Raw genomic sequence first — 57,671 nt, forward strand, 5'->3', positions numbered from 1 at the left:
GGGGGAATAGAATTTGTTGATCCCCCACTCTACTCTTTTTAATCGGAGTCCGTATGACTTGCAGATGCTCCCGCGTCATTCTGAGGTCCCGCTCCAACTCGGCCAATTGACCTGCCGCCCCACTCATTTCCGGCGTACTGGTCAAGTCCCATACGGGCGCAGTGGGCGGCGCAAAAACGATGATCAGCAGGTTTTTGAGAACGAGGGGCGTGGCGATAGGCCGCACGATCAGGTCGAACGTCAGCGTGCCTTCACCCACCGAGAGGCGAAGATTTCGGTGGATGACTTCCCGCTGATCGCTGACGGCGATTCTGAGCGCAGACGCCACTTCATACCGCAGCCCGGGCCGGGCCATATCTACCACATTGGAATTGTTGCTAGGCTGCCCCGCCGGAAGTTCTAGGTAGGTGCTGGTATGTCCGCTGACATAGTGAATATTGCCCGCCTCGTCCACAATGACGGCTGGCGGTGCCCACTGGCTCATCAACATGGCCTGTACAGCACCGGGCATGTCGAGTTCGCCTGTGCGGCGGCGGATTTTCGCGTTCTCTCGTTGTACCGCCGCCGAAAGTGTCATTCCGGAAGCCGACAGCCCAGACATTCCCCGCCCAATATTGATCGGCCCCGATGGGCCGGGATTGCGCTGAAAGATTTTCCAGCGGGTTTCGAGGTTGGAAAACAAGTGCCGTACCTGCCCGATGGTCTCCGACGGCCCCAAAAAGAGCAGGCCATTGGGCTTCAGCGCGTAGTGGAACAGCGGCAGCAACTGCTTTTGCAAGTCATTGCCCAAATAGATCAGCATATTGCGGCAGGTCAGCAAATCCAGCCGGGTAAACGGAGGATCGCCAAATGTACTGTGCTGGGTAAAAATAATCATGTCGCGCAGGCTGGGTTTGACTTTATACCCATGCGAGTGCCGCACAAAAAACCGCTCCAGCCGTTCCTCAGACACGGTGTAATGGATGTCGAGCGGGTAAAATCCTTCGCGCCCGCGGTTTAAAGACTGCTCATCGATGTCGGAGGCAAAAATTTGAATCTTCAGCGTGCCGCCGATGCCCTCATTCATCAGTTCGCACAAAATCATGGCCACCGAGTAGACTTCCTCGCCCGTCGAACAGCCCACCACCCAGACCCGGAAGGTGTCGGCATTCTGAATGTCGTTTTGGGGCCGATTCAGCAGGCTGCGGCGCAGATGTTCCGACAGGCGCTCGAAAGCCTCTGCGTCTCTAAAAAAGCTGGTCACATTGATCACGAGGTCGCGGGAGAGGGCCACCACTTCATCTTTATTGTCTTGCAGGTACCGCAAATATTCGGCCAGATCCGCAACTTGATCACCTTTCATCCGCCGCTCGACCCGCCGCACGATGGTGCTTTTTTTGTACTGCGAGAAATCTTGCCCGGTGTGTTTGCGGATCAGGAGCAAAATTTTATACAGTGTGGCCCCTGCTTTCAGGTCGCCAGTTCCATCAAGCAGCGCGTTGTTTTGAACAGCGGGTACGCCGTGTGCCCAGTCATACAGGTACCTGGCCAGTTCGCTGGCCGGAAGCACTTGATCGGCCAGACCCGTTGCCACAGCGTTTTCGGGCATGGCCGGATACTGCGCGGTCACGGGGTCTTGCACCAGTACGCACCCTAAATGGTTGTGAATAGCTTGCAGGCCCCGGGTCCCATCTGCGCCCATGCCCGACAGCACCACCGCCACCGCCTGCTCGCCCTGGTCACGCGCCAGACTTTCGAAAAAACTGTCGATAGGTGCCGGATTGGAAACCGCGTCTTCTATCAGCAATGTGCCCCGCAGCACGCTCAGGCTTTTGCCGGGAGGAACGACGTACACATGGCCCGGCTGGGTCTGCATGCCGTCTTCGATTTGTACGACGGGCATGGGCGTACACCGCTGCAGCAGTTCGGGCATCATGCCTTTGTGGTGCGGGTCGAGGTGCGGCACCACCAAGAAGCTCATGCCCGCGCCACTGGGCATGCCACTAAAAAACCGTTCGTAGCCGTCTAGAGCGCCTGCCGAGCCGCCAATACCGACCATCCAGAGAGCAGTTGTGGGAGAATCGGTAGGTGAAGTCATGATGGGCGCTCCTCAAAAAGGAAAGGGGAGAAGACGGAGCAAGGGTGCGAATGATGGTGCGTCATTTGCGGCGGTGGACACTGGCCATCACAGAGCGGCCGACCCCGTTTTCAAGTCAAAGACGAGGCGCAGGAGCAGTTTCACAGTCCGGGTGCAACATCAAAGGGAAAGTGAGCTGTTGAAGGCTGATTCGGACCTGGGTCAGCGCCAGGTCTTCGTTTCTGTCCGTGGTTACTGCTGTATACGGCCGTGCTTCTCATTGTTTTGCCTGTACTCATTAATCTATTGCCCATGCCGTCATCAAGAGCTGGAGTCGGCTGTGCCACTCTCGCCAAACATTCTCAGCTGACTGTCCCGCTTATATTCTACATGAAGATTGACTGACCACTTTGCATCTTTGTATGAGAATACTAAGTTGTTGTTTATAAAATTTCGGTTCATCGTCAGGGCCGTTCTGTCACGCTGGTGAATGTGACTGGACTTCGGTTCAAACTTCCCACCGCTGGGCGGACGATCTTGCGGTGGCCTGCCGCCCGGCACACAGCTTACTCTGACCCGCTTCAGGCCACGGGGCGAGCGGAGCCGGGCAAACGCCGCCCCATCGCCCGCGCCGCGTTGCCCAAGTTACAGCCCACCTCGCTGCCCAATCCAGCGCAACTTGGCCCGAGGGCGCAAGTTCGCCGTCTGATCTGGCCCTTGGCTGCGTTGCTGACTGTATTCAGCGCAATCTTGCAACTCTTGGCCGGACAAACCACCAACTTGCCCCACGACGCTGTCTTTCTGCTGCTGGTCGGCCTCTGCACGCTGTTGGATCGTTGGCGCACATTGGCGGGAAGCGTCCTCTTTTTCGCCTGTCTTCCCGTATTTCTGGCGTGGCTGACTCTCAGTCCCGGTGTTGGACACACGTTTATCACTGATTTTGCAGGGTACAGCGCCGCGCTCCTGCTCCCCACCCTGATGGCTGCGCTGCAACTGCGTGGGCGCGGCATGTTGATCTTTGCGGTGCATGCAGTGGTGGTGGGCCTGTTGGCCGATTTGCCTCTGCCCGCTGACCGGGCCATAGGCGTGGTCTGGTCTACGGGCCTCAGTTTGTCGCTGGGTGCCCTGCTGTGGTGGTTGCTGCTGTGTGTTGACCGGGCCATGAGTCTGCTCAAATCCAGCGCCCTGCTTGACCCGTTGACTGGCCTTGCCAATCGCCGCGCTTTTGATGCCGACCTGAGCGCGGCTTGGGCTGACCACGCCCACAACGCTGCGGTCCTGATGATGGACGTAGACGACCTGAAGGGACTGAATGACCGCTACGGACACGCGGCGGGCGACGAAATGCTGCGCCAATTTGGACGCTTTTTGCAGGCGCACTTGTTGCCCGGAACCACTGCCTACCGCTTGGGCGGCGATGAGTTTGCGGTGCTGTGCCGAGTGTCCCAGTTGGCCGCCGCCCGTGAACGGGTGCTCCTGGCTGCCCAGCAAGTGTCCCGCCCTGACCGGCCATCTATCCAAGTCAGTGTGGGAGCGGCTTCCGGCGCAGAAGTCAGGGGCCGTGTGGCATTGGTGCGCGTGGCCGATGAGCGAATGTATGTCGAGAAGCGCCGCAACAACCCCCACCGCGCTTCGTCCCGTCCCGAACGGCCGCGACACCCAACCTTGATAGAGCGGCTGTTTTAGACCCGTGAATTGATGTGAAAAATGTAGGCGCCGCAGCCTACATGGACTCCGCTGAGTTCCCCTACCCACAACCCTGCTGAAGGACACGGCCATCAGCCACAGGTGGGTACGGCAGAGCCCGTACTGTGTGCTTCTTCTCTCCTAACTGGAGTCAACTTGGCCCATCTGGTCAGGGCGGGGCAGCGTGAACGCAAAGGTGGCTCCTGTCCCCACGTGCCCCTCAGCGGTGACTTGGCCGCCGTGCCGCGCCAAGATGCGGCGCACGTTGGCCAGCCCTACGCCGTTCCCCTCGAAATCTTCTTGTCGGTGTAGGCGTTGAAACACGCCAAACAATTTGTCGCCGTAGCGGGGATCGAAGCCTACGCCGTTGTCGCGCACAAAGACCGCCCATTCGTCGGGGCGCTCTTCAGCCCACACTTCAATCTGGGCCACTGGGCGGGGGCCGGTGTATTTCACCGCGTTCGACAGTAGGTTCAGCATGACTTGTCTCAGCAATTCCAGATCGCCCATGACCAGGGGCAAGTGCCCGAGTTTCCATTCGATTCGCCGGTCTTGCACCTCGGCGCTGACCTCTATTTGTACGGAGGCCACCAGCGTTCCCAAATCCACCAACCCTGGCCTCAGCGGTTGCCGCGAGGTTCGGGACAAATCCAGCATAGCGTCAATGAGGGTATTCATACGCCTCGCCGCCTGATCGATCACGCCGATGTAGCGCCCGACTTTGGGGTCTACCTCGCTGCCCAGCGCTTTACGCACCAGATCGTTAAAACTGGCGATATGGCGAACAGGCGTGCGGAGGTCATGCGAGACCGAGTAGGCAAACGCCTCTAACTCCTCGTTGGCCGCGCCCAACGCCTGTGTCCGCACATCAAGGGCGTCACGCTGCGCCGTCAGTTCCCGCGCCTGCTCCGCACGTTCGGCGGCCAAGCCGAGGCCCGAAACGGTGGTTTCCAGCACCGCTTTATCGACAGACGTCCAAGTGCGCTGACCGAACAGGGCCACCACCAGCACGCCGACTGGGGCTTCATTCATCAGCAAAGGCAGCGTGGCAACGGCGTGAATGTGCTGCACCATTTCGGGTGGGGTATCGAGGCCGTGCGTGTACACATCCTGATAAAACGGCTGGCGGGTTGTCCACGGGGTTCGGAGCGTGGGGCTACCGAAGGGAAACCCAGCCTCGGCCAGCGCTTCCAGTCCGGGATCGCCAAAATCGCCTGCCAGTGTCTTGAGCCGCCACAGCTCGCCTTCCGGTTCGTAGTAGGCCGCGTACCCAGACGGCACCAGCCGCAGCACGATCTCCTGGGCGCGGCGCACCAATGGGTAGCGGTCTGTGTCAAACATCAGGTCACGCGACAACTGGGCCACCGCTTCCAACGCGGCGTTGCGGCTCTCCACTTCGGCCTTTTGCATTTGCAACTGCCGCGCCTGCACCGCCCGCTCTAGGGCCAGGCCCAACGTATTGGCGGCCCGCCGCAGCAAATCCTGTTCGTGCTCCAGCCACGCGCCGTGTTCTTCCTTACGCCACGCCACCAAAAACCCGCCCAAAGTGTCGTCGGGCAGGCAAATCGGCTCTACGGCCCCGGCCAATTCCGGAAACGTGGCAAGCGTGCCCGGTTCGGCGCGGTAGTTGTTCAGGTAGATGCTGTGGCGGCTCTGGGCTACCCGCTGCAAAATGGGCGCTTCGCTGAGCTTTAGGCCGGGGCGAGTCATGTAGTCCACCACCGCTTGCGGGGTATCGCCCCACAGCGTCGGAAGGCGAATCTGGCCGTCTTCGAGCTGCACCACCAACATGCTCTGGGCCTGAATAGCTGGCCCGATACGCGGCAAAGCCAGCCCAGCCACCTCATCGGGCGTGGTGGCGCGTTGCAGCGATTCTCCCAGCACAGCCAGCATCTCGGCTTGCCTGCGGGCGCGGTCTAGGTCACGGGTTCGGCGGCCCAGTTCGGCCACCACTTCGGCCCGTTCCAGTGCCAACCGCAGACTGCGCCCCACCGCCCGCACCAACGCCTGATCTTGATCCGTCCAGCCTCCGGTGTCCTTGAGGCCCAGCAGCAGCAAATGTTTAATCTGCCCCTGCACCGCCAGCGGGTAGCCAGCCGCAGTGCTGTAAGACTCGGTGTGGCTGATCTGTTCTGGATTCCAGAGTCCACTAAAAAAACCGCTGTCCGAGTCCAATGCACTCTGAATGAGCGGGGTTGTGGTCGGCAGTCCGGCCACCAAAGTCTGTAGCAGCTCGCCCCCTACATCTTCACTCCAGGCCTGTGCCTTCCAAAGATTGTCTTGGTATTCGTAGTACACCACCGTGCCGCCCACAAAGCGCAGCCGCAGCATAATGATGGCTTGCCGCGCCAGTGCCAGCACATCGGTTTCGGTGCCGACTGCCTCCGTGAAGGCCACATACGCCTCCTGCGCGGCGCGTTCCTCCACCAGTTGCTGGGTGCGCTGGGTCACGCGGGCCTCTAGGGTGGCGTTCAGGTCGTGAAGGGCTTGTTCGGTCTGCTTCTGGGCCGTAATGTCGCGCGATAACCCGTAAAGCCTGACCGCCGCACCACGTTCGTCCCGTTCGACAAACGTGTGCTGCTCTACCCAAAGCGGCTGTTGGTCGTCACGCAAAAAGCGGTACTGCAACACTGATTCTTCCCGCTGCCCGCTGCGGAGTTCTGCAAACGCCTGCATCACCAACGCCCGGTCTGCGGCGTCCACATGAGCCAAGTAGTCGGTCAGCGAAGGATCGCCCTGTTGTACGCCCAACAATTCCCGCAGTTCGGGCGAGCGGTAGCCTGTGTTGCTCCGCAAGTCAAATTCCCACGCGCCTTGATGGGCCGCCCTCAAAGCCAATTGAAGGCGCACATCATTGGTCTGCGGCGAAGACATGCGCTTACCTTACCTCATTGACTAAACAATGACCGTATGTTTTATTAAAAGAAAATCAATGCTTAAGATGCTGAACCTGTAATTGAGAGAGCCACGTAGAAGCGTCATCCTGACATCAAGAGTACTAGGAATCGATTGAATTGTACTGTAAAGACAAGATACTGTCAAAACTGTAAAAGGATGAAGTTTAGATCGTGAGACGAGCAACCAGTGCCTCATTCGGCAGCTGCGCAAGGGGCTGGGCGATACCGATCAAATTACTGAGGAATAACAGTTAATGATTGGCACTGTACCAACCATCCCACCTCCCGCCCTACGTCGCCGACAGCCTCTGCGCCTGATGACTCCGTTTCTCGGCGTACATCCGGTGATCAGCCAACTTGACCAAGTCTGCGGCGGCCGTCCCGTCAAGCGGAAAAGAGCTCAGGCCCGCACTTGCGCCAGCAGCCGGAAAGCCTACGGCCCGCGTCTGATCGATGGTCTGCCGAAGACGTTGCCTGACGGCGCTGAGGTCTGCGCCTGTTCCAGCGGCATCGGCGGCGGTGTGCGGTAACAGCAGGGCGTATTCATCGCCGCCCAAGCGGTATACCCGGTCTTCGGCCCGGAACGCAGCCTTCAACCGTTGCCCAAAGGTGTGCAGCAGCGCGTCTCCGTGTGCGTGCCCCCCACTGTCGTTGACTCCCTTGAGTCCGTCTAGGTCGATGACGACCACCGTAAACATCAATTGATGCCGCGCCGCTTCAGCGGCCAACCTCTGCAAATCGAGTTCGAAGGCGCGGCGGTTCGCCAGCCCCGTGAGGCGGTCATTCAGGGCTGCCGATTCCAGTTCTTGTAACCGCTTTTGCCGTTCCAGCGCCATAGAAACCGTGCGGGACGCTGCCCCGAACAACGCCTGATCTTGCTCTGACCAGTCTTTTTTCTGGTACAACCGCACGGCGCACAACATGAATTGCAGGTCGTGAGAGCGGGCCAGCGGTACCCACAGCACCGAACGTGCGCCCGCCTGAATCAGTTCGCTGCTTGCGCCCTCATGAGCGGCGTAATCGTTGACATAGTTCGCTTTGCCGGAATCGAACACCTGCCACATCACTCCTTGTCCCCGCACCAGCCCGCGCGTCATCAAGTCCATGTAGGCGCGGCTGGCCCGCCCGCTGCTGTAGGCCGTGACGGTGCGGGCCTGATCGTTTTGGGCCACCACCAATCCGGCCCAGTCTGCCCCCGCCACTTTGCCCACAATCGCGCAGGCCTGCTGCGCTACCTCTTGGGCCGACAAGCCCGCTTCGGTGAGTTGCGACACTTCCACGAGGGCGCGGGCGTGTTCGGCCGCCAAACGCAGATCGTCCAGCAGGGCCACGCGCTCCCACGCAGCGCACACGGTTCTCGCCCCTGCCTCGAGGAGGGCGCGTTGCGGGCCGCTCCACGGGGCCACTTGGCCGCGCCGCCCCGCCACCAACACGGTCAGGCCACGCTCCGGCTTATGCGGCAGCGGCACGATGGCTAGTCCCGTGACCCCTCTGGCTGCCAGTTTAGGCTCGGTAGTTTGGGTCAGATACACCGGGCCGAGGCTGGCGGCTTGCCACAACTCCTGACCCAAGAAGGCCGAATGCTGCTCCAATTCGGTGCGGAATTCGGGGCTGACTTGTCCGTGCAGCGCCAACAATCTGGCCTGCCCTTCCCGGATTTTCACGAGGGCCAGCCACGTGGCCCCGATGGACGGCACCAACAGGTCAAACGTGCTGGTGGTCACGTCGTTCAGCGTACGTGCCCCACCGAGGCTGCGGGTCAGTTCAGCGAGGGCTAAGGCATCTTGTCTGGCACTTTCGGCTTCATGGGCCAACTGCGCGAGTTCGGCGGCCTGCTGCTCTAGGGCGGTACGGGCATGGACTTGCCCCGTCACGTCCCGCACGATCACGGTGCCGTACTGCACGCCTTCTTCACCCGGCACCGGGAAGGTTTGCACCAAGTAGGTGCGGCTCCCAAACTCCAGTTCGCGCACCGAAGACTGGCCTTGCAAGGCCGCCAGATGATCGGGCGCAATGGCCCGCGCAATCTGCGGCGGAAAGATGTCGTAGACGGTGTTGCCTTCCATCGTTTCGCGCCGCAGCCCCACCGACTCCAACCCGGCCCCATCAGCCAGCAAGTAGCGCAGGTCGCGGTCAAACAACACCACCGCGCCTTCTGGAAAATGGGCGGCCAAGGTGCGGTAGCGGGCTTCGCGGTCTCGCACATCCCGCTCGGCGGTTTCGTGGGCCGTCAGGTCGGTAATGACGGTCACGGCTCCCAGCCCATCGGTTCCCATCAACGGCACGCTGTTCACCATGCCCGACATGACGCTCCCGTCTTTGCGCCGAAACTGAAAATGCGCCTGTGCAGCATTGATCTGTATTTCTCGGCTCTGTGTTTCTTGGCTCTGTGTTTCTCGAATCTGGGTTTCTTTGACCGAGAGCGGCTCAGCTCCAGCCCGTTGCGCCAACAGGTCAGTCAGGGCGCTGCGCTCTGTAGGCACCACCAAATCGGTCAGGCTTTGTCCGGTCAAGCTGTCTGGAGCGTGGCTGAGCATGGCCGCCAAGGCAGGATTGACGTGTGTAAACCGCGCCCGTGCATCGGTGACGGCCAAGCCTTGACCCATCGTGTCAATGATGGTGCGGGCAAAATTGCGTTCGCGGGTGAGGCTGGTCAGCAGGTTGCGGTTGCGCCGCTCTAGCGGGCCGAGCACAAACAGGCCCAGCGCCGTGAGGAGCGTCAGCACCAGCCCCACCCGAATCCAAGCCAAGCGGTTGAGCGTGCTGATATACCCCGTGCTGCGCTGCTCGGCGCGGGTCGTGGCCTGTTCCAATTGCGCCAGCAGTGGCCCACGCGCCTGTGCCTCTATCCAGCCCACATCGGCGTTTCCGGCTAGGAGTTGCCCGGTTGGTAGATTCAACACCCGTGTACTGGCGGCCACGAACGCCTGAACTGAAGCGTTGAGGCGGCCCGAGTACAGCGCCCGAACTTCTGCGGCGTCACGGGCATGGTACAGCCCCGATTCCGGATCGCGCAGCCGCAGGTGCGCCGAACTGAACTCGCCTATGCTCCGGCGCAGGTCGGCCCGGAGTCCGGCTTGCTGTACGGCGGGCAAGCGGGCCAGAGGTGGGGCTAATTGTTGGGCATCCCACGCGATTCGCTGCGAAAGCATACGCTGCCGCCCCGCCAAAGCAACCAGCCGTGTATCGCTGCGGCTGGCGGTCATCTGCGCCGACAAAATGACATTCGAGCCGACGCTGAGGGTACCGAGCGTCACCAGCGTCACCACATACGCCCGCCTCAGCGTTTTTGTTCCGCTGGGCAGGGCGCGCGGGGGTATGGCTGGCCCGGTCATGCCCACAGTCTAGTCAACGCTTCCTGACAAGACTTCTGCATGAGGTTGCCTGAAGGATGCCGAGAGGGCCAGCCCAGTTGAGGGAGGGTCTATCTTCTGGCCCAGTACCCTAACGTTGAGCCTCGCGGGCTTGGGCCAGAGCCAAACTTTGCAAGGTAGCCGTCAACGGATCGTGCGCCGTATATTCCCCGACGCCTACGATGCTGACCGTGTAGAGGGGCCGGTCTCCCGTTTCGTCGAACTCCTGCTCTACCTGAAATTGAAGTCGCCACCCCGCCGACATGCCCCAGTTCAGTAGATACATTACCAACGCCGGGCCGTTGCCACGCTGCCAAATGACTTGTCCACTTGGCCCTAACGACAAGTGAATTTGGGGATCGGAGGGCATGCCACCGGGCAAGAGGTGGTGGAATCCAGCGAAAAAGTGTTCGCCTCCTGCGCTGGCGACGCGGTGGAGCGCCTTGGGCCACGTTGCTGCTTGGCGCAGCGCCTCTAACAGTGGATCATTCATTTTTCAACCAGCCTCAGCAGGAGCGGCGAGAACAAGACGTGTTGGAAAGGTAAGGCTACAGACAAGGCAGTGTAGAGCCTCAGGCGTCACAGTCCTTGGCGTGGTGCATCCGGGTAAAGTCGGGGGAGGGGGATTGATCACCGGTGGGTCTATCAAGAACGTTGCGCTGCCACTACATGAGGTCACTTCCTGCAATCATCCGTCATTGATTTTGAAGTTGGCTGTATTAAAACGCCACTTCTTAAATAAGATTAAGAAAGTTGCACCTCACATCGTAACTCTCTGGTCTCCTGCCTCATCCGTACAACGATCTCACCCGCGAACGCCTGCGCCATATTCGAAGAATCCGTCTATTCAAGCTCAACTCTTAAATTTATCGACTGCACTCGAGAGTCCTGACTGCCCAAGTTAGACGCCAGCAGGCAGAGTGAACGAGAAGACCGTGCCCTGACCGACATTGGAATCGAGCCAGAGTCGGCCCCCGTGCCGCTCGACAATCTTGCGGGTGATAGACAGCCCTATGCCGTTGCCTTCGTACTCATCCCGCGAATGCAGGCGCTGGAAGATGGTAAAAATTCGGTCAAAAAATTCTGGGGCAATCCCTATTCCGTTGTCCCGAACGCTGAACTGAACCCACCCGTCTTGATGCGCGGCCTCTATGGACACTTCCGGCAGTTGATCCGGTGCGCTAAATTTTAGGGCGTTGCCCAGCAGATTTTGGAACACTTGCCGCAACTGCGAAACGTCCCCCACAACGGGTGGCAACGGGCCTACCGTGACCCGCGCCCCCGTTCGGGCAATCTGGTCATGCAGGTCTTGCACCACCTGTGTCATCAGGGCGGCGGTGTCGAGCGTGGTGGCAAATTGGGTCTCGCTGGTCACCCGCGAGAAGGTCAACAGGTCTTGGAGTAGTTGGGCCATCCGGTCTGTGCCGCCCGTAATCATGCGGATATAGGTGTCGGCTTTGGCATCCAGTTGGCCGCTGTAGCGGTTGACCAACAACTGCGCAAAGCTGGTCACGGTTCGTAGCGGTTCCTGAAGATCGTGGCTGGCGACGTAGGCAAACTGTTCCAACTCGGCGTTGCTGCGGAGCAGTTCCGTATTGCTGTGCTGGAGCGCCTGCTGGGTGCGGTGCCGCTCGCTCACGTCGCGGAAGGCCAGGACTGCACCCTCGATTTTGCCTGCCTCGTTGCGAATGGGCGTACTGGTGTACTCCACCGGAAAGCTGGTTCCGTCCTTGCGCCAAAAGACTTCATCTTGCACGCTCTTCGTCTGCCCATCCGTGAACGCGGCGTAGATCGGGCACTCACTTCGTGGATAAGCCGAACCATCGGCGTGGGTGTGATGAATCAGCGCGTGTTGCGGCAGCCCAATCAACTCGTGTGGCTCGTAGCCGAGCAGGGCCAATGCCGCTGGATTGGCAAACGAAGTTCGGCCCTCAAGGTCGACTCCGGTCAGGCCGTCACCAACGTTGTTCAGAATCAGTTCGTTGAAACGGGACACCCGGCGCAACTCCCCGGCAGCCCGTTTCTGCTCGGTCACGTCCTTCAAAAAACCCACCATTCGCGTCAATTGCCCGTCTTCGCCGCGCATGAGGTAGCCGTCGTCTTCGACATGCCGCACGCTGCCATCTGACCGAATCACCCGGAAGGCCAAATGAAATTCATCGTTTTCTTCGATCACACGGCTAATCTCTACCGAAAACCGGGCGCGGTCGTCTGGGTGAACCAGCCGTTCCGTCCAGTCGCTAAGATGCCCGGCCAGCTCGTGCGGCTGATAGCCGGTAATTTCGGCCACCGCGCCGCCGTACAAGATGACGTCTGTTTGTGGGTTCCAGTCGTAGAGCAGATGGCCCGAACCCCGCACCGCCACCTCGTACCGTTCGCGCCATTCGGTCACTTCGCGGGTTCGTGCGGCCAGATGCGCCACGCTGTCGGCCCGTTCCAATGCCAAGCCCAAGTTCCTGACCACCGTTTCCACCACCACTTTTTCCAGAGCAGTCCAGGGGCGTGCATCAGACAGGACAAAGGCCATGACCCCGGCGGCTTCTCCATTGACGTCAAGCCTGAGGGTGGCCAGAGTGCTTGTCGCTGATGAAGCCGTCTCTCCCGTGTTGACGCTCTGTCCCGCCGCCGCGCCCTGATAGAACGGCTGGAGGGTGTTCCAAGCCCTCTCCAAACGGTGCAGGAGGGCGTCAGGAAATTCGGCGTCCTTGCCTCCCAGCTGCCCCGACGTTCGCCCATCTCCTGTGCGGACTCGCTCACGCCATAACCCGCCTTCGGGTTCGTAATACGCCGCGTACCCTTCCGGCAGGCGCGACAGCACCACTTCTTGTGCCCGCCTGATCAGCACAGACCGGTCCAGTTCTGGAGACAGCCCGAGGGACGGGTCGGCAAACACTTCGAGGGCGCGGGTGCGGGCACCGAGTTCTGCGTTTTGAAGTTCGAGGCGCTGGGTCTGCTCAGCCCGCTCTAGGGCCAAAGCGAGGCTGCGGCCCACGGCGCGGAACACCCGGCGTTCGCGGTCTGTCCAGTCGGTGGCCCGCTGGGTGCCCATCGTCAGCAGGCCGTGAGGGGCGTTGACCAAAAAGAGAGGATAGAGTGCCACTGCACCGAAGTCTTGTGCTTCCTGCACGCCGTCTTGGGCGGCCTGCCACCTGGCCACGAAGACGGCTTCCCGAGTCTGTGAGACTTCGGCAAAACTGGGGGCAGAGGTGGGAATGCCTGCTTGCAACGCGGCCAGCACGTCTGGCTCCACACCCGGAGACCAGACCTTTGCTTTCCAGACTTCGCCCTCCAGCACGTAATACACCACGCTGACCGCACCCAACGTCGTACACAGCACCTCGGCGGCGCGGCCGGCCAAACTTTGCACATCGGTGGTCAGGGCAGACGCTTCGGCAAAAGATAAAAACGCATCGAGCGCCGCCTGTTCCTCTTCCAGTTGCCGTGCGTGCTCGGCCCGTTCCAGCGCCACTTGCAGGCCCCGGCCCACTGCGCGGATCATGGTGCGGTCAGCGCCTTGCCACTTCGGAACGTTGTCGAGACTCACCGAGAGTAGGCCCCGAACGTTGCCCGGACTGCCCACCGCTGTGCTGCTCACCATTGACCGGCCCATAACCAGCGGGAAGTAGGCACAGGTGCCGTCCGCTGGATTCGTCGGGTCGGCGTCTACGAAGACAGGGCGGCGCGTGTGCAACATCATGGTGACTGGGGCAGAGGAGGCCATGGGAGAAGAGACTGTGCCAGAAGTGGACAGCCCAACCTCGATCCCGCGTAGGAGCGCCGAGTCGATGGTGTCGCTCCAGACCCGCGCCTTCCAAGCCCCTTCTTCAGATTCCGAGTCTGTGGCCTCTGCGTAGACCACGCGACTAGAGGCAACATGGCGCTGCAACAACTGGACAGCTTGCCGCGCCCTGCCGAGTGGATCGGTTGACAGATCAGTCGTTTCGGTCAAGGCCATCAGTGCTTCGTAGGCCAGTGCTTCTGCTGCCGCATCGCCTGCATCAGAAGACGTGCGGGTGTGAAGCTGCTGCTGCAAATTGGCGGTCAGTCGGGCGCGACTCAGCGCAATTCCGCACTGGGCGCTGAGGGTCCGCAGGAACCGTTTTTCGTCCCCTGTAAACTGGTGCGGCTCCCGGAAATCCAGCACAAGGACGCCCAACGCACGCTCTCCCTCGAACATGGGCAAAATGGCCGTTGCTACGGGCGGCACCGCACCTAGTCCGGGTTTCAGTGCCGGGTAGGTGGTGGTCAGCGCCCCCGCATGTTCAAAAAAGAGGGGCGCGTTGCGGGCAATCGCTTCTCCAGTAGGCAAGCGGCTGTCGAGCGGCCCACCTTGCCAGAAAGGAGGCACGGCGTTTCCTCCGCCGTATTGTTCAGGCGCGTGGGTGGCGGTATGAACGAGCTGCCCTCCGCCGCTGCTGAGAAGTAAAATGACAGCCGAAATTGCGCCGACTGCTTCAAGCGCAGGCTTCAGCACCACATCAAAAACATCGTCTTGGGTTTGGGCGGCGGCCAGAAGCTCCGTGACATCCTGAAGGCGCTTACTTAATGATGGGCGCACGACGGACGTCCCGGACGGTTCGAGCATTCTTCCAAGATAGGGCGCACTTTCGCCGTCTACTAGAGTTTGCCCTTTGCAGTTCCTTTCCTTCCAGTCGTCGGGCAAGCCGGTTGAGCAGCGGAGGCGCAAGTCGTACAAAAGTGCGGAGGCTGGAGCGCAGCTTGAGACGGTGGTGGTGCGCCGAACTCTGCCTCATTCCATCCCTCAACACCGGAAACATCCGGGGCCACAGGAGGGCCGAGAAGGGCCGTCCAAACCGTTTTGAGGGGAACGGTAGCCTATTGATTCTGCCCGAGCCTTATGCGGCCGCTCCTGAAACCTGGTGTTCAGATGCCCTGAATTTTCGCACTAATGGCGCTTAGTTTGAAAAACTTATAAATGCCAGCTAGAATCGGCTGATGATGGAATGGAAGTCATGAGTCTTGTCCGGGCCGCTAGCTCACTCGCCATCTCCAACCTGACGGATCAGGCGTTGCGGGTGCGGGCAGTAGAAGCCGCCAGTACCTACGACACCGAAATGTTGGAACAGGTCACGCGGGCTTATATGACCACTGCCAGCCGCAAAGGCGCACGCACCAGCCTCAAAACGCTGGAAGCTTATGCTTTGGCCGTGCGCGACTTTGTGCCTTGGGCGCAGGATAACGGTGTACAACTGTTACGCCCCGGACGACGCGACGGCGGCCGCTACGTGGCGCAGTTACAAACCCGGCCTACGCTGGGGCGCGGCAAAAGCGGCACACTCTCGGCGTCTACGGTGGCGCAGTATGTCGCGGGAGTGCGTGCCTTATACCGCGCTTTGCGCTGGGCCGGAGCCACCGAAGCGCAACCGTTTGAAGATGCCCACGTCCCACCTGATCCGACGCCCGGCATCGTCAAGAATCCGCCTTATATGGCCGAAATAGACGCAGTGCTGGCGCAGTGCGAACCCAGATTGGCGGGGCTGCTCCTGCTGTGCGCTCATGCGGGCCTGCGGGTGAGTGAGGCACTGGGTTTAAAGGTGGCCGATATAGACGGCGCACGGCTGACGGTGAAGGGCAAAGGTGGCAAAATCCGGCGCGTGCCACTGGGCAAGCGGGTGCGGGCGGCTCTCGCTGTTCTTCCACCCGTTTCGGAAGATGGCAGCCTCTTCGACTGGAAGTACGCGCAGGCCACCTATCAGATGCAAAAGGTGTTTCGGGCAGCAGGCTACGGGCATGTGTGGCGGGGCTTTCATGCGGCGCGGAAGCATTCGGGGACGCGGTTATATACGGCCACACGGGATTTTACGCGGGTAGGGCTGTTTTTAGGGCACAGCAGCGTGGATACGACTCGGCGGTATGTGGCGGTGCAAGATGACGATGTGGCGGGTGAGGTGGAGTTTTTCTAGGGGCTGACTTGAAGGGCGAGTTCAAGGGTAGAGAGGCTGGGATTGATTAGCTTTGTTATTCCCGCGTAATTTGTGAGTCAAAAAGGAACGGGCAAGCCCCTAAGAGCCTGCCCGTCCACGATCAAAACAATCTTTTAGTTGGTGCTACTGCTTAGTTGCGGCCTCGGCGGGCGCGTTGTGGCCCGACTCGGCCTGCGCCGACGCCTGCTGCCTGAGTCGAACCGCCCGAGCGCCCCGACTGACCTTGACTGGACGACTGCCCGCCCTGCTGTGACCGGCCCTGGCTGTGTTGACTTTGACTCTGCTGGCTTTGGCCGCGTTGTCCTCCGCCACCTTGACCACTGCCGCCCTGGCTGCCGCGTGCGCCTCGGCCTTGGCCGCCGCCACCGCCGCTTCCGCCCTGTTTTTCCTGAATTTCACGGTCAATCTGGCCTTCTTCGTTGGTCAAAGGGGGTTGCAGGGCGGCGGGCAATCCACGCCGCACGCCTTGCCAGAGGCCGCGCTGCTCAGGAATCAGCAGCACGAGGTTGGTTCCGGGTTGGCCCGCACGCGCCGTTCTGCCCGAACGGTGGACATGGTTTTCGGAAGTCGAAGCCACGTCCATATGAATGACCAAGCGCACTTCAGGCAGATCAATGCCGCGCCCAGCGATGTCGGTGGCGATCAGCACGCGGGATTTGCCGTTGCGCAGGAGGCCCATCACGTGCTCACGCTTTTTCTGATCCATGTTGCCTTGCAGCGGGCTGACCACGTCGCCGGGCAGCAGATCGGCCAAGTGTTCGGCGCGGCGCTTGACGAGGGCTTTGGTGCGGCAAAAAATGACGACGCAGCCGCCGGGTTCACGCAGCGCTTCGCGGGCATGGTTGGCGGCGATGTCCAGCACGTTGCCCCGCGTCACATTGATGATCAGGTGGGTGGCTCCAGTCGCGCCGCCCATCACGTCCTGATCGGTTTTTCCGCCCTGCTCGGCAGACAAGGCGGCCCGGTCAGGCGCGATATCGATGCGCTTAGGCTCGTGCATAAATTGCTCGGCAATGTTGCGAATGGCGGCCGGGAAGGTGGCCGACGCCATCGCCAGTTGCAACGGACGCGCTCCCGTGCGGCCCCGATGTTCGGCCTGCGCCTGAGCCGCTTGGCCTTTGGCTGCACGCAAAATATCGCCCACATCTCTGAGGAAACCCAACGACAAGAGTTCGTCGGCTTCGTCCAGCACCACGTATTTCAGCCCCGCGAGGCTGAGTTCGTTGCGGCTGATCAGGTCCTTGAGGCGTCCGGGGGTTCCGGCGATCAGGCCCTTGCCGGTGGCTTCGCTGCGGGTCTGGGAAGGCGTGATGCCGCCCGTAATGCGGCCTGCCGACATGCCCAGTTCGCGGGCTACATCGCGGATTTGCACAGCGAGTTCGCGGGTAGGCGTGACGACGAGGACTTCGGGACGCATGCCGCGTGTGGTGCCCATGCCAATGCCGCGTGCGGCGGCAGGAATCAGGAACGCCAGCGTTTTACCGCTGCCAGTGCGGGCAGTGGTAATCACGTCTTGGCCGTCCATCAGCGCGGGAATGGCTCCGGCCTGAACGGGCGTGGGAATGCGGCCGCCCAGCAGGGTTTGCCAGGCTACAGGCTGGGCAGGGCGCTCTAGCGTGGCCGTGTTGCCGGAGTTCTGGTCAGAGGAGGGACGGGGGCGGGCAGTTGATGCATTGCGGTTATAGGTCATGAGGCGTCCTGAGCCGACGAACCCGGCCTAGGCCTAGGCCTAAATGGGGCAGTGGCGTGGTGGGATGCGGCGTCAGGCAGGGGCCGCAGGCGGAAAGGGTAGAACGTTGAATACCCCGCCTGAGAGGCCCAACCGCGCAGCAAGACTCGCCGCACACCACGTTTCCGGCACAGGCCCACCCTTAGAGAAGGCCACGGCAATTCGGAAACCGCAGGATCGATAAAGAGAGAATCTAGGCCAGAAACAATTCTTTTCAGCGCAATTACTGTCTTAATGTCTTCCACCTCAAAAGCGGCGGAGGGCACCGGGGCTGAACGCCACCCGCAAACGCGGGGATTCACAAGGCGCAGTGTACCTGATTGTCGGTCAGCGCGGGGCGTGACTGCGTGAGGGACGCGCTCACACTTAGTGACTGCTCTTAACAACGGCTCATAACCCCCTGCCGCAAAATTCTGAATTGCTGTTCAGTTTGGTATTCCACGTCAGGACAGTCTTGAATCTGGCTTAACGCTTTAGCTTCATCGCCCGCTGCAGCTGGTAGAACCCGCTGCTCGCCGTTACTCTAGGCAGCATTCCGATGACTTCCCTCCGCTCCTCACCCTCTGCGTCACCCCCATCTTCAAGGTCTGACATGCCCGACAAGCCAGCGCAGACCCACAGTATTCAGGCTGAAAAGTTTGGCATGACCCCAGTGACGGGCGGCGAAATGGGGCAGCGGATCAGGGAATTCGATTGGGCGGCGACGCCGTTGGGTACACCTGAACAGTGGCCCGCCGAGTTACGCACCTGCCTGAACCTGATGTTGGCTTCTCAGCAGCCGATGTTCGTGGGCTGGACGCACGACATGATTGGGTTGTACAACGACGCCTACCGGGTGTTGCTCGGGCAAGAAAAACATCCGGCAGCGCTGGGGGCACGGCTGGCCGACACCTTTGGCGAGGATGCTTACCCGGCCCTAAAGCCCGTCTACGACGCCTTACTCAACGGCGGTGTACCTTTTGCCGCCGAGGGCGCTCTGGTGCCGCTGAACCGCGACGGCTACCTAGAAGAATGTTATTTCGATTTTGCCTATACACCTATCTATAGAGCACCTGTGTACGGGACGAGCGGCAAGGTAGACGGCCTCTTTGTGGCCTGTACCGAAGTGTCCGAACGGGTGATTGGAGAGCGGCGCACCCATACGCTGGCCCGCCTGACCGCCAACGTGGTGGGCACGCAAACCGCGCAGGAAGTGGCCGGGGCAATTTGCGACACCCTGACCGAAAATCCGCACGACGCGCCCATGGCCTTGTTGTACCTTCCCGGCCCGGCGGAGAACGCGCACCACCCGGAAGGTTTGCATTTGGCGGCAGCCACTCGTTTGGAAGAGGTGCTTGCGGCGGGCGCACCCGAACGCTTGCCTCACCCTGAGAACTCAACAGACCTGCAATTGTTGTCCGGCGTTCCGCCGTTTCCCGCTCCGACTTGGCCGGAACCCGTGACTCAGGTGGCGGCGTTGCCCTTACTCCACAACGACGGGAGTACCTTGCTGGGCCTGCTGGTGGTGGGCCTGAATCCCCGCAAAAAGTTTGACGAAGCGTACCAGGCGTTTTTGCAATTGTTGCGTGGGCAAGCCGCCTCGGCCCTGATGAGCGCCTACGCTTTTGCCCTAGAACGGGCACATGTAGAGCAGGCGCGGCAGCAAGCCGAACTCTTGGCCCGCCAGAATGCCCAACTTGAAGCCCGTGCCCGTGCGCTGCAAGGCTTTAGCGACCTGACCCGCGACCTGAACGTGAATGCGCCGCCACACGCACTCGCGCAGCGGGCATTAGCAGGACTGATGACGCTGCTCCCTGAAGGCTACGCTTCATATTTTGAGCTCAAAAATGGCCGTTGGTACGAGCAGGCCCGCGCCGGACACTACGGCGATCCCGGCCTAGAGGCGGCAGTGGCGGCGGGCCTTCCCTACGAGGCGACCCACCATCTGCGCGTTCCGTGGGAAACGGAGCAGCCCTTTTATCAGAGTCGTTACGACGCCGACACCGACAGTTTGCCGGGCAACACGTCGCATGCGCAGGCCACCGCCTGTTTGCCCGTGCTGGCTTCCGGACGCCCCATCGGGATTATCGGCTGCGGCCTGTTTGCGGGACGAATGTGGAGCGCCGAAGACCGCGCCGTTGTCGAAACCATCGTGCAGAGTCTGGGCCTCGCCATCGAGGGAGCGCAGGGAGTCGCCGCCCTCCAGCAGCGCACCGCCGAATTGGTCAGGTCCAATGCAGAGTTGGAACGGTTTGCATCGGTGGCCTCGCACGATCTGCAAGAACCGCTGAGAACCATTACCAGCTTCAGCGAGCTTCTCCGGAAGCGGCACGGCGACGACCTCAACGACAGCGCCCTGAAATATCTGGACTTTATTCAGCGCGGCGGCCAGCAGATGAAAGCCCTCGTCGACGATTTGTTGGCCTTCTCGCGCCTGTCGGAACAGATCACGGCTTACGGAGCAGTCTCCAGTCTCGACGCTGTTCGGGCCGCACAGCAGCGCCTCAGCGGATCGGTGGCCGAGGCCGGGGCGCACCTTCAGACTGCCGCCTTGCCGGTGGTGTGCGGCGACCTGCCCCGGCTCACACAGCTGTTTCAAAACCTGTTGGGCAATGCCCTCAAATTCCGGCGGGAAGGGACTGAGCCTGAAATCATGGTTACCGCAGAGCAGGAAGGCACGTTCTGGCACTTCCGCGTCACCGACAACGGCATTGGCATGGAGCCGGAGGCCTTCGAGCAGGTGTTCGTCATGTTCAAGCGGCTGCACGCCCGCGACGAATATCAGGGCACGGGCCTAGGCCTCGCTATTTGCCAGCGCATCGTGGAAGATCACGGGGGCCGCATCTGGGTGGAGTCGGTTCCGGAACAGGGCAGCACCTTTCATTTCACATTACCCGGCCCTTCAGAAGCACACCAGACCTGATACGGAACGGCGGCCCCGTTTGGGAGACAACTCTAAACACTGCTTCGGCTCAGGCCTTTGCTCGCTTAACCCGAGGTTGTTGACCTCGTCGTCATCGGCGCGGCTCTCTCCTCCCCAATTCGTAGTTTAATGGGGGCCTCGACAGTCGGCTCACGGGATTCGGTGTCTTTTGGGGCACACGGAGAAGCTTCTTGGTGGAACGCTCGGTTCGTAGGGGCGGCCCTCTGTTTTGGAGTGAATCTATGGCTGACACGCCCCCACCAGAAATGATCGTTCGGCAGGCCAGCCCAGCCAATCTGGAATTTCCGTTTCACACTTTGTCGGAACGCCTGACACCGCCGGGCATGTTTTATGTTCGCAGTCATTTTCCGGTGCCCCAACTGGACGCTGCCGAGTGGCGATTGGAGGTTGGAGGGCTGACCGAACAGCCCTTGTGCCTGAGCTTGGCGGACTTGGAGGCCATGACTCCGCGTACCCTTACCGCGACGTTGGAATGTGCGGGCAACAGCCGCTCGTTTTTGAGACCCAAGGTGGAGGGCGTGGCGTGGGAACTGGGCGCAGTCAGTACCGCCGAGTGGACGGGCGTGCCGCTGGCTGCCGTGCTGGAGCGGGCCGGAGTACTACCGGGGGCAGTAGAAGTGGTGCTGTGCGGCGCAGACCGGGGCTGTTTGGAGGAGCCCGCCAAAACGCCCGGCGTCATCGCCTACGAACGCAGTCTTCCGCTCGGCAAGGCGCAAAACGACGTGCTATTGGTGTATGCCATGAACGGCCAACCGCTGACGCCGCAGCATGGATTCCCAGTGCGGGCCATCGTGCCGGGTTGGTACGGCATGGCTTCCGTCAAATGGCTGACCGGAATTTATGTGACGAACACGCCCTTTCAGGGGTTTTTTCAGACCCTAGACTATTCGTATTGGCAGCATCGCGGCCCCCTGTCGCCCCAGATGACGCCTCTGTCGGTGATGCGGGTGAAGGCCCAGATCGCCCGACCTGCCCCCGGTGAAACCCTTGCTGCCGGACAGCCGTACATCATCACGGGCGCGGCGTGGACGGGAGAAGCTGAGATTACACGGGTAGAGGTGAGTACAGACGGCGGCCTCCACTGGGCCGAAGCTGAACTGACCGACCCCGCCGAGTCGCATGTGTGGCGGCGCTGGCGCTTCGCGTGGCAGACGCCCAGTACGCCGGGCAAGGCCACACTGCTGGCCCGCGCCACCGATTCGGCAGGCTGCACCCAACCCACGCAGCACGCGCCGGGGCAGGGTAAATATATGATTACTTTTCCGCTGCCTATTGCGGTGAGGGTGGAATAGGGGCTATTCGGACGGCGTCCCTTCGCCGCTCGGGTCAGCGAACACAGGCGCGGCCAGATGCAGTGCGTGACGGCGAATATCAGCGGGCCAATCGGCGCTGTGGGCTACAAACCCCGCTTGATCGCGGGCATACAGGGCGCGTGAGGCGGCTTCGAAGTGCGGCAGATTTCCGGCCATCGCCCCTAGAAAACGGTCTGCGGCGGCCTGAGCCTGTTGTACCCGCTCCTGGCCGGGGTTTTGTTTGCGGGCCTCGTCTACCAAGCGGCGCAAGGTGGCCGACGCCCCGCCCCGCTGAAGTTCCAGCCAGTCCCAGTGACGCGGCAACAACGAGATCTCACGCGAAACAATGCCCAGTTTCGGGCGTCCGGGGCCAGCTTTGGCAGGCGCAGAGGCCGGAGCGCTTGGCAACGGCGCTTCCCGCTCCAGCACCTCGGACAGTGTGCCACGTAGGTTGAAATCGGCCTGCCTCCCACTGCGGTCTTCAAAAATCAGAATGGACGATGCGGCGTCAAGTGAATCCGCTTGAGTTTTCAACTCGGTCAGGACATCGTGCAGAGAGCCTGTGAGAAGGTGCAGGGAGCCATGAAAGGCTGTGTAGGTGGGCAATTCGTCCATAGCAGGATTCTATCCGGGTAAAATAAAGATGTCAATTTTATCCGGGTAGAATAAATGGCTTAGGCTCAAACGTCACGGTAAGTTGCTGTGAAGGTACGTAGCTAAAAAGTATGGCTGTGGGTCACGTTGGCAACTTGGTTTTCCTTCCAAGAAGTTCCAGACCAGCCCCAGTTCCCTGTGGGAAGCAGCGAATTGGCGTGCAATGCCGAACACAATATTCTGCGTGTCACACGAGGAAAATTTTGTCCCAAGCTGCGACACGGAAGTGATAACGCCTGCTTTTCAACTCGGCTGATGGCCCTCGGAGCAATGGCTACGGACTTGGGACTTTTGTCTACGGATAAATCGTATTCCGTACCGTCAAATCCGCTCCATACCAAACTTTCCTATTTAAACTAGAGAGCAGCCAATTAAAGCTTGTTCTCAGGAATGACTCATTGTACTGGGGCGTACTTTGATAGAAGAGAATGCCTATTAAATTTCATTTGTCGGTAGAGTAGACAATTTTAAGAACCAAGACGCAGTTTTACGAAGCCCTCTCCCTTTGTCATACCAAAGGGTAAGCTTTCTATAGTTTCCGGAGGATTTACTATGAAGAAGATGCTTGTTTTGACTGCCATGATGTTTGCTACACCTGCCTTCGCCGGAGGCGGAAGCGCCGTGCCCACTGGCAACACCATTGCCGCTATCGTGTCCAACGACCCGAATTTCAGCACCCTCTTGACGGCTGTGCAGGCCGCAGGATTGGCGAGCACCCTCAGCAGCGCTGGCCCGTTCACGGTATTTGCACCGACCAACGCCGCGTTTGCCAAAGTGCCACAAGACCAACTGACGGCCCTCCTGAACGACCCAGCCGCTCTGAAGGCATTGCTGCTGTACCACGTCGTACCGGGCCGCGTCACTGCCGCTCAGGTGGTCACATTGAGTACCGCCAAAACAGTGAACGGAGCCAACGTGACCATTGCGGTCAACGGCGGTACGGTATCTATCAACGACGCGACGGTGACGAAGACGGATATTGCAGCCAGCAACGGCATCATTCATGTCATCGATACTGTGTTGATGCCCTGAACAAGGCACCAAATAATTGAGACGGGGAGTGGCGGCCAACCGGCTGTTTCTCCCCTTCTTTGTTTCGTAGGAGTAAGTTTTAATTCATAACACGGATTCCACATCATTTCCTGAAATCCTTCCTATACCTAGCCGTTTCGCTTGGATCAACAGCCAAATCAGACGTCTTTTCACCGAAATATGCTCAAGAGGATACGCCTTATGCTCTGTTCGCCGTTTCGCCTATCACAATCTCAGGGTTTTAAGATTTTGGGTGCATTGGTCTTGCTTGGGGCGCTCTGCTCTTGCAACCCCGCTCCCCGCACTGCGGCTGTTCCGGCCTCTGTTCCACTTGGCTCTCCCCCACCAGTTGCCGAATCTGCGGCTGTTGAGACAGTGAGAGAGCCGCAACCTGCAAAGATTCAGTTGCTCTGGAGCGTTCCGGAACCCGTGCTGCGCGGTGAGCAGGTGTCACGCCCATTGGTTCACCGCTCGCTGAGCCTCCCGCTGACGGCCCAACAACTGGGTCAGGTCAGAGCCGATGGCAACGTGAATGCCCTCCGGCCCGCACTGAAAGCGGTATTTGCCCAAATTGAAGCACGTCAACCGCGTGATCTCCGTTTCGTGAGGCAAGCGGGAGGTTGGGTCGGTCAGGCGCAAACGGGCTGGAAGGTGAATCGCGACAAGACCGAAGCCGCGTTGCTGCGTGCCGTGCAGCAGGGCGAATCAAGCACCAATGTATCGGTAGCGTTGGTGGCCCCACGACGCAGTGTGGCTTGGGCAGCTGGTCAGGGATTGGCGTATATCGGCACCGGAACATCGTCGTTTACGGGCAGTCCCGAATTCCGAGTCCACAATGTCCGGGTGGGGGCCAGCCGGGTAAACGGCGAGTGGCTGGCCCCCGGCGCAGAATTCAATTTCAATGCTTCCCTTGGCCCAATCAGCGCCAGCACGGGCTTTAGGCAAGGCTACGTGGTCACTGGCAATACCCTGAGCGTGGAAGATGGCGGCGGCGTATGCCAAGTCAGCACAACAGTGTTCCGGGCGGCTTTCGGTGCCGGACTGCCCATTACCGAGCGGCACGCGCATTCGTATCAGGTGGGCTATTACGGCGCTCCGGGCTTAGACGCCGCCGTGTACGCCCCCGCCAAAAATCTGCGTTGGCGCAACGATACCGCAGGATTTATGCTGATTCAGGCCGACTGGGATGTGAAGGCCGCTCGCCTCAGCGTGCATCTGTTTGGCCGCCCGGATGGAAGAACCGTGCAGATCGGTGCGCCCAAACTCTCCGGTACCCGCACCGCGCCGCCGCCCACCTTTATTGCCGATTCCAAAATGGCGGCAGGCACAGTCCGCCGAATAGACATGCCCGCAGCGGGGGCACAGGTCACCGTGGCCCGGCAGATTAAATTTGCAGACGGCAAGCTGCGGCGCGAAGTGGTATCCAGTACTTACCGAGCATGGGGCGGCGTTTTTGCTGTGCCGAAAGGTGACAGCCGCCTTGATACCTCAAACTGAATGAATCAAACTCGGCGGCCCTACACGGAAGATACGGGGCGCTAAAGCAACACAGCTCAGGGTTTGGCTTTAGGAGACAAGGCTACGATAGAAAACCAGAATGTCTCAAAAGATTTGATGACTTCTACAAACTCGCTGATGGTCACGGGCTTGGGAATATAGGCATTGGCGTGCAGGTTGTAGCTCCGCCAAATGTCACTTTCCGCCCGCGAAGTCGTGAGGACAATGACCGGAATATTGCGGAGATACTGATCGAGTTTCAGAACATCCAACACTTCCAGCCCACTCATGCGCGGCATATTCAGGTCGAGCAAGATGACGTCTGGCGTGGGCTTTTCTGTATATGGCCCTTCTCGCCGCAAGAAACGCAGGGCTTCTACACCGTCTTTAGCCACATGCAATTGGTGGGGAAAGTCGGCCTCTGTAAACGCTTCTTCCGTCAACATCACATCGGCAGGATTGTCTTCGACCAGCAAAATTTCAATAGACTTCATAGGTACTCCTGAGCGGGGACTGAATTGGTCTGACGGGACTGATAAGACGGAAGTGGTCAGCCAAATAAAGGGCAATAGACGGGACAAATTGTAGCCGATGAGGACGGGTCATTTAAAACGGGGCCGTCGAAGGGGGATCTGGCTCCAGCTTGCCTTCGGCGCCCGCAGGCAAGAGAGGATTTGAAGACCGCCCAAGACTCGCGGGAGCGTGTGGAACGGTAAAAGAGAACACGCTGCCTTGGCCCAACACGCTGTTGAGACTGAGCGTTCCGCCGTGCTGCTCTACGGCGGTGCGGGTCACCGCTAGGCCTATGCCGCTGCCCTCATATTCGCTGGGGCCGTGCAACCGTTGAAACACCCCAAAAATCCGGTCATGGTACTGAGGTTCGATGCCGATGCCGTTGTCGTGTACGCAAACCGTCCAGTGGGTTCCGTCATCTTGGGCCGATACGCTGACATGCGCTGGCCGTCCCTCGGCACGAAACTTCAGGGCATTGCCGATCAGGTTCAAAAAGACATGCCGCAGAAGTTCGGGGTTGCCCCATACGACAGGCATGGACTCTACCCGGACCTCTGCGCCCTGAATTTGGAGTTGCAGGTCGTCCAACACCTGCGCCACGATTTCGGCGGTGTTGACTGCACTAAAATTGCGTCCGCTTTGCCGAACCCGCGAATAGGCCAGCAAGTCTTGAATCAGGTATTTGAGGCGCTGGGTGGCCGAAATGGTGAACGCAATGTACTGGTCGGCGCGTTCGTCAAGTTGGCCCGTGTAGCGCTTAGAGAGCAGTTCCGTATAACTGCCGATGGTTCTGAGCGGCTCCTGAAGGTCATGGCTGGCCACATACGCAAACTGCTCTAACTCGCGGTTGCTGCGCTCTAGCGCGGTGTTGGTGGTTCGGAGCGCCTGCTCACGCTCTTTGACGGCCCCCGCCATGATCTGAAATTGCTGCCCCAGTTCACGCAGTTCCAGCAGAGGCGTGGGCGGAAGGCGGTCATCGTAATCGCCCGCCGCCATCTGCCGCGCCCGCGCCGTCACGTCCTGCACGTTGCCCGCTACTGTTCTGGCCGCCCGGATTGCGGTCAGGATCAAGAGCAAAACACTGAGCAGCAAGCCCAGCAACGTCACCGCCCGCACGTTGCGGAGGGTGGCGGTACTCGACAGGAGCGCCGCGTTCAAGCGGGCATTTTCTCTGGACTGCATGGCATTCAGCGTTTGCCGCGCCTCGTCCAGCGTGCGTTTGCCGCTGCCGTCGCTGACCAATTTGACGGCCGCATCCAAGCTTTCCCGGCGGGCCGCAATTTCGGGGAGAGCCGCCTGACGGTCCCACGCGCCGATCAGGAGAGCGACCCGGTTCAAATCCACCCGCTGCTGATCGGTCACGCTGGACTTACGGAGCGCCTCGATATGACCGGGAAAGATTTTTTTGGTGTTCGTGTATGGCTGCAAAAAGGATTGCATACCGGTGATGACGTAGCCGCGTTGCCCCCGCTCTAGATCGGCAGTATCGCGCAGGAGCATCGTGATCAGGGTCAGCCGCGCCTGAGCCTCACTGACCAGTGCGGCGCTCCGGGCATTGCGGTCTACGGCCACCAAGACCGACACGCCCACGCCCAGCAACAACAGCAGCGGCAACCAAAACGGCCTCAGGATAAAGCTGATCAGCGGTTGGCCGGGTGACGTGTACTGAGCTGGATCACCCCGCTCCTGTCTGGACGGATCGGCAGGAGCGGCACTGAGAGGACGATCCGGGGCCGACATTCCGTAAAAGTTTAGAAGAAAGGCGGTGACCTCGCTGTACTTTTTTAGTGGTCTGAGACAAATATCACGTCTGGATTCTGTGGTTTAGAACGTTGACTAGGCTGAGGCCTGCCCTCTAACCAACGTTGTGACCGGGCAGCAAGGAGCTGTAAAGCAGCAGAAAAAGCCACCCAAACACAAAGGTTTGGATGGGTCTATGTAGGGAAGCGCTCTTGCTCAGGCCGGCCCGCGCTTTTCCTCATTTACAGACTGGTTCTGACTTGCCACAGCTCCGGAAAAAGGACGATTTCTAGGGCTTTGCGGAGGTAGCCCGCGCCGCTGGTGCCGCCGCTGCCTGTTTTAAAGCCGATGGTGCGCTCCACAGTCGTCAGGTGATTAAAGCGCCATGCCCGGAAGTTATCTTCTACATCCAGTAACTTTTCGGCCAGTTCGTACAAGTCCCAGTACTCTTCGGGGTTGCGGTACACGGTGAGCCACGCGGCCAGCACGTCGGCGTTTTCCACAGGCTTCTTCGTAAAGTCGCGCTTTAGGACTTCGGCAGGCACAGGCAACCCCCGCGCCGCCAGCAATTGCAGCGTCAAGTCGTACACGCTTGGGGCAGTCAGCGCGGCCTGAAGGGGATCAAGCAGGTCGGCGCGGTGGGCGTGGGGCCGTAGCAGGGCGGGGTCGCGGTTGCCCAGCAGCACTTCTACCATGCGGTACTGCGCCGATTGGAAGCCGGAGGCACGCCCAAACGCGTCGCGGAACTGCAAGTAGTCCGCAGGCGTCATGGTTTTCAATACGTCCCAAGCATTGGTCATCTGCTGCTGCGCCTTGACCACCCTAGAAAGCATCTTCAGCGGCGCATCGGTGACGCCCGCCGCCAGCAAGGTCATGGCCGCCGTCAGCTCGCGCACCACCAACGACATCCAGATCTCGGAGACGTGATGCACCGACACGAACAGATGCTCGTCGTGCGCTGTGGTCACAGGTTTGTGCGCCGACAGCAGGGTATCTATTTGCAGATACTCCACGTAACTCAGCGCCCGCGAGAAATCGCCGTAAGCACGTTCGGCAGAGTTCGGGTCTGGATCGGCAGGGGCAGCCGGAAGATGGGGATCGCTCATAGGCTGAGCGTACTCCTAAGTCACAGGCGAGGCACGCGAAAGCTCATTGAAAGAGCTGACCAGTATGTCTAAGGTAGTGAACTATGCAGACAGGCAGATTCTCGTAAACACGGGCGCCAACAGGGTTTTAACAACAGATTAATTTGGGTGCGGGCGGTGCGGCAGGTCGTGAGGCGATTTGCCTCAGCATTCGCTGGCTCATCCTCTACAGCCTCTCCTCTCACCCGAGGCTGTAAATTGAGGCACAATTCTGTTTCCGGCTCTGGCCTCCGCTCCCCACCGCACCGCATCGATCCCGTTGCATCATCCCGCTGCCCAATGAGACCCCTATGACTACTCTGCACCCGAGCGCCGAAGTGCCTGCCTCTCTCTCGCCCACCACCCGAACCCCCGATACGCTGCCCAAAGTTCTGTTCACCAAAAATTTCAGCGTGACTTCTGCCCAACTGACGGCGCTTCAGGGCGCTCCCTACGAAGTTTGGGCCAGCCACACCGACCCCGATCACGGCATGTTGGCCGCCGCGCCGCACACCTTTTTAGAGCCGAAAGGGTTGCTTGGGGACGAGTACGCCGCGTGGCTGCTTTCGGCCTGTGCGGAGCGCGGTATTACGCTGGTGGTTCCCGGCAAAGAGCGCGAGCGGTTGGGGCACTGGCAACCCGCATTTGCCGAGGCTGGAATAACGTTAATCGTGCCCGCAGATGAGCAGACCCAGCGGCACTTGGAACGCAAAGACGAATTTTTGCGGGCGTGGGATTCCTCTATTTTGCCCATTCCGCGCTGGACGACTTTCGATACTTCGGCCAGCTTTGAGGACGGCCTGAGTGCGCTACGAGAAGACGGCGTGCGCCTGTGCGTCAAGCCTGCGCGGGGTATTTATGCCAGCGGGTTCCGGGTGCTGATGGAGCGGCCCGACCTGAATTCCTTCCTGAAGGGCGAGTTGTACCAGATGAGCGTGGCGGCGGCGCGGGAAATGTTCGCGGGCCAGGCGCTCCCTACCATGTTGCTGATGCACACGCTGGAAGGCGCGGAACGCAGCATTGACTGTGTGGCATGGCAAGGCCGCCTGATACGCGCCGTGGTGCGCCGGAAAGGGGAGCATGGGCAACGCCTAGAAGACCGCCCCGACTTGGTGGCCGCCGCCGAAAAAATTGCCCAGAAGTACAGTCTCAGCGGCATCTTCAATTTTCAGACCAAAGACGACGGCCACCGCGTCCCACACATGCTGGAGATCAATGCACGGGCATCGGGCGGCCTGCGCTACAGCATGGCGGCGGGCATCAATTTCCCGCGCTTGCTGCTGGACGCAGCAACGGGAGCGCTGGACTGGGACGCCTTGCCCACCGTTCGCACGGGCCTCAGCGTGGCCGAAGACAAGGTGGTGCGCGTGATGGGCACGGCGGAGCTGGCCGAACCGGAAGTGGCCGAACTAGGGGCTGCGGCAGGATGACCGTTATCCCAGACGTGGAGACGCAAGAGGTCATTTTGCCGAGTGGCACGCTGAGGCTGCGGCTTGAATCTGCCACTGCGCCACTGAATGAGCTGCCGCTAGACGAACTCCTGACTTACGCCGTGCGCCGCAACCCCAAACGTGGATTCTTGTTCGTGAGTAGGGTGCTAGGCAAACACATTCCGATTCCGCCGGAAGTGGCGGCCCGGACTTACCGCACGCTGGCCGATGCTTTGCCGCAGTTACACGCGCCGCACTTTATTGGGCTGGCAGAAACGGCCACAGCATTGGGCGAAGGCGTGTTCCGGGCGTGGCTGGCAGGTGAGGAGCATCGGCGCGGCACGTTCCAGCACACCACGCGTTACCACACGCAAGCGCCTCTGTTGCTGCGCTTCGACGAACCGCACTCGCACGCGCCCGCCCATTTGGTCTACGATCCCGGCCCGGAGGCACGCGCCGCCACTGAATTGGTCTTGGTGGACGATGAACTGTCTACCGGAACGACGCTGCAAAACTTGGCCGCCGCGTGGCTGGAACTGCACCCACACGTCTCGCGGGTGGTCTTGGTCAGCCTGACCGACTGGTGTCCACGCCGCCGCGACTTGGCCGAAGCGTTGGGTCTCCCTGTAGATTTTGTGAGCCTCACACGCGGCGAATTCTCGTTCATACCTGACCCAGCGTGGAAACCCGTCGCCTTGCCTGCGGTGGTAGGCAACGGGGCCGACAAAACGGCGTTGCTGGCCGCTCAGAGCGCACGTTACGGCCACCTGACCGATGTGCCTACACTGGAAGCATTGGGTCTGACCTTCCAGCCCACAGAGTGCGTGCTGGTGCTGGGAACCGGGGAATATCAGTATCCGGCCTTTGCGCTGGCGGGCCTGATCGCGCCTTCCGTTGCTTCCTGCCTGTGGAGCGCCACCACCCGCAGCCCGATTGTGCCGGGGCTGGCGATCCGGCACACCCTGAGCTTTGCCGACAACGTGTCAGACGGGATTTCCAACTATGTGTACAACGTAGACCCCGCCGCGTACAGCCGGATTCTGGTGGGGTACGAGGGCGCGTGCGTGCCTGATCCCGCACTGATGGTGGCGCTGGGGCCACACGCGCAGGCCGTCAGGCTGAGTGTATGAGCACCCCCGCCATCGTCGCTTTTGCCGACCTAGACGACACTTTATTTCAAACGCTCCGCAAGTTGCCGGGAATAGACCCGCACATGCTGACGCCCGCTACCGTGAATACTCGCGGTGAGGCGCACTCGTTTTGCACGCCCGCACAGGCCGAACTCCTGCGCTTGCTGGACTGCGGCGGCGTGACTGTCATTCCCGTCACCGGGCGCGACCTCGCGGCGATGGCGCGTGTGACGCTGCCGTTCTTGTCTTGGCGAATCGTGGATCATGGCCTGACGATGGTTGCGCCGGGCGGAGAAATAGACGCGGCGTGGGCCGAGCAGGTACGCGAACGGTTGCACGACTTACAAGACGCTCTGACCGCTGCTACCGCGCACCTAGAGGCCCACGCCGCCCGCCTCGGCTGCCGCCTGACCCGCCACCATGCCCACGACTTGCCGTTTATGACGGTGCTGAAGCATCCGGAGGCACAGGCCGAAGCGCTGGAAGAACTACAACTGCGCTGGGAAGCTTTTTTGACCGATCAGGGGCTGGAGAGCCTGAAGATCATCGCCAATGCCAACAATGTCAGCGTATTGCCGCGCAGTCTGGGCAAGGCGGAAGCTGTGCAGCACCTTCGCCAGCACCACTTTGCCGACGCCGTGCTGACCCTCGGCTTGGGCGACAGCCTCAGCGACTTGGCCTTTATGAGCGCCTGCGATTTTGCCATCACGCCGCCGAGAGGCCAGCTTCTGCGGGCGGTGAACGCGGCCAACTTGCCTCAGCGGTAGCCGCATGACCGCCTATATAGGTTCGGGCTTTCGTGGGCTGACAAACATGCTGGATGCTGGAGCCAACCTCATTCATTCACCTGCCATGATTTGAAGACTTGACGCTTGATCTTCCTCGCCCATTCCCATTTGCTTAACTCCCATTTGCCCGGAGACGTTGCCCTATGACCATTTCCCACCTCACACTGCCACAATCCATTTCCGCATGACGCCACAACCTGACGCCCTTCTGACCACTCCAAACCATCCGGCACATGCTCTGGCCCATACCTTGCCCACTGCCGACGTGCAGGTACACCTTCGGCCCGCAGAGCCGCACTTGGTCAGCGTGCAGGAAAAGGAAAGCCTGCTGCGGGCAGGAGTGTCGTATGGCACGCTGCTGACGCCCGAACAAGTTCCCAGTAACGTGCAACTGGCCGCTTACCATGCAGCGCTGACCCGAAACGGCGAGCGCGTAGGGGCATTGTTGGCAAGCCTGACGGCAGAGATATGGGCAACGTATCCTCAACCCATTTTGGTTTCGCTGGCCCGCGCCGGAACCCCGGTGGGCTGTGCCATGCGCCGTCTGGCCCGTCGCTGGGGGCTGGAGTTGCCGCACCACACGCTCAGCATTATTCGGGGCAGCGGCATAGATTTGGCGGCATTGGACACTGTGCGCGGTCTACATCCACACAGGCAACTGGTATTTGTAGACGGATGGACGGGCAAGGGCAGCATTTTTGGGGCGCTGAAGGACAGTTTGCCCGCCGATGTGCCCACCCGACTTGCCGTACTGAGTGACCCAGCGGGAGTGGCCTTGCACGCCGCCACACACGACGATGTGTTGCTGCCGCACGCGGCGCTGAATGCCAGCGTATGCGGCCTGCTGAGCCGGACTTTTGTTGCCCCGGAAGGCGGTCTGCACGCGGCGCGGATAGAGGAGCAGTTGCGCGGATACGATCAGACAGCGGAGTATCTGGACGCACTCGACGCCCTCAGCGCCCCGTTTATGCCTGATTTCCGTCTGCCTCTCGGCCCGCGCCCACAGCAGCCGCAAGATGTGGTGACGGCCCTTGCGGCCACCCTCGGCGTCACCGATCCGCATTTGGTCAAACCGAGTGTGGGCGAGGCCACGCGGGTCTTTTTGAGGCGCGAACCTGCCCACCTGATGCTGCGTGAGGCGGGCCACCCCGATACGCTGCATCTAGAACACTTGGCACAGGCCGCCCGCGTGCCAGTCAGCGTTCATCCTACTTTGCCCTACCTCGCCGCTGCTCTGATCCATCCCGGAGGCCCCCGCTGATGCCTGTGCTGACCCCGCTTTCAACCCTGTCAACCCTCGATCCTTGGGCTTTGGGCGCAAGCTTGTATGCCCCCGCCACCCGTGACGATCTGGTGCAGCTTGGCACAGACAAATATCCGCACCTGAGTAGCCTGATCTACTGCACCGAAGACGCCGTGCGCGAGGAAGATGTGCCGCGTGCGTTGGCGAATCTGACCCTCGCTTTGCCCGATTTGCCCCCCATCGGCACTGCTAGCACTGCTCTCTCTGGCACCGGCAAAGCGAGGACTGGCCCCCTGCGCCTGATCCGCGCCCGCAATCCGGAGGTGCTGGCGCAACTGCTGACGCTGGATTTGCGCGGGATCAGCGGCTTCGTGCTGCCCAAAACGCACGACGGCAATCTGGCCTCCTACATGCGCCTGCTGAACCGTGAGGAACACGCGCATCTGTCTGTATTGCTGACCTTGGAGACCCGCGAGGCGCTGAGTGAACACCGGATGGCCTGCCTGCGCGACCTGATTTTTCAGGAGAGTTGGCAGCACCGGATCGCTTGCCTGCGCATTGGCGGCAACGACTTGATGCACGCGCTTGGCGTGCGCCGCACGCCGGGCCGCACCCTCTACGAAGGGCCGCTGGAACGGGTCATCAGTATGCTCATCGGCGTGTTCAAACCCTACGGATTTATGCTTTCCAGCCCAGTGTACGAAGTGTTTGAAGACTTGACGACGCTGGCCCGCGAGGTTCAGCAAGACCTCGAATACGGCTTGTCGGGCAAAACTATTATTCATCCGGTGCAGCTAAGTACCGTGCTGAACGGCTACCGCGTGACCGAAGGCGACCTGCAAGAAGCCCACGCGATTTTGGCCGAGGACGCCCCCGCCGTCTTTAAGATGAATGGGCGGATGTGTGAGCCAGCCACCCACAGCCGTTGGGCGCACGACATCCTCATTCGCGCCGAGCGGTACGGCACCCTCCCCCCCCTACGGCATGAAGCGCTCCATTTTTGAGGAACGGCTGAAGATTCTCGCTACGCCTTCTCTCGCCAGTCAAATTTGGAACGAGATGATTTGCCTGTTTTCGAGGAAGATAGACGGATTTTGATCCCAATATCTATTTACTCGATTGAAAATTGAGATGACGGCTGTTTCTCTTAAACGGTTTGGAGACGCTTAGAGATCAAAGTGATTCGTAAGCTGCCGCTCACCGGTCTACACCAGATTCAAGAATATGTGGGAAGTTCGTGTTTGTGCGGCGCAACTGTAAGACGGGTGTGGGTTGTGCTGACTAGATTGGCGTATGCACCCTAATAAAACCCCTTCCAAAACCATGTTGAGCGGCACCTTCGTTCGTCATCTCTCGGTGGGCCTGATTTCCTCGGCCCTCATGGTGGGCGGGGCACAGGCGGCCACCATCAAGCTCGCTACCATCAGCCCGCTCAGTGGCAGCCTGACCGCCATCGGCTCGGAAGTAAAGCGCGGCGCAGAACTGGCCGTGCAGGAGCAGGCCAAAGCGTTCAAGGCGCTGGGGCACGATCTGGTCTTGGCACCGTTTGACGATCAGGCATCGGCTACGTTGGGCGCACAGATTGCCGGAACCGTGCTGGCCGACAAGAACATTTTGGGCGTGGTAGGTGCGCTGAATTCTAGTGTGTCCAACGTAGTGGCCGCCGCCTTTGCTCCGGGTAAGCTGGCTATGATTTCGCCCGCCAGCACCAACGACCAACTGACGCGCAACAGTTGGATGCACTTTAGCCGCGTGGTGTCTGCCGACAGCGCGCAGGGCGTGGCCGCGGCCAACTACATTGCCGACGAACTGAAGGCCACCAGCGTTTACGTGATTTCCGACAACACCGCGTATGGCAACGGCCTGACCAAAGTGCTGCTGACCAACCTCGCCAAGCGCAAAGTGAAAGTGGCGGCCTATTCGGGTGCATCTACGCCTGCCCAAATCTCTGACGTGATTAAGAAAGTGAAAGCCAGCAAGGCCAACGTGGTGTACTTTGGCGGCACCGATGACACGGGCGCGGCCCTAGTGAAGGATTTGCGTGCTGCAGGCGTGAAAGCTACGTTCATGGGCGGCGACGGTCTGGACTCCCCCAGCTTCCTCAAGCGTGCCGGAATCGCGGGCGCAGGCGTGGTGTACACCACCGGGTTCGGTCCCGTCAGCGCCTTCTCCAACGCCCTGACCTTTACCAACAAATATCAGGCGGCCTACGGAGCCAAGCCCAGCGGCGTGGCCGTGTACGCCTACGACGCTGCCAACGTGATGCTGGAAGCCATGAAGAACGCCTTGAAGACGGCCGGAACAGTACCCACGCGGGTGCAGGTAGCCGAGGCCGTTCGCAAAGTCAACTTGCCCGCCTGCTTCGACGGTGACACGACCAACTGCGTGACCATTACGGGCGCAGTGGGCTTCTCTACTACCGGAGAGCGGATGCGTTCGCGCCTGCTGATCATGAAATTCGATAACTTGTTGCAAGCACAGGTGGCTAAGATTCAGATTGTAAACGCAGAAAGCTTGAAATAAGGCTTGAGGATTTCAAATTAAACTCAGTGAAATAAGAAAAATAATCGAAAAGGCATCTGCTATTAAGTCAGATGCCTTTTCGATTATTTTCGGTCTAGCCTGCCCAAATACTTATGCTGCCATCTGTTCTAGGAATTGAGGGCTTCCCATTATCAGCGGTCAGACCTGCGCTCAGGCTCCCACTGGCGATAGTCAGAAAGGCAGTCACGATAAATAGCGCAGCTTTGATCTTAGGTTTCATAATTCTCCTTTTAAAGCTCTAAAACTAGGCCAACAAAAAGCCCAAGTTGGGCGCGTCACCTAACCGTGCAAACATCCTCTCTGCTGAACTGGTGTGCAGATTCCCATACCTTTTTTGGAAGTACAAGCAGGTTTGCGGATTCCTGCGAGCAGTGCAGAGATTCAAGAGCGGCTATCTCTTGAGGGTTCAGAAAATGTGCGTCAGCATCGGCTGAAATTTTACCCTTAATCTAATTCTCAATAAAAACTAATGGAGTGGGCAGTCCGGTGATCGGGTCAATTTATCTCAGGTAACAGAGGCATCTTAGACAACATTCATATAAAAGAGGAGGTTGTTTTTTTCTGGGTCAGCAACTTTACTGGGCAGACCGGAGACTATCCTGCCCCCCTACTCTATGAAGGCCATATCAGCTACAAGTTGGCAAAATCGGACAACGATTCCTTAATTAATAATTTGTTCCTGAATCGGGTGTAGAAAAACGGCGTATCTGCCAAAAAAGTGACAAAAATGTCAGTATAAAGTTGTAAACTCATTTCATCCTCACAGCGGCCACTTTAGCCCTGCCCTGATCTCTTAAGGAGATTTCCTATGACTCCACGTAGAACATTGCCCACTGTTACTGTCTTAACTTTCGCCCTCCTCACAGCTTGTAACACTGCCCCTACAACCGACACGGCGGCCAGCGCCCCCACCCGGTTCGATTACGTGGCTACTGTGCCACTGGAATCTGGCGACACGCCTAAAGACTTAGCAAAAACGTTGGGTGGCACAGTTTTGTCTTGGGACAATGCTGACTGTGGTGCGGCAGCTGCCGAAATTTGTGTGGCACTGATGGGCATGAACATCAGTAACACGGCTCAGGGGCAGGTTTCGCCTCAGACTGCACAACTGCATGCGCAAAGCCTCGAGGCGCAAGCTAGCCGCAAGGTATATATCGAGCCGAACAGGGACGTCTTTAGCGGTGGCGGAAGCATGACAGCCACAATGGGCGGATCTCTAGGTGTCTGGGCTGGTGGATCTCTAGGCGTCTGGGCTGGTGGATCTCTAGGTGTCTGGGCCGGTGGTACCTACTCTCCCCTTCCTCAAAACTCCACCCTTTGGCAAAAGATTCGTCTCCAACAGGCCCAAGCGTTGGCCCCTAATCTTGGTGGTGGCGTCACGGTGGCCGTTATTGATACGGGAATAGACCTGAAGCATCCTGCTTTTCAGGGATCGCTGAGTGACCCTGCCTCATGGCGTGACTTTTATGCCGCCGACGCTGTGCCACAGGAAGAAGGCACGTTGGGCGTGGGTGGCTATGGTCACGGCACCAACGTTGCCGGAATCGTTTTGCAAATCGCACCCAAAGCCAAAATCATGCCTCTGCGCGTGCTGGGGCAAGACGGGTCTGGCGACGTAGTGATGGTGGCGCAGGCGGTTGACTGGGCAGTAGCGAAAGGCGCGAAGATCATCAACATGAGCCTCGGCAGTGAGGACGACTCCAAAGTCGTGCAGGACGCCGTAAACCGCGCAACCGCTAGAGGCATTCTGGTGGTGTCGTCGGCTGGCAATGCCAATCTGAACAAGATTACTTACCCCGCCACCAACGCCGATATCAAAGGCAACGGCGCATATGCCGTCAGCGTGGGCAGCGTCAACCTTCAAGACGTCAAATCCACGTTTTCCAACTACGCCAACACTCTGGAGCTTGTAGCTCCAGGCGAGAAAGTTGCTGCCCCGGCTCCCGGCGGAATGATGGCCGCGTGGAGCGGCACATCTATGGCTGCGCCTATGGCCGCAGGCGGTTTGGCACTGGCGTTAGGGCAAACCTTGAGTGTGCCCCTTGGAGCCGTGACCGATAAGATGATTGGGAATGCCTTCAACATCTACAACATCAGTGCAAATCAGCCCTACAAAGATATGTTGGGCGAGAAAGGGCGTCTTGATCTTGAAGTCTTCCTCAAAAATGTTGTCAAATAGTATTTAGACTTCCCCAACATTTGCTTTTCAGCCTGATCTCCCAAATCAATCGGTGCCGAATTCACGGCCACGCTCGGGTTCATAGAAATGGGCAACCTTGTCTTCTGAACTTCGATGTGGCCGTGAAGTCTCTCCGAATCCCATCTACCGCACTTCTTATTGGCTCTGGAGGCTCTCCGCTCCTGTGAACAAACCAGCAGACCACAGCATAAACCTTCCTGCACAGCCCCACGAGGTTGCGGGACAGCTTCCTACACAACTTTTGTACGAAGAAGCTTTGGCGCTACTGGAGACAGAACCTCAGACGGCGTTGGCACGGGCACAGGCTGCGTGTAAGCTCGCTTTCGAGGCCGACAATATCGCGCTTCAAGCGCGGGTTTTATTACTGCTAGGCCGCGCTCAACTCCAGACAGCGGATACATCGGGGGCCTTGGAAACATTCGTCAAAGCAGCTGGGGCATACAAAAGCGCTAATGACGATTTGGGGCAGGCTGAATCGGAAGGGTTGGCGGGACGGGCTAGCTTAAATTTAGGGCAGTTGGAAGAAGCGGAAACATATTTACGAACAGCAATCACGAAATCAGAAAACCAAATTTCAAGCCGCGCCAAATCGATACAGGCAACAGCACTAAATCAACTAGCAGGTGTACAACATTACACGGGCGCGTCACTAAAAGCTTTAGATTCGCTACAACAGGCGTCAAATTTATGGGAGGACGAAAATAATTATGTTGGACAGGCAAACTGTTTAATAAATATAGGAAACATACAAACAAACTTGGGACAATACAGTCAAGCGATTACATCTCTCTCAAGTGCGTATCAAATCTATAAGAACTACCTCAAAGATTTTAAGACAGAAACTTCAATTCTACAGAATTTAGCACGAGCACATCATCTCAATGGGGACAATGATCTTGCGGTAACAGTTATGTACGCTGCAAAAATTGCTGCTGAGGCCAGCGAGGACGGTATACTTCAGGCTACTGCCTATTTGAATTTAGGAACATTTCTGCTTGAATCAAATGAGTATCTGGACGCTAAAAAATACCTTGAATTGGCATTACGGCTCAGTTCGTCTTTAGATTTCGCTATGGTGAAACTATCTACTTTAGATAGCCTCGGCTCTCTCTACGAGCAGACGGGCCACCTACATCAGGCCAGCGATTCGCACCAACAGGCGCTTGCCATTGCCATAGCTATCGGTGCAACGCAGGGCGAACTGGAGGCCCGCCTGCATTTGGGCCGACTGCATCTGAATGCCGGGGAACTTGAGCCTGCGCTGCTGGAATTGCAGTTGGCGCTGGAACTGGCCGAAAAGAACCGTTCTCCTAAAGAGCAGGCGACGGCGCACGAATCTTTGGCGACGTTGTTTGAGCAGCAGGGCGACTTGGGCCGTTCAGTGGCGCATTTGCGTGCGCTAAGGCAAATCGAGCGGGAACTCTTTCATGCCGAGCGGGATCGGCAGACGCGCAATCTGACCATTCAGTTTGAGGTAGAACGCGCCCGGCACGACGCGGATGTGTACCGCCTGCGAACGGAAGTAGAACACGAGGCCCGCCGCACCGCCGAACAGTTGGTGCAGGAACGGACTTCCGACTTGGCCCGCGCCCAACACGAGGTCGTGACGCGGCTGGCCATGGCCGCCGAGTACCGCGATGACACCACGGGCGAGCATACCCGGCGTGTGGGACGCACTTCGTGCCGGATTGCGCGGGCACTGGGCTGGGAAGAAGCACAGATCAGCGTGTTGGGTGTAGCGGCCCGTCTGCACGACGTGGGAAAAATTGGTATTCCAGACAGCATTCTGCTGAAATCGGGCAAGTTAGACGCTGCCGAATACAACCAGATGCAGACCCATACTTTGATCGGCGCACGGATTTTATCGGGCGGGCGCTCCAAGCTGCTGCAGCTGGCCGAAGAAATCGCGCTGACGCACCACGAACGCTGGGACGGCACCGGCTATCCGCGTGGTTTGTCGCAAGACCAGATTCCGCTGAGTGGGCGCATCGTGGCCGTGGCCGACGTGTACGACGCCCTGACCCAGGCCCGCCCTTACAAACCCGCTTGGACTCCGCAGGACGCTATGGCAGAGATTCGGCGGCAAGCTGGGGCGCACTTCGACCCCGTTGTGGTGGAGGCCGCATTGACCGTACTCAGCGCTGCCGAGCAATTGGAAGCCGGACAGCACGCCAATCTTCCCGGCGAAGCCGCCTTCTTGGAAGACTTACCAATGGCTGAGGAGGATGCCTCACAGGTGCTGTCTGTGTTCGAGCAACTGCTGATAGAGCGTACTACCGAATTGCAAGCCGCCCGTGAGGAAGCCGAGCGGACGGCGCAGCAGCTTCAGCATCTGACCCTCACCGATCAGCAGACCGGGCTGGGCAACCGCCACGCCCTAGAACATGCTGTGGCAGAGGCCATACAGGCCGCCCAATCTGGCATACAACCGCTCAGCTTGGCGACTCTGACCTTCGATCTGCACCTGGCAAAAAATACTGTGCTGGGGCAGGAGGGTACGGATGTAGTGATGCCGCTGATGGCGACGGCGTTGGCCCAACATGTTGCAGAGGGAAGCCGTATCTACCGTACAGGCAGCACGACGTTCGTTCTGTTGGGTGTGCAGCCACCTGACGCCGCCACAATCGAGGCCATCTGCACCTCTGCCCTTGCACCTGTTCGGGCTGCTGCAGGAACAACTGTTGCTATCCATATCGGGACAGCCCGCTTTCCAGAGGATGCCACGGATCCGGCACTCCATTTGCGCCCGAGTGAGGGCCAGCCGGGGATTAACGCCGATGGAGACCAGTCGCCGCTGTGAGGAGGTACCACGACACCATATCTTTGTTCAAAACAATTGTTCAGGACGGCAGTGGTTCTAATACATCAACTGGTCAGTGAGAAATATGTGCTAGACGCTCAGGCACAGTAGAGGTCTGAGAGGGGCGGCTCAGCAACCCACTATGGATATTCCACTGGCGTTTGCAACCAATCTGGCTGGCCTAAGCGGGCCGGTCGGCTTGGCCGATGACCTGTTGACCACAACTGTCCGGGGGGAGCCGACGCCGCGAGAACTGTACCGCCGGGTGTTGGCCCTATCGGTGCAGGCTGTGCCGGGCGTGCTGACTGGCCGTCTGTTCGGACGTGAGGCAGACGGCAGATTCCGGCTGCTGGCCGCCACTGGGCACGCGCTGGAGTTGCTGGACGCCCTGAACCTCGAGGCGCGTGATCTGGTGTATAACTCGGCGCACCGCAGCCAGTGGGTGAGTGGGTTTCGCGCCGCTTTTGGTGACCATTTGCCCACCGATCAGTTGGCGATGTTAGAGCTGGCCCACCAAGCAACGAGCCTGTACAGCACGCCCGACGATCCCAAAAACTATGCCGTGCAGGTGTTGATCGTGCCTGTCTTGGTCAGCGGAGAGGTGCGGGGCGTCTTGCAGCTCGACCGGCCTGATACACAGCGGACTGCTACAGAAGCCCGCCAGAACGCCTCCCTGCTAGAAGCCGACCTGACGCTGGGCCAATGGTGCGGGGCGCAAGTGGCACTGGTGATGCAGCATCTGGATACCGCCGCCACCTTGCTGGCCGGACACAAAGAACTGAATCTACTGAACCGGGCGCACGCAGCGGTCACGGGGGCGCGGGATCTGGAAGACTTGTTCCAGCGAATTATCAGCACGGTCACGGAACTGTTGGGCGTACAGCACGCCACGATTGCCCTCCTCGACGGCAACGTGCTGGTTCCTCAGCAACATGTGGGTGGCGGAGTTTGGGGGCTCAGTTATCCAGTAACTTTGGGTGTGGCCGGACGGGTGGCCCGCACCGGTATGTCAACCCTGCTGCCCGATGTTCACCAAGACCCGGAATACGTAGAGGAACACCCGGACGTGATCAGTGAGCTGTGCGTGCCGCTGCTGGACGGCGAACGGATAGTAGGCGTGCTGAATTTGGAATCCAGCACCCAGCGCCTGACTCCGCAGGATTTGAGACAAGTGCAGGCGCTCGGCGTGTGGCTGGGGCGGGCCATAGAGCGCGAGCGGCTGTATGCGGCCACCGAGCAGCAGCGGCGGGCGCTGGATTTGCTGCACCGGGTTCGCACGGCCGTCAGCCGCCCCCTTGACCTCCCGGAGACCATCCGCGCCGTCAACGAAAGCATTGCCCAGACGCTGGGATATCCGCAGGTCAGTGTGTATTTGCGCAAAGGGGACGAGTTGGTGTTGCAGCACCAACTGGGCTATGAGCAAGTCATTGAACGCCTGCCCATTGCAAGCGGCGTCATGGGGAGAGTGGCGCGAACCGGGCAGGCGGCATGGATTGAGGACATCGATCAAGATCCGGAAGCCCTAAAGGCGATGGAAGGCATTTCTTCTGAGGTATGTGTGCCGCTGTGCCTGTACGGGAAAGTGGTAGGCGTCTTGAACGTAGAAAGCGTGGGCGAGCGCAGACTGCGGGCGTGGGACGCCGAGCTGATTACAGCGGCGGGCGAGTACGTGCAGTACAGCCTAGAGCGGGCCTCACTGCACGCCGAAGTCAAAGACCGGGAAGTGTTGTACCGGCTGCTCGCCGAGAACACCAGCGACCTCGTCTGTCTGCATCAGCCGGGTGGCCGCCTGATCTATGTCAGCCCCAGCATTACGCCGCTGCTGGGTTTTGCCCCGTCCGACGCTGTGCTAAACAAGCCTGCGTTGCTGGTGCATCCCGAAGACCGCTACTACATACGGCGGGCTTTTCGGGCGGGCGGAGAGGCGATTCGCTGGCGGCTGCGGCACCGAGACGGGCGCTACATCTGGTTCGAAACCACCATCAGCCGCATTGAGCAGGTCACGGACGGCCCAGAGGCCCCACCCGGACAGTTCTTGACTTCCTCACGCGACATTACGGCGCGGCAAGGGGCCGAGGCACGGCTGGCTTGGGCCGCCACCCATGATCCGCTGACCCACCTGCCCAACCGCGCCCTGTTGTTCGAGCGCCTCAGCAGTGTGTTGCGGGCCGCCCAGCGCAGCGGCAACCACGCTTACGCCGTGCTGTACCTTGATATGGACCGGTTTAAGGTCATCAACGACAGTCTGGGGCACGCGGTAGGAGACGAACTGTTGGTGGCGTTTGCCCACCGGCTGCAGAGCACCATGCGGCAAGGCGACCTCGTGGCACGGTTGGGCGGCGATGAATTTGCCGTCCTGCTGCTGGGAACCCCGGAAAGCGGGACCCAAGACGGCGGATTGATGGAAGCCAAACGTGCGGCCGCGAGGTTGCAAGCGGCACTGACTGAGCCGTTTGCGGTGGCGGGCCACACCCTGCGGGTGGCGGTCAGCGTCGGCATCGCGCCGGGGCGGGCAGGACACACCACACCGGGCGACGTGTTGCGCGACGCCGATCTGAGCATGTACCGGGCCAAGCGGGACCGCCGCCACACGGTGGCCACCTTTGACCCCAGCATGCACGTCCGCGCCGTGCGCCAGTTGCAGCTGGAAGCCGACCTCCCGCACGCCGCCCGCGCAGGCCAACTCCAACTCCACTTTCAACCGATCGTCAATCTGATTTCCGGGCGGCTTCACAGCGCCGAGGCCTTGGTGCGCTGGCAGCACCCACAACTGGGCCTGATCCCGCCCGACGAATTCATTCCACTGGCTGAAGAATTGGACTTGATTGCCGATCTAGGCGACTGGGTCTTGCACCGCGCGTGCGCCCTCTACCAGAGCTGGAATGCGTCCCAAATGAGCCTTAATGTCAACGTGTCTACCCGGCAGTTTTTGAAAGAAGGCTTCGTGCAGCGGGTGGAGGCGGCGCTGAAGGTCCATGCCATGCCCGCCACCCACTTGAATTTGGAAATTACCGAGAGTGCTTTGGTGGAGGATGTGGACGAGGCCGCGCGCACGCTCGCCGGCCTGCGGGCCTTGGGTGTGCGCGTGCAGATCGACGATTTCGGCACTGGGCATTCCAGTTTGGCCTTCTTGCACCGTTTTCCGGTAGACGTGTTGAAAATTGACCGGGCCTTTATTGCCCGCCTCGGAGAAGACGCTGTGAGCGCCAGCGTAGTGAAAACAGTGGTGCTGTTGGCTCAGGCGTTGGGCGCGGGCGTGGTTGCCGAGGGCATAGAAACTGAACTGCACCGCAGCCACCTGCTGCACCTGGGCTGCCCGCTGGGACAAGGGTACTTGTTTTCTAGGCCGCTGCTGCCCGGTGAATTTGCAGCGCAGTGGTTGGGAGCGGCCCAAGCCGATTCGTCAAGCCCATCCCCAGAAGCCTAAAGGCTGTGTGGCTGGCACCCTAACGGGTGTTGGTGTGTCTCTCACAGTGCTTCAGCCAGGCGCTTTCAGAATGTAACCCATGAAACACCTTTTATTTCCTACCGTGGCTCAAGCCGACGCCTTCGTTCAAGACCTCCGTTCTCAGGGCGTCATCCGTGAAGAATTGGGCGAGTCCCGCGTGAACCGCACGTCTAGCGCCGCAACTACCTCTGGCACGCAGACCACGACCGAAGTCGTGGAAGTGCGCGGCAACCCTGACGAAGCCGGCGAAGGCGCAGTCAAGGGCACGGGTATCGGCGCTGTCGTCGGTGCTGTGGCCGGAGTCGCCGCCGTTGCCCTCACAGGTGGACTGGCCGCTGTGCCAGTGATTTTGGGCGCTGCGGCGCTGGGTTCGGGCGTGGGCGCAGTGGGCGGCGCATCGGCGGGCTACACCGGCGGCGAGGACGTCGTTCACCATGTTTCGGACGTGAACGATGACCACTACGAGCGTATGAACAGCACCGTAGAGAGCGGTGGCCGCGCCATTGCCGTAGACGACAGCATTCCCAGCGATGTGTTGGAAGCCGCTGTGACCCGTCACGGTGGACAGTTCGTCTGAGCTTAACGTGAACTGAATTCCCCCAACGAAGGAGGCCGCCTCTATTCTCTAAAGGCGGCCTCCTTCGTTGGCTTCACTCCGGAAACACTTCAGCCAGAATGGTCTGCGCCAAATCGTCGATGGTGTCCTGTTCCAGCGCCACTGGGTCGATGTCGCGCCCCAGATCGCGTTGCAGGCTGTAGAGGAGTTCCACGCTCATCAACGAATCGAAGCCGATGGCTAGGAAACTGCGGTTGGCAGTGAGGTCGGTTTCGATGCCGCCTTGCTGCCGAATCCACGTCACTTGCTGCTCAATGTAGTGGGTCAGCGTGTCCAACCGCTCGGGAGCAGGCAGTGGTGTAAGGGCGGCGAACAGTTGGCCTTTGGCTTTGTTGTGATTCAGGGCTGTCCAATCATGGGTCAGGGTCATGTTGTTCCTCCGGTATTAGTACCGCAGCAGCACGCTGGCCCAAGACAAGCCTGCGCCGAAGCCGCTGAGCACAAGGAGATCGCCGCGTCTAAGATCATGCGGGCCGTGCAGCATGCTATGCAGCAGAATAGGAATGGACGCCGATACGGTATTGCCTGTGGTGGCCAGTGTGCGCGGCATCCGCTCTAGGGGCAAGTTCAGCCGGGAGCGCAGGCCGTCCAGCACCAGGTGTGAGGCCTGATGAAATAGGAACAGCCGCACGTCATCGGTGGAGACATTGTGCGCGGCCATCAAACCTTGAAGGTGGGGCGGCACCATTCGGTAAGTAAATCCCAGCATCGTTTTGCCGTTCATATGGATCTGGTCGCGGGTGCGGGTGTTGGGGCCGTCAGTCACTTCAGGCAAGGGTTCGGGCGGCGTGGGGAGGCGGGCCGCGCCGCCAGGTACGCAAAAAGCGTCTTGCAAACTGCCATCGGTACCCCACGCCGACCCCAAAATATAAGAGGTGTCGTCTCCCGCAGTGACCCACGTGGCCGCCGCGCCGTCACCAAACAACAGGCGGGTCGAGCGGTCTTGGGGGCTGATCAGCTTGGTGTAGGTATCGGCAGTCACGATCAGCACGTCGTGGGCCGCGCCCGACGCAATCAAGCTGGAGGCCAAAATCAGGCTGTAGGTAAAGCCGGAGCAAGCCAGGTTCACGTCGAAAGCGGCGACATACAGGGGCAATTCCAGCCGCCCGTGCAGCAAGCAGGCGTTGGCAGGCAGGCGGTGATCGGGCGTTTGGGTGCAGAAGATGATGGTGTCAAGGCGGGGAGGGAGTTCGGGCTGATCGGCAAACAGCTTGCGGCAGGCGGCTTCGGCCAAATCGAGCGCAGTTTCACTGGGAGCGCTGATATGGCGCCGCTCTACCCCCGTATGCTTGGCCGCTTCCAGCACGTTCCAATCAGGAAATTGGGCGTGCAGATCGGCGTTGGTTTCTATGTGCTGGGGCAGATGCACCGCCACAGCCTCGAGGCGGACGGGTATCATGAGGGAGCGACCGGAAGGGGGACAGGAGGCGTCGGCTGAGACTGAATGAGGGCAGGTCTCTTCATGGACGCGAAATGCGCTTCGGTCAGTTCTTCCACCCGCCCCTGCATCAGCGCGGTTTGAATCAGTGGCACGCGGTAGGCTCCTTCGGGCGTCAGGCGAATGGCGGCGTCTTGGATAGTCACGAAACCCAATTCGGCGGCGGCTTGCCAAATGCCGGGGAAGTCTTCCAGCACATCTCGCCCAAAATTGGCGCGGTAGCTGGCGCGGTCTACGCTCAGGGATTGCAGGTTGCGGAACAGCAGCGAGAGCCGTAAATCTGCCGGAGTACGGGTGTAGCCGACTTCAGTGGGCAAGTGGCCCGCGTCCAGCGCAGCGTAATAGGCCGTGAGGGTGCGGGCGTTCATGAAGGTGGAACCGCCGTTCTGTCCAATTTGTTCGGGGCTGTCATCCGGGCTGTGATGATCTGGGCTGTGATGATCTGGAAAGTCCGAAATGGCTGCGTAGCCCCAGCCCCACACATCGTGGGCATCGAAGGTGCGGCGGCATTCCTCGTAGATGAAGCCCGCTTCTTGGCTCTGCTTTTTCTGAAAGTCATACGGCGTCAATTGTTCGTAGCTGCCCGCTGTCAGCAATTCACGGGCCAGAAGGTACATCTCGCGCACCAGTTCTGGCCCCGGCAACTCTTCGCGGCGGTTCAGGGCAAAGTCGGTTGCGCCGCCCACGTTCAGTTCGTAGTGGGTGATGTGTTCCACGCCCGACGCCATCAGGTCGCGCAGGTCGCGCTCTAGGTGCGTCAGCGTTTGCTGGGGCCAGCCAAAAATCAGGTCTACGTTGCAACCCAATCCCAATTCTGCCGCCCATTCCACCGCCTGAAACACATGCTTGGGCTGCTGTTTGCGCCCGCTCAGCAGGCTCAGTTGGTGGTCGAGTTGCTGCGCTCCCATACTGACGCGCGTCACGCCGTGCGCCTGCATCACCTCCAATTTTTCTCGGCTGAACAGTTGCGGAATGCCTTCCAGCGTGACTGGGGTTGCGGCGGGCAGGGCGGGCAGCAGGTCATGAATCAGGCTGAGTAAGCGCGGGTATTGGTGGGCCTTCAACAAATTGGGCGTGCCACCGCCAATAAAAATGGAACGGGGCTGCAACTCCGTCCAGCGTTCCCGGTACAGTTCGCCTTCGCGGGCAAGGAAATCCAGATACACGTCGAGTTGATCTTGATTGCTGTACGCCTCGGTGGGAAACAGACAGTAGCCGCAGTGGGCTGGTTCGGTGGTGAGACAAAACGGCAGGGCCACATACAGCTCACAGCTGGGGGCGTCGGAACCGGGCGGGCGGCCGTCCAGCGGCGTACCCGTGCCGCCCTTCCAGAAGCGGGGCGAGGGAAAGCTGTGCAGCACCTTGTTCACCTGCCGCTGCCTCAACTTGCTTTCAAAAAAGTGGCGGGCGGCGGCGGGCGTGGTCAGGTCGAGTCGGGTCATGGGGGAACCTCGCGCAAGGAACGCAGACTGTCAGTGGTAAGTAAAAAAGTCGTGGTGGCCGGAGAATTTGCACTCCCGATGACGAGAAAATACTTCTGAACCGCTCTGCTGAGGACCTACCTCAGTCGCAGCGGGCCGACACGTGTCAAACCGTCTAGCCTTAAATTTGGGGCCGGAAACAGCAACATCAGGGTGCAGACTTGCGGCACGGGAATAAAACCGCATGCCAGAAAAGTGGCCGCGTGGCGGGCGTCGGTGCGGGCGGCGAGGGTGAGCCAAGCGCCGCGCTCTGCACTGGCCGCAGCGGTGGCGTGCAGCAAGTGGCGGCGAGCAGTGGGCGTCAGGTCGTCGAGCAGCAGCAGATCTATAGCTTCGGCGGGGATATGGGAACGGCTGTGCAGCGGCCAAGCAAAGCTGGTGCTGAAGCCCTGAATGTGTCCGTGAATCTGGCTGACCAATGTGTGTGATTGAGCCAAGCGATGAGACTGGGGCGGTGAATGGAATTGATGGGCAAGGCCGGAAGCGTCCCACAGTTGCGCCAAATCGGAGCGGGCGGCGGCGCGGTCTAGCAGGAGATGACAGGCGGGCAAGTCGGCGAGTGTATAGGGGCGCACCTCTCCTCCACTCCGGCCAACAGTGTTGCGTCTAGGTCCGCCTTGCAGAGCTGACAGCGCCCGCAATCCGGCGCGTTCGGCGGGGTGACCCAGCGCACCGACTACTGCACGAGCATTTAGGAACCGCATCCAAAAATGGACGGATTTAAGAGGGCGGTAGCGGGCTGGAAATGCCCGCTGAAATGCCGTCCAGAACTGCGCGGCAGGTGTATGCGGCGCAGCGTTGACATAGCCCAACATAAACTCCAACCCGTGCCGACGGTGCGCCCGCTCCAGCGCATTGATCAGGCGGGTGGCGACTCCGCGTGAGGCATAGTCGGGATGCACGCTCAAATAGCTGCCTTGCGTACCATGCCGAATCTCAGCGCCCACACGTAGCGTCAGGCGATCGGCCAGAAAACAGCCCACCAAGCGCCCGCCGTCGTAAGCGGCCAAGCGAAAATCGTGGCTATCTTCGCCTGTATCCAGCACTTGCCAGCCCAGACTTTGCGCGTCGTACACGGGAATCAGGTCGCGGGCGAGGTAGCGGCCTTGCCAAGAGAGGTTGATCAGGGCGGCCAGTTCTGCCGGATCGCCGTCGAAGGGGCGAACCTCTATCCGGCCCGTGCCTGTCGGCTCTGCGCGGATGGCGACGGCGCTCATGCGAACACCCTATGTGCCTGCATCCGCCGCACTGCTTCGGTCAGGCCTGCCGAGATCTGGGTTACATCTGCCGCCGTGTGCGCCGCCGAAAGGTCTAGGGTGGGCAGAGTTTCCATATACACGCCCCCAAGCCGCAGGTACAGCGTGAGCAAGCGGGCCGCCCGCACGTTGATAGGCGTGAAGGCGCGGAAATAGGCGCGGGCGGGGTTGTGGGCGTCGGGCAGCGGGGCGGCTGTGGCGTCTGACCCGTCGGGATCAGCCGGAGGGAGAGAAAAAGCCAGCATGGAATACAGGCGCGGATGACCGTCGAGGTGGAGCGGGACGCCGAGACAGGCGGCGAGAGCGGCGACTTCTTCTTTCAGGTGGGTGTGGTGGGCATCCAGCGGCGCGAACAAGCCCGCTCCGGCCTGCGCGATGGCCCGCAACGCCGCCAGCGACGCCGTGACACTCAGCGAATTGGCGGCAGTCGTGGTGCTGATCCAGACCTTCTGGCTCACGTAATCGTTGACCAATCCGGCAGTCGTAGCGCGGTTCATCAGGTCGGCGCGGCCCCCCACCACACTGAGGGGCAGCCCCAAACCGCCCGTTATTTTGCCGAAACAACTCAGGTCGGGCTGCACGCCAAACGCTTGGGCCACGCCGCCCGGCGCCAGGCGAAAGCCGGTCACTACTTCGTCGCAGATTAGGGGAATGCCCAGTTCTGTGGTAACGCTGCGGAGTTGCTGAGCGAAGGCCTGTGCGCCCGCGAGATCGTTCATCATGAAGCGCGGCACGGGGTCGAGCAGCACGCCCGCCAATTGTGCGGCGTGATCGCGGATCAGTTGCAGGGCGAGGGAATCGCCGTAGGGCAGGATTAAAAATTCCGCGCCCGCCGCCTGAGACACGCCCCCGGTGGCAACTTCGGGAGCAATGTTGTCCAGTGGCCCTTCCGAGGTGCGGCCTGCCCAAGTCAGCGCCGGATTTACGAGGCCAGACTCGTGCCAGCCGTGATAACAGCCCTCGAATTTGGCGATCAGGGTGCGGCGGGTGGCGGCGCGGCACAGGCGCACGGCGGCGGTAATGGCGTCAGCCCCGGCGTGCAGAAAGGCCACCCGCTCCAGCCCCGGCACCAGCGCACAGATGGTTTCGGCCAACTCCACCTGCTGAGACACGAAATAGCCCGCGCCGGGTCGTTTGCCCAGTGCGGCGGCGAGGGCGGCCACCACAACGGGTGGATTGTGGCCCAAGATGCCCGCCGTATAGCCCATGTGCGCGTCTACGAAGTCGTGCCCATCGGCACACACGATGCGGCCCGCTTGCGCTTCCTCCAGACACAGCGGCAACACCGGGCTGAAATAGGGCAGTTGCGAGCGGCCCCCGCTGAGGCACTGTTGGGCGCGGGCGTGCCACTCCAAAGATCGGCGCTGGCGGGTGGCAACGGCAGCCAGCACACCTAACACGTCGCGGTTTCCGGCAGCCAGCAGGTTCAGCGCCCGCTTTTGGTCGGCGCCGAGTGACAGCGGTGCGGCAGTCATGACTTGCCTGCGCTTGGAAGCGGCAAAAATCCACTCTTAACCATGCCTGACAGGTAAAACCGAATCAGATCGGCGGTCACAGGCGGGCAAGTTAGGCCTTGCGGGGCGAGCTGGGCCACTGCCTGCGCTCCGTCGAAGTGCGGGGGCCGCAGCCCAGTCGCCTCAGCCACACCCAGATGGGCGATCAGGGGGAGCAGCGTGTAGAGCGAGTTTTCTGGCCCCGCTGCCTCTATGCGGGCCTGCCAGTCGCCGTAATCGGTGGTTGCCAGCGGGTAGCCGGAGGCGCGCAGGTATTCAAAAATGTCGTTCAGGGGGCTGCTTTCGGGGTTGACGAGATGATAAGTCTGCCCCTGCGAAGCCTCATTCAGCGCCAAGTGCACCAACCCAGCGGCGGCGTAGTCGGCACTGACAATATTCAGACCGCTGCGGATGCTGGGGGCTACGCCCAGTTGCACGCAGCCCCGCAACAGGCGGCACAGCGCGTCGTTTTCGTTGCTGACGCCGGTGCGCGTATCGCCGCCGATGACGCTGGGGCGGTACACCGTGACCGGAATACCGCGCCCGCACGCTTGCCGCGCCACACTTTCAGCCACCCAGCGGCTTTGGGCGTAGCCGCCCGTCACGGTGGGCAGGGCGTCTATGTCTTCGGTTTCGGGAATCCGGGCGCGGCCCAGCAAACGCGAACTGCTGAACAGATGAATGGTACTCACAAAATGGACGGGCTTCAGGTGGCCGCGCACCGCCAGCCGGAACAGGTCGGCGCAGGCGTCTACGTTGCTGGGTTTGAGGGTGGCGTAAGCGTAAGCGAAATTCACGGTGGCCCCGGCGTGAAACAGGGCGTCTACTTCGTCAGCGAGGGCAGAAAATCCAGCTTCTCCCAGTCCGAAGTGGAGAGAAGTCAGGTCGCCGGGATGGGCAAGGACACGGCGTTCATCCCAAACGGCATCGGGGCAAAATCGGCGCTGAGCGGCCCGCAGACGTTCTAGGGCGGCTCCTTCAGATTCGGCCCTGACCAAACAATGGACGGTCAAGTTGGTGGTTTCCAGCAGTTCGGCCAGCAGATGTGAACCAAAAAACCCGGTGGCTCCGGTCAGGAAGACGGCCCGCCATTGCTCCGGCGCTTTGGCCTCGGCTCCGGGCGCGGGCTGAATATCGGCGGCCAAGTTCACGTCGGCCCGCAAGAGGTCGGTGGACTGCTCTAGGTCGGTGTCGTCGGCCTCGAATTCGGAAAGATCAAGTAGATTGGATTCTGTGGGTTGGGTTCTTTGGGCCAGCGCCACGCCTGCCGCCACTCCTGCCGCTGTGGGGGACGAAAACATCAGCGCAACGGGCAAAGTGACGCCCAAGCGTTCGCGCAGTTTGGCCCCCAGTTCTGTAGCTAGCAGCGAATCGCCACCCATCAGGAAAAAGTCGTCGTGGATGCCGAGGTCGGCGCGGTTCAGGACTTCACGGAACACGGCCAGAATGTCGCGCTCTAGGTCGGTGCGCGGAAGGGCGCTGGCGGTGGCCGCCGCAGGAGACGGGTCGGGCAACGCCGTGGTATCTACTTTGCCATTGGCCGTCAAGGGAAAGGCGGGCAGCACGGCAAATTGGCGGGGAATCAGGTGGGCGGGGAGGCGGCGCTCCAGTTCAGCCCGCACGTCGGCAGCCAGTTGATCGGCGGCCCAAGCGGGCGGCGGCTCAAGCTCCTGCTCTGTCAATAGGTGGGCCAGTAACGTGCGCTGTGTGGGCGTGAGGTGGCTCATGGTTGGCCTTCTTCTGGCCCTGCCCGTGTCTCCGAAACTGCACTAACTCGCTCCAGCAAGCGGGCAAAACGGGCCTCTGGACGCAGATCAGCGATACTGGCGGCGCGGGTGGCTGCCACTCGGTCAGGTTCCAGTAGGCCACCCACCAGCGAGTGAACGACACGCTGCGCCGGGCCGAGGCACAGGGCGCGGGCCACAGCCGCCTCATCCAACTCGCCTACCTGACACACGCCCAGCGCTGTAGATGCAGCCTGAAGCTCCAGCAGCCCGGTCATCAGCCCCGCCTCCAACGTGCAAAAGTGAATGGAGCGGTGGCCGTACACGGGGGCGATGGCCCGCACATGGGCCACCAAGAACAGGGCGAAAGCGGCCTCGTCGAACATGGGCCGGTTGATGAGAGGGTGGTAGGCGGCGCGGGGCAAGGGCGGCGCGTCGGGGATGGCATGCAGACTGCCGGAAGCGGTGTCGAGGACGTGCAGGCCAGCTTCCAACCCCTGTATGCGGCCCGCCCGCGCCCACAGATACGCGCCCACCGGGTACAGGTCGCCCGCCGAGGCGTAGCGCCGCCGCCCGGTGAGGGGATCGGGCAGGAGTGCGCCCAGCCACGCGCCGAACAGGGCCGCAGGCACAGGCTCCAGGGCGAAGCGGCGAAAGCTGCGGCGGGCGCGGAGCCGCTCTAGGTGCGGGCCGATGGGTGAAGTGAGTGGGAAAGTGGTGCTGTGTTCGGAAAGAGGGGCAGATGTTTTTTGTTTGAAGGCAGCGCGGGCTTCCAGCGTGGTCAAGAGCTTGAGTTCTGCGTCTAACTTAGTATTGCCACTCTGGTACGGGCGCAGCAAGTCGGCGGCGTGCAGCAGTTCAGCCACGAGGGAATCTGGGGCAGAAGCTTCGGCGGGTGCGTCTGGCACAAGGTAGGCCGTGAGCGTGGGCTGTCCGGCGGGGCCGGGGCGTACCGTGACCAACGTGTCCCGCACACCCGGCACGGCACGGATGGCGGCTTCGACTTCTCCGAGTTCGATGCGGTGGCCGCGAATTTTGACTTGGCGATCTACGCGGCCCAGCAACTCTAGGGTTCCTCCCGGCAGTACGCGCCCCAAATCGCCTGTGCGGTACAGCCTTTCTCCGGTGCGGGGATGCACAAAAAAGCGGGAGGCACTGCGTTCGGCGTCCTGCCAGTAACCCAGCGCCACGCCTACGCCGCCAATAAACAATTCTCCGGGGGCCAGATCGGGCGCGGGATTCAAGGCCGAGTCCAGCACTTGCACCGTTTGGTGGGACATCGCGCGGCCATATGGAACGCTGGCCCAGCCGGGATCTAACCCCTTAATTTCATGCAAGATTGACCAGATCGAAGCTTCGGTGGCCCCGCCCAAACTGACCAACCGAGCGTGTGGCAAGTGCTGTTGTACGGTTGGCAAGAGGCCCAGCGGAATCCAGTCGCCGCTCAGGAGTAGCAGACGCAGGGAAGCCAACCCGTCAGAATTACCCGAACTTAACAGCATCCCCAGCAGCGCCGGAACCGAATTCCAGACCGTGACGCCGTGAGACCCAATCAGGTGACGCCAGTGGTCAGGATCGCGGCGGCCCGTGTGGGTGGGCAGCACCAGCGCCGCGCCCGCCGCGAAGGTGCCGAACAGGTCGTACACCGACAAGTCGAAGGTAAGCGCCGACACGCCCAAGACCTGATCAGAGGGGCCAATGCCGAAGCGTTGGTTCACGTCCAGCACGGTATTGACCGCGCCCCGGTGGTCGATCATCACGCCTTTGGGCTGCCCGGTAGAGCCGGACGTGTAGATGATGTAGGCGAGGTCGCTGGGCAGAATGGTAGGGAGCGGTAAGTGGGCGGCGGGCGGGGGCGAATCGGTGAAGGGCAACACCGTTAGACCGAGTGGAGTGGGCAAGCGGGCCCGCAAGTGCGGCTGCGTGAGTGCCAAGCGTGCGCCGCTGGCTTCCAGCAAGCTCAGCAGGCGTTCGGGGGGCTGATCGGGGTCAATGGGTAGATACGCGCCGCCCGCCCGCAGCACCGCCAACGCTGCCGCCGCACCCTCCCAGCCGCGTTCCATGACCAATGCGACAGGCTGCCCTGCACTTACGCCAGCGGCCCGGAGCGCCTGTGCCCAAGCTGCGGTCAGGGCGTCCAGTTGGCCGTAAGTCCAAAGTTGGTCGCCTGCGATCAGGGCCGGAGCATTGGGTTGTGCGGCGGCGCGAGACTCGAACAGGCTGGGCAAAGTGGCGGAAGTGCGGTACGGATCGTGGGTAAAACCGGGAGCAGGCGAAGTGGCCCGCGCCTCCAACTGGTGAGCCGGGGCCAAAGGATAATGGGTGGCCGTCCACGCTGCCGCGCCGCGGGCAAGGTCATGCAACAGGCGCACGTTGGCCGCAAACATCTCGTCCAGCACGCCGGGAGCAAATAGTGCGGCGCGGGCGTCCCAGTGGATATTCAGGCCGCCGCCCTGCTCGAACACCTGATGATCGAGGCTGACCTGCGGCGTTTGAGACAGGCCGTACACCACGTCTACGGGCAGCGGCGGCGGAATGGTGTCCCCGGCGCTGAGGCTCCCCGCGAGGTGGCTGGTAAACACGACGGGATATAGGGCGTGCCGCGCTCCGGCGTCTTTTGCGAGGTCGCGCATGACTTGTACGCCGCTGTAATACCGGTGTTCTAGGTCAGCCCACAACTGCGCCTGAAGTCGGGCGGCGCGGGCGCTGAAGGGTTCGGTGGGTTTCAAATCGAAGGCCAGCAGCGTAGTTCCGGTAAAGTCGCCCACCAAGCGCGGCACGGCGGGATGCAGCGGCAAGCGGTTGAAGACGGTCAGATTCAGCGAAAAGCGGCGGCTTCCGCTCCAGCCCGCCAACACCGTGCCAAACGCGCCCAGCAGCACACTGGCAGGCGTAACGCCGTGTTGGTGGGCCAACGTTTTGAGCGCCTGCCACTCCTGCGGCTCTAAGCGGGCGCTGCGGCGAGAGAAAGTGCGTCCGGCGGGGCTGTCTTGGGGGGCGGAATCGGGGGCACGGGGCCGGGGCAATTCGGGGGCTGGGGGGAGTTTGGGCAGGCGGGCCGTCCAGTACGCCTTGGAGGTGGCCTGCACCTCGAAACCCTCCAGCGAGGCTGCGGCTTGGCAATAGTCGCGGAAGGAGATCGGCAGCGGCGGCAGCGCGGCGTTGGGGTTGTTGTAATACACGAACCAGTCTTCCAGCACCAGTTGGAAGGAGCGCAAATCGAGCAGCAGCATGTCGAAGGACACGCATACTCGCGTGACACCGGACGCGAGCCGCAGCGCCCGCAGGTCGAACATGGGCCACACGGCGGGATCGTACACGCGGGCCTGCACCTCGGCGCGGTTGGCGCTCAGGCGGGCGTCTTGCTCGGCGGCGGGCAGATGTGTGAGGTCAGTTTCGGCAATCTGAAAGTCCGGCACTTGCGCCAGCACGCGCTGAAGGCCGTCCGGCTGCACCACCATCCGGAGTTGATCGTGGCGGGCGACGACTTGCCGCCACGCCCGCGCCATGCGACCTATATCGGTCATCGCCAAATCGAATTCGCTGTAGACGTGCGCCCCTACGCCGCCCAAGTCCAGCCCCTCTTGGCGTCCCAGCCAGTAAGCGTGCTGAATATCGGTGAGCGGGAAGGGAGCGTGGGCGTGGGCCGGATGAGGTGTGACGGTGGGGAGGGCTGCGGGCGGTGGAGCCGTTGAAGTTGAAACCGCTGGAGCGGATGCTTCTTTTTCTTGCAGGAGGCGCAGCAGCAAGGCCCGCTTTTGGTCGGGGGTCAGGTGAGCCAGTGGGTCTGCCGCTACCTCCGGGGATGGGCCAGTGACGGTCATGCACGGCCCCGCTGCTCGGCCAAGAGTCCGGCCAACATCGCGTCCACATCGGCATCGGGGAGGGTTTCGACGTGTTCCGCGAGGTTGCTGGCTGGAGCAGTGAGCAGCGTCATTGGCTGAAGCTCCGGCACAGGCGCGGTCAGGCTGTCCAGCACGAATTCGGTCAGGCCGCGCAGCGTAATGCCCCCGACGAACTTCATGGGCGACACTTTCACGCCCGTTTCGGCCTGAATTTGGCTGCCCAGTTCCACGGCCATCAGCGAATCCACGCCCATTTTCATAATCGCCTGATCGTGGTCAAGTTTGCCCGGAGACGTGCCTAGAATACGGGCCAATTGTTCGGCGAGGCGGGCACTCAAAGCCGTTTGGCGTTCTTCTTCGGACAGATCGAGGAGTGCGGACAGGAAGCCGCCTGCCTCTTGGCTAGACGCTTCGGCGGTGGCAGAAGACAGCAGAGGCGCCAAACGCGGGGGCAACGGCACACCGCGAGATTGAACGAGCAAGGGCCAATGCAACGCGGCCACGCCGACTGCACCGGGAGCGTGGGGGTCACGGCTTAGTGCGGCGGGCCACAACTCGCCCAACGCCGCCAACAGTTGACCTACCGGAACGGGCGTCACGCCCACTGCTTCCAGCCGCTCGGCCACCGCCGCTTGCCCGGTCAAGTAGCCTACATCGGCCACTGCGCCCCAGTTGACGGTCAGGGCGGGCAGTCCGTCGGCACGGCGAGCATCGGCCAGAGTGTCTAAAAAAGCGTTGGCGGCGGCGTAATTGGCCTGCCCCAAGTTGCCGATCAGGGCACTGACCGACGAAAAACACACGAACACATCCAGCGCATCGGCCCGCGTGTGGGTGTGCAGATTCCACGCGCCCAGCACTTTGGGGGCCGTAACGCGGGTGTACCGTCCGGGGGTCAGTTGCTCGATCAGGGCGTCATCTATGACCATTGCTGCATGGAACACGCCGCGTAGTGGCCCTAGTTGCCGGGTGCGTTCCAGCAAGGCTTCTACAGCGTCCGGGTCGGCAATATCAGCCTGCTCTAGCGTGATCTGCAAGCCGTCTGTGTGCTGCAGAAGGTCATCAATACTGGCCCGCGCCGCCTCGCTGCCCGCACTTCTGCCCACCAGCACCAACCGCCGCGCCCCACGCCCCGCCAACCAGCCCGCCAGCGCCAAGCCAAAGCCGCCCAAGCCGCCTGTGATCAGGTACACGCCGTCTGGACCGAGGTGCACGGGTTCGGGGATGTGCGACAACTTGGCCGGAGCTTCGGCGGTCAGGGCCAACACCACTTTGCCCGTGTGCCGCGCCTGCGCCATAAAACGGAAGGCCGATTCTGCCGCCGCATACGGGAACACGCGGTAAGCCAGCGGGGCAAGCTCGCGGGACTCGAACAGGCCCATAACCGTGTGCAGCAGGCCCTGCATCATCTGCGGGCGGTCGACCCACATCCGGTCTAGGTCTACGGCAAAGTACGACAGATTGTTGCGGAACGGGGCCAAGTCCAGCGGGCTGTTTTGGTAGATATCGCGCTTGCCGATTTCCACGAATTTCCCGTAGGGACTCAGGCAACTCAGGCTGCGCCCGATGGCCTCGCCCGACAACGAATTGAGAACGATGCTGACGCCCCTGCCGCCGCTGGCCGCCCTGACTTCCTCGGCAAAATCCAGCGTGCGCGAATCCATGACGTGCGCCGCGCCCAAGGCCCGCAAGAGTTCGCGTTTTTCGGGTGTTCCGGCGGTGGCGTACACGGTGGCCCCGGCCCGCACGCACAGCGCGATAGCCGCCAAGCCCACGCCGCCCGCCGCCGCATGGATC

General features: G+C 60.8%; 34 protein-coding genes (1 of these 34 running past the window's edge). 16 read left to right on the forward strand and 18 right to left on the reverse strand.

Annotation, left to right across the window (positions count from 1 at the left end; translation table 11 throughout):
• A partial coding sequence (locus E7T06_RS08035) for a chemotaxis protein CheB (RefSeq protein WP_276605565.1) occupies positions 1 to 2,077 on the reverse strand: 2,077 nt, incomplete at its 3' end.
• Positions 2,078 to 2,548: 471 nt separating this feature from the next.
• Here E7T06_RS08035 and E7T06_RS08040 point away from each other — a divergent pair.
• Positions 2,549 to 3,742 (forward strand): GGDEF domain-containing protein, encoded by a 1,194-nt coding sequence (locus tag E7T06_RS08040; protein WP_136365317.1) that lies wholly within the window; start codon positions 2,549 to 2,551, stop codon positions 3,740 to 3,742.
• Positions 3,743 to 3,883: 141 nt separating this feature from the next.
• On the opposite strand, the gene E7T06_RS08045 is transcribed toward E7T06_RS08040, so the two are convergent.
• The 4 genes from E7T06_RS08045 to E7T06_RS08060 form a co-directional block, all read right to left on the reverse strand.
• Positions 3,884 to 6,616, reverse strand: coding sequence for an ATP-binding protein (locus E7T06_RS08045; RefSeq protein ID WP_136365318.1), 2,733 nt, complete (start codon positions 6,614 to 6,616; stop codon positions 3,884 to 3,886).
• 313 nt (positions 6,617 to 6,929) lie between these two features.
• Positions 6,930 to 9,974 (reverse strand): diguanylate cyclase, encoded by a 3,045-nt coding sequence (locus E7T06_RS08050; RefSeq protein ID WP_136365319.1) that lies wholly within the window; start codon positions 9,972 to 9,974, stop codon positions 6,930 to 6,932.
• A gap of 109 nt (positions 9,975 to 10,083) precedes the next feature.
• Positions 10,084 to 10,485 carry a hypothetical protein gene (locus tag E7T06_RS08055; RefSeq protein ID WP_136365320.1) on the reverse strand — a complete coding sequence of 134 codons (402 nt, stop codon included), beginning with the start codon at positions 10,483 to 10,485 and terminating at the stop codon, positions 10,084 to 10,086.
• Positions 10,486 to 10,893: 408 nt separating this feature from the next.
• Positions 10,894 to 14,577: a PAS domain S-box protein gene (locus E7T06_RS08060; RefSeq protein WP_136365321.1), complete on the reverse strand. Its 3,684-nt coding sequence runs from the start codon at positions 14,575 to 14,577 to the stop codon at positions 10,894 to 10,896.
• Between the two features lie 388 nt (positions 14,578 to 14,965).
• Here E7T06_RS08060 and E7T06_RS08065 point away from each other — a divergent pair, with 388 nt between their 5' ends.
• Positions 14,966 to 15,916: a site-specific integrase gene (locus E7T06_RS08065; RefSeq protein WP_136365322.1), complete on the forward strand. Its 951-nt coding sequence runs from the start codon at positions 14,966 to 14,968 to the stop codon at positions 15,914 to 15,916.
• A gap of 151 nt (positions 15,917 to 16,067) precedes the next feature.
• Here the strand turns inward: E7T06_RS08065 and E7T06_RS08070 are convergent, their stop codons facing one another.
• On the reverse strand, positions 16,068 to 17,627 hold the full coding sequence (locus E7T06_RS08070; protein ID WP_136365323.1) for a DEAD/DEAH box helicase: 1,560 nt from the start codon (positions 17,625 to 17,627) through the stop codon (positions 16,068 to 16,070).
• 631 nt (positions 17,628 to 18,258) lie between these two features.
• On the opposite strand from E7T06_RS08070, the gene E7T06_RS08075 reads away from it, so the two are divergent.
• Both E7T06_RS08075 and E7T06_RS08080 read left to right on the forward strand, forming a co-directional pair.
• Positions 18,259 to 20,568, forward strand: a complete 2,310-nt coding sequence (locus E7T06_RS08075; protein ID WP_168733434.1) for an ATP-binding protein — start codon at positions 18,259 to 18,261, stop codon at positions 20,566 to 20,568.
• A gap of 242 nt (positions 20,569 to 20,810) precedes the next feature.
• Positions 20,811 to 21,881, forward strand: coding sequence for a sulfite oxidase (locus E7T06_RS08080; protein WP_240740915.1), 1,071 nt, complete (start codon positions 20,811 to 20,813; stop codon positions 21,879 to 21,881).
• A gap of 3 nt (positions 21,882 to 21,884) precedes the next feature.
• Here E7T06_RS08080 and E7T06_RS08085 read toward each other — a convergent pair whose 3' ends face one another.
• The gene (locus E7T06_RS08085) at positions 21,885 to 22,496 is read right to left on the reverse strand and encodes a DUF2239 family protein (protein WP_136365325.1); all 612 of its coding nucleotides are present in this window, start codon (positions 22,494 to 22,496) and stop codon (positions 21,885 to 21,887) included.
• Between the two features lie 600 nt (positions 22,497 to 23,096).
• Between E7T06_RS08085 and E7T06_RS08090 the strand changes: the two genes are divergently transcribed.
• Positions 23,097 to 23,567, forward strand: a complete 471-nt coding sequence (locus E7T06_RS08090) for a fasciclin domain-containing protein (RefSeq protein WP_240740916.1) — start codon at positions 23,097 to 23,099, stop codon at positions 23,565 to 23,567.
• Positions 23,568 to 23,942: 375 nt separating this feature from the next.
• Positions 23,943 to 25,064: a VanW family protein gene (locus E7T06_RS08095; protein ID WP_240740917.1), complete on the forward strand. Its 1,122-nt coding sequence runs from the start codon at positions 23,943 to 23,945 to the stop codon at positions 25,062 to 25,064.
• Between the two features lie 56 nt (positions 25,065 to 25,120).
• Here E7T06_RS08095 and E7T06_RS08100 read toward each other — a convergent pair whose 3' ends face one another.
• From E7T06_RS08100 to E7T06_RS08110, 3 genes are all read right to left on the reverse strand, one after another.
• Positions 25,121 to 25,558, reverse strand: coding sequence for a response regulator (locus E7T06_RS08100; protein ID WP_136365328.1), 438 nt, complete (start codon positions 25,556 to 25,558; stop codon positions 25,121 to 25,123).
• 112 nt (positions 25,559 to 25,670) lie between these two features.
• Positions 25,671 to 27,317, reverse strand: coding sequence for a sensor histidine kinase (locus E7T06_RS08105; RefSeq protein WP_136365329.1), 1,647 nt, complete (start codon positions 27,315 to 27,317; stop codon positions 25,671 to 25,673).
• Positions 27,318 to 27,559: 242 nt separating this feature from the next.
• Positions 27,560 to 28,423, reverse strand: coding sequence for a tryptophan 2,3-dioxygenase family protein (locus tag E7T06_RS08110; protein ID WP_136365330.1), 864 nt, complete (start codon positions 28,421 to 28,423; stop codon positions 27,560 to 27,562).
• Positions 28,424 to 28,752: 329 nt separating this feature from the next.
• Between E7T06_RS08110 and E7T06_RS08115 the strand changes: the two genes are divergently transcribed.
• From E7T06_RS08115 to E7T06_RS08160, 10 genes are all read left to right on the forward strand, one after another.
• The gene (locus E7T06_RS08115; RefSeq protein ID WP_168733435.1) at positions 28,753 to 29,871 is read left to right on the forward strand and encodes an ATP-grasp domain-containing protein; all 1,119 of its coding nucleotides are present in this window, start codon (positions 28,753 to 28,755) and stop codon (positions 29,869 to 29,871) included.
• Positions 29,868 to 31,001: a phosphoribosyltransferase domain-containing protein gene (locus E7T06_RS08120; RefSeq protein ID WP_136365331.1), complete on the forward strand. Its 1,134-nt coding sequence runs from the start codon at positions 29,868 to 29,870 to the stop codon at positions 30,999 to 31,001. The genes E7T06_RS08115 and E7T06_RS08120 overlap by 4 nt, the downstream gene beginning before the upstream one ends.
• Positions 30,998 to 31,768 (forward strand): HAD-IIB family hydrolase, encoded by a 771-nt coding sequence (locus E7T06_RS08125; protein ID WP_136365332.1) that lies wholly within the window; start codon positions 30,998 to 31,000, stop codon positions 31,766 to 31,768. Before E7T06_RS08120 ends, E7T06_RS08125 begins: the two co-directional genes overlap by 4 nt.
• A gap of 205 nt (positions 31,769 to 31,973) precedes the next feature.
• Positions 31,974 to 33,050 carry a cysteine protease StiP domain-containing protein gene (locus E7T06_RS08130; protein WP_136365333.1) on the forward strand — a complete coding sequence of 359 codons (1,077 nt, stop codon included), beginning with the start codon at positions 31,974 to 31,976 and terminating at the stop codon, positions 33,048 to 33,050.
• A complete protein-coding gene (locus tag E7T06_RS08135) occupies positions 33,050 to 34,036 on the forward strand; it encodes an HpcH/HpaI aldolase/citrate lyase family protein (protein ID WP_136365334.1) in 987 nt (328 codons plus the stop codon). Before E7T06_RS08130 ends, E7T06_RS08135 begins: the two co-directional genes overlap by 1 nt.
• Before the next feature lie 289 nt (positions 34,037 to 34,325).
• Entirely contained in the window at positions 34,326 to 35,555 is a 1,230-nt protein-coding gene (locus tag E7T06_RS08140; RefSeq protein WP_136365335.1) for a branched-chain amino acid ABC transporter substrate-binding protein, read from the forward strand.
• Between the two features lie 1,225 nt (positions 35,556 to 36,780).
• Positions 36,781 to 37,755: a S8 family serine peptidase gene (locus E7T06_RS21705; RefSeq protein WP_276605566.1), complete on the forward strand. Its 975-nt coding sequence runs from the start codon at positions 36,781 to 36,783 to the stop codon at positions 37,753 to 37,755.
• Between the two features lie 931 nt (positions 37,756 to 38,686).
• A complete protein-coding gene (locus E7T06_RS08150) occupies positions 38,687 to 40,576 on the forward strand; it encodes an HD domain-containing phosphohydrolase (RefSeq protein WP_346763193.1) in 1,890 nt (629 codons plus the stop codon).
• Positions 40,577 to 40,718: 142 nt separating this feature from the next.
• Positions 40,719 to 44,003 carry an EAL domain-containing protein gene (locus E7T06_RS08155; protein ID WP_136365338.1) on the forward strand — a complete coding sequence of 1,095 codons (3,285 nt, stop codon included), beginning with the start codon at positions 40,719 to 40,721 and terminating at the stop codon, positions 44,001 to 44,003.
• Positions 44,004 to 44,082: 79 nt separating this feature from the next.
• Entirely contained in the window at positions 44,083 to 44,601 is a 519-nt protein-coding gene (locus E7T06_RS08160; protein ID WP_136365339.1) for a hypothetical protein, read from the forward strand.
• 73 nt (positions 44,602 to 44,674) lie between these two features.
• Here the strand turns inward: E7T06_RS08160 and E7T06_RS08165 are convergent, their stop codons facing one another.
• The 8 genes from E7T06_RS08165 to E7T06_RS08200 all read right to left on the reverse strand — a co-directional run.
• Positions 44,675 to 45,010, reverse strand: coding sequence for an acyl carrier protein (locus tag E7T06_RS08165; RefSeq protein WP_136365340.1), 336 nt, complete (start codon positions 45,008 to 45,010; stop codon positions 44,675 to 44,677).
• 15 nt (positions 45,011 to 45,025) lie between these two features.
• Positions 45,026 to 46,039: a ketoacyl-ACP synthase III gene (locus E7T06_RS08170; protein WP_136365341.1), complete on the reverse strand. Its 1,014-nt coding sequence runs from the start codon at positions 46,037 to 46,039 to the stop codon at positions 45,026 to 45,028.
• Entirely contained in the window at positions 46,036 to 47,520 is a 1,485-nt protein-coding gene (locus tag E7T06_RS08175; protein WP_136365342.1) for a radical SAM protein, read from the reverse strand. The genes E7T06_RS08170 and E7T06_RS08175 overlap by 4 nt, the downstream gene beginning before the upstream one ends.
• A 116-nt stretch (positions 47,521 to 47,636) precedes the next feature.
• On the reverse strand, positions 47,637 to 48,776 hold the full coding sequence (locus E7T06_RS08180; protein ID WP_136365343.1) for a GNAT family N-acetyltransferase: 1,140 nt from the start codon (positions 48,774 to 48,776) through the stop codon (positions 47,637 to 47,639).
• On the reverse strand, positions 48,773 to 50,290 hold the full coding sequence (locus E7T06_RS08185; protein WP_136365344.1) for an aminotransferase class III-fold pyridoxal phosphate-dependent enzyme: 1,518 nt from the start codon (positions 50,288 to 50,290) through the stop codon (positions 48,773 to 48,775). Before E7T06_RS08185 ends, E7T06_RS08180 begins: the two co-directional genes overlap by 4 nt.
• Complete coding sequence (locus tag E7T06_RS08190; protein WP_136365345.1) at positions 50,287 to 52,035, reverse strand: thioester reductase domain-containing protein; 1,749 nt, start codon at positions 52,033 to 52,035, stop codon at positions 50,287 to 50,289. Before E7T06_RS08190 ends, E7T06_RS08185 begins: the two co-directional genes overlap by 4 nt.
• Complete coding sequence (locus E7T06_RS08195; RefSeq protein WP_136365346.1) at positions 52,032 to 55,856, reverse strand: amino acid adenylation domain-containing protein; 3,825 nt, start codon at positions 55,854 to 55,856, stop codon at positions 52,032 to 52,034. The genes E7T06_RS08190 and E7T06_RS08195 overlap by 4 nt, the downstream gene beginning before the upstream one ends.
• On the reverse strand, positions 55,853 to 57,671 hold the 3' end of the coding sequence (locus E7T06_RS08200) for a type I polyketide synthase (protein ID WP_136365347.1). It continues 5,900 nt past the right edge of the window; only the last 1,819 of its 7,719 coding nucleotides appear in the window; the start codon falls outside the window, past its right edge — the gene reads right to left on this strand; its stop codon occupies positions 55,853 to 55,855. The genes E7T06_RS08195 and E7T06_RS08200 overlap by 4 nt, the downstream gene beginning before the upstream one ends.

Origin of the sequence: Deinococcus sp. Arct2-2, from assembly GCF_004801315.1 — a bacterium.
Taxonomy (GTDB): Bacteria; Deinococcota; Deinococci; order Deinococcales; family Deinococcaceae; genus Deinococcus.

Excerpts from the sequence above, each read along its gene's own strand:
- E7T06_RS08080 (WP_240740915.1), top strand. The coding sequence starts at position 20,811 with ATGGCTGACACGCCCCCACCAGAAATGATCGTTCGGCAGGCCAGCCCA.
- E7T06_RS08195 (WP_136365346.1), bottom strand. The coding sequence starts at position 55,856 with ATGACCGTCACTGGCCCATCCCCGGAGGTAGCGGCAGACCCACTGGCT.
- E7T06_RS08120 (WP_136365331.1), top strand. The coding sequence starts at position 29,868 with ATGACCGTTATCCCAGACGTGGAGACGCAAGAGGTCATTTTGCCGAGT.
- E7T06_RS08185 (WP_136365344.1), bottom strand. The coding sequence starts at position 50,290 with ATGACTGCCGCACCGCTGTCACTCGGCGCCGACCAAAAGCGGGCGCTG.
- E7T06_RS08190 (WP_136365345.1), bottom strand. The coding sequence starts at position 52,035 with ATGAGCCACCTCACGCCCACACAGCGCACGTTACTGGCCCACCTATTG.
- E7T06_RS08170 (WP_136365341.1), bottom strand. The coding sequence starts at position 46,039 with ATGATACCCGTCCGCCTCGAGGCTGTGGCGGTGCATCTGCCCCAGCAC.
- E7T06_RS08100 (WP_136365328.1), bottom strand. The coding sequence starts at position 25,558 with ATGAAGTCTATTGAAATTTTGCTGGTCGAAGACAATCCTGCCGATGTG.
- E7T06_RS08110 (WP_136365330.1), bottom strand. The coding sequence starts at position 28,423 with ATGAGCGATCCCCATCTTCCGGCTGCCCCTGCCGATCCAGACCCGAAC.
- E7T06_RS08135 (WP_136365334.1), top strand. The coding sequence starts at position 33,050 with ATGCCTGTGCTGACCCCGCTTTCAACCCTGTCAACCCTCGATCCTTGG.
- E7T06_RS08090 (WP_240740916.1), top strand. The coding sequence starts at position 23,097 with ATGCTTGTTTTGACTGCCATGATGTTTGCTACACCTGCCTTCGCCGGA.
- E7T06_RS08055 (WP_136365320.1), bottom strand. The coding sequence starts at position 10,485 with ATGAATGATCCACTGTTAGAGGCGCTGCGCCAAGCAGCAACGTGGCCC.
- E7T06_RS08125 (WP_136365332.1), top strand. The coding sequence starts at position 30,998 with ATGAGCACCCCCGCCATCGTCGCTTTTGCCGACCTAGACGACACTTTA.
- E7T06_RS08155 (WP_136365338.1), top strand. The coding sequence starts at position 40,719 with ATGGATATTCCACTGGCGTTTGCAACCAATCTGGCTGGCCTAAGCGGG.
- E7T06_RS08075 (WP_168733434.1), top strand. The coding sequence starts at position 18,259 with ATGCCCGACAAGCCAGCGCAGACCCACAGTATTCAGGCTGAAAAGTTT.
- E7T06_RS08070 (WP_136365323.1), bottom strand. The coding sequence starts at position 17,627 with ATGACCTATAACCGCAATGCATCAACTGCCCGCCCCCGTCCCTCCTCT.
- E7T06_RS08085 (WP_136365325.1), bottom strand. The coding sequence starts at position 22,496 with ATGGACGAATTGCCCACCTACACAGCCTTTCATGGCTCCCTGCACCTT.
- E7T06_RS08060 (WP_136365321.1), bottom strand. The coding sequence starts at position 14,577 with ATGCTCGAACCGTCCGGGACGTCCGTCGTGCGCCCATCATTAAGTAAG.
- E7T06_RS08045 (WP_136365318.1), bottom strand. The coding sequence starts at position 6,616 with ATGTCTTCGCCGCAGACCAATGATGTGCGCCTTCAATTGGCTTTGAGG.
- E7T06_RS08175 (WP_136365342.1), bottom strand. The coding sequence starts at position 47,520 with ATGACCCGACTCGACCTGACCACGCCCGCCGCCGCCCGCCACTTTTTT.
- E7T06_RS08180 (WP_136365343.1), bottom strand. The coding sequence starts at position 48,776 with ATGAGCGCCGTCGCCATCCGCGCAGAGCCGACAGGCACGGGCCGGATA.
- E7T06_RS08105 (WP_136365329.1), bottom strand. The coding sequence starts at position 27,317 with ATGTCGGCCCCGGATCGTCCTCTCAGTGCCGCTCCTGCCGATCCGTCC.
- E7T06_RS08165 (WP_136365340.1), bottom strand. The coding sequence starts at position 45,010 with ATGACCCTGACCCATGATTGGACAGCCCTGAATCACAACAAAGCCAAA.
- E7T06_RS08150 (WP_346763193.1), top strand. The coding sequence starts at position 38,687 with ATGTACGCTGCAAAAATTGCTGCTGAGGCCAGCGAGGACGGTATACTT.
- E7T06_RS08140 (WP_136365335.1), top strand. The coding sequence starts at position 34,326 with ATGCACCCTAATAAAACCCCTTCCAAAACCATGTTGAGCGGCACCTTC.
- E7T06_RS08065 (WP_136365322.1), top strand. The coding sequence starts at position 14,966 with ATGAGTCTTGTCCGGGCCGCTAGCTCACTCGCCATCTCCAACCTGACG.
- E7T06_RS08130 (WP_136365333.1), top strand. The coding sequence starts at position 31,974 with ATGACGCCACAACCTGACGCCCTTCTGACCACTCCAAACCATCCGGCA.
- E7T06_RS08050 (WP_136365319.1), bottom strand. The coding sequence starts at position 9,974 with ATGACCGGGCCAGCCATACCCCCGCGCGCCCTGCCCAGCGGAACAAAA.
- E7T06_RS08160 (WP_136365339.1), top strand. The coding sequence starts at position 44,083 with ATGAAACACCTTTTATTTCCTACCGTGGCTCAAGCCGACGCCTTCGTT.
- E7T06_RS08115 (WP_168733435.1), top strand. The coding sequence starts at position 28,753 with ATGACTACTCTGCACCCGAGCGCCGAAGTGCCTGCCTCTCTCTCGCCC.
- E7T06_RS21705 (WP_276605566.1), top strand. The coding sequence starts at position 36,781 with ATGGGCGGATCTCTAGGTGTCTGGGCTGGTGGATCTCTAGGCGTCTGG.